A 57671-nucleotide genomic window follows, 5' to 3' on the forward strand; every position below is an offset into this window, starting at 1 on the left:
TCATTCCACTAGAAATACTTAAAAAAGTGGAAGTGACATCCTAGTTCCTATTTTGGTAATAAATTTTCTGCAAGAAAATTTAGTCTGATGTTCACAACGAATATCATTCCACTAGAAATACTTAAAAAAGTGGAAGTGACATCCTAGTTCCTATTTTGGTAATAAATTTTCTGCAAGAAAATTTAGTCTGATGTTCACAACGAATATCATTCCACTAGAAATACTTAGAAAAGTGGAAGTGACATCCTAGTTCCTATTTTGGTAATAATATTCTGCAAGAAAATTTGTGTTGTCGTTTAGTTGCATCAAATGACACAGCTTTCGCATTGGTTGCTACCGATTTCTTCTGCATCATCGGTAAATGTTCGCACATAATAAATAGACTTGATGCCTTTATTAAAGGCATAGTGACGCAAGATATTCAAATCCCGCGTGGTTTGTTTATTGGTTGTTTTCCATTCATACAAACCTTCAGGAATTTCTGAACGCATGAAAAGTGTCAGGCTCATTCCTTGGTCGATATGCTGTTGGGCAGTGGCATACACGTCAATTACTTTACGCATATCCATATCGTAAGCGGATTTGTAAAAAGGAATCGTGTCGTTGGACAAGTAAGCCGCTGGATAGTAAATTTTACCGATTTTCTTTTCTTGCCGTTCTTCAATCATTCGAGTAATTGGGTGCAGGCTAGCACTAGTATCGTTGATGTAAGAAATCGAGCCGTTTGGTGCGACTGCAAGCCGGTTTTGATGATACAAACCATCTTTTTTAACGGCTGCTTGTAATTTTTGCCAATCTTCTCCACTTGGTAAAAAGATATCTGCAAAGATTTCTTTGATTTTTTCTGATTTTGGTTGGAAGTTCCCCGTCGTGTATTTATCAAAATAGCTGCCGTCTGCATAAGCGGATTTTTCAAAATTATGGAAAACGGTTTGTCGTTCACGAGCGATGGCGTTGCTTTCAACTAAGGTCCAATAGTTCAACAGCATGAAATAAAGATCTGTGAATTCAAGGGATTCTGGTGAGCCGTATTCCATATGGTGCTTTGCAAAGAACGTATGCAAGCCCATCCCACCAAGACCAATCGTATGCGCTAAGTTATTGCCATGTTGGATCGATGGAACCACGTCAATATCTGAGGCAACTGTAACAAAAGTCAATGCTCGTGTCATGGTTCGGACAGATTTACCAAAATCAGGGCTTTCCATCAAGTTTACAATATTGGTGGAGCCAAGATTACAAGAAATATCCGTTCCCATCACTTCGTATTCTTGCTTGCCATTGATTAGTGAAGGTTGTTGTACTTGCAGGATCTCAGAACAAAGATTACTCATAATGATCTTACCGTCAATCGGGTTGGTTCGGTTGGCTGTATCGATATTTATCACATAAGGATAACCAGATTCTTGTTGTAATTTAGAAATTTCGTTTTCTAAATCACGGGCTTTGATTTTTGTTTTACGAATCTTGGGATTTGCTACCAATTTATCGTATTCTTTGGTGATGTCGACATAAGAAAAAGGCACGCCGTATTCTTTTTCAACGCTATAAGGGCTGAACAAATACATGTCTTCATTTTTTCGAGTCAGTTCATAAAATTTATCCGGTACGATGACTCCAAGAGACAAGGTTTTTACGCGGATTTTTTCATCGGCATTTTCTTTTTTTGCGGATAAAAAGCTGATGATATCTGGATGAAAAACATTCAGATAAACGACACCGGCACCTTGTCGTTGTCCCAATTGGTTGGAATAGCTGAAGCTGTCTTCGAATAATTTCATGACAGGCATCACACCGCTGGCAGCTCCTTCATACCCTTTGATGGGTGCGCCGGCTTCTCGTAAATTAGACAAGGTGATTCCAACGCCGCCGCCGATTCGTGACAGCTGCAAGGCAGAATTGATTCCACGCCCAATAGCATTCATATCATCGGTGATTTGGATTAGGAAACAAGAAACCAATTCTCCACGACGTTTCCGTCCAGCATTCAAGAAAGAAGGGGTCGCTGGTTGGTAACGCTGATGAATCATTTCATCAGCTAATGCTAAAGCCAAAGCTTCGTCGCCATTGGCAAAATACAACGCATTGAACGCGACACGATCTTCATAGGATTCAAGATAAGCAGTACCATCATTGGTTTTTAGCGCATATTGAGAATAAAATTTGTAGGCTGCCATAAAGGATTTGAATTGAAAATTTTGCTCATCAAGAAATTGATACAATTTTTCAATGAAGGCATCGGAATAATTTGCTAGAAATTCTTTTTCCAAATAATCATTGGCTACCAAGTAATCAATTTTTTCTTTAATAGAAGCAAATGTCTTAGTATTTGGTTCGACATTTTCAGCAAAAAAAGCAGCTAGTGCTTCTTTATCCTTGTTCAAAGGGATTTGTCCATCGACAGGTCGGTTGATTTCATTATTCAACTTGAAATAACTAACGTCGGAAATATTTTTTAAACTCATGGGAAGACCCTTCTTTCGTTCAAGTTTTTTAAGCGATAAAAAAGGATTTGCTGGCTTACAAGGCTGACAAATCCGAGGTTTACAAAGTTAGCGAAGAAAAAATCAAGACGCTAGTTGACGTAGTTGATCTGGTCGAAATCCGATGATTGGTTGTGCGTCGGAAGTTACGACGGGAACGCTCTGGAAGCCTTGTTCCTTTAATTGATCGATCATTTCTGGTTGTTCGTCGATATTCACTTCTTGAAAGGCAATATTGTTTTCCGTTAAAAAGCGTTTTGTCATTTTACATTGCATACAATTATTTTTTGAAAATACGGTAATAGTCATTACGCGCCCCTCCTTGTTCCTGTTTTGGGAAAAATTATTATAAACTAAGTATAAGTCAGGACAGAAAAAAGTCAACAAAGAAACACTACATCTTGTGTTTGTGAAATCAAAGGGTACTAAATTTTGTGTTTTTATACAAAAATGAATGTGCTGGAAATCTCACCGTTTCTTGATTAAGAAGAAAATAAACAGGAGGTTGTATAAATAAAACGAGTAAAAAAAAGCAAATAAATTTTTCTATGTGAAAGAGATAGCAATTTTCGAAATTGGATTGACTTTTTGAGGTAAAGAACGTACTCTTTAACTGAGAATAATTATCATTTGCGATTGTAAATAACTACACAAGAATGGAGCCGACGGGATGAGAAAATTAAGTGAAGCGAAAACCCATAAAGTCTATCAGGTAAAAGAGATTCAGACGACGGCAGAAATTCAGCTTCATTTGAATCATCTTGGTTTGATTCCCGGCAGTAAAGTTGTCTTGCTGCAAACGGTAGGAGAAAACGGTATTGTTCTGCTGCACAATAGCCGCTTGGCGTTGGATCAGCAAATTTTAGAAAAAATCATGATCGAGGAAGCCAAAGAAACCGGTGAGTGGGTGTCATTAGATCAATTGGCGATCGGAGATACAGCAACTGTTGTGGGTGTTCATGGTGAAGGAGCTGTCAAACGGCGGTTGATGGATATGGGCCTGACTAAAAATGTTCGAGTACAAGTTCGGAAACGGGCTCCTTTAGGTGATCCGATTGAAATTACCGTTCGCGGCTATGAATTGACTCTTCGAAAAAATGAAGCTGCCTATATCTTAGTAGAAAAGGAGCAGTAAAAATGCGAGAAACCTATCTAGCATTAGCAGGAAATCCGAACAGCGGAAAAACCAGTACCTTCAATCAATTGACAGGTGCAACCCAGTCTGTTGGGAATTGGCCCGGTGTAACAGTAGAACGCAAAGCCGGAAACTTACGAAAAAATAGAGAAGTTATCATTCAAGACCTTCCGGGAATCTATTCCCTTTCTCCATATACACCAGAAGAAATTGTGGCTCGGGATTATTTGTTGCAGGATCGTCCAGACGTCATCGTTAACATCATTGACGGCAGCAATTTAGAACGTAACCTTTATTTAACAACACAGCTTTTAGAAACAGGCATCCCGGTGGTTGTAGGAGTTAATATGATGGATGTCGTGAAAAAAAGCGGCAAAAAAATCAATCTGGAAAAACTTGCTTACGGACTGCAAACCCCCGTTGTCGGAATGAGTGCGTTGAAAAAACAAGGTCTGGATGAATTAATTCATAAAAGCTTGCAGGCGGCAGAAATTTTTCCGCCAGAAATCCATTACCCGGTGTATGATCCAAAATTGGAAGCCGCTTTGAGTGAAATCAATGATGTGTTAGGCAATACGGTACCGGAAAAACAGGCGCGTTGGTATGCTGTCAAATTATTCGAACAAGATCCGGTCGTTTGTCAACAAGTAAATTTGTCAAAAATCCAACAAAAAGAAATCAATGAAATCATAAAAATTACGGAGAAAATCTTTAACGATACCAGCGAAGCAATCCTAATCAATGAGCGCTATGAATTTATCGCCCGATTAGTGGCGTTGTGTGCAAACCAAGAAAGTAATTTTGTGGAGACCGTTAGTGATAAAATCGATCAAGTAGTAACGAACCGCTTTTTGGCTTTGCCTATTTTTGCTTTGATGATGTGGGGAATCTACTATCTGTCAATTCAAACCATCGGCACGATCGGTACAGACTGGATTAACGATGTGTTATTTGGTTCGGTGCTTCCTCAATGGGTGGAAAAAACATTGGTGAGTTGGCAAGTTGCTGATTGGATGCAACAGTTGATTTTAAATGGAATTTTAGCAGGTGTTGGCGCAGTTTTAGGGTTTCTACCGCAAATCATCGTCTTGTTTTTCTGTTTGTCATTGTTAGAGGACTGCGGCTACATGGCGCGCATTGCCTTCGTCATGGATCGCCTGTTTCGAAAATTTGGTTTATCGGGAAAGTCATTTATTCCTATGCTGATTGCGACTGGATGCGGTGTGCCAGGAGTAATGGCCAGCCGTACCATTGAAAATGAAAAAGATCGGCGGTTGACGGTTATGGTGACGACCTTCATGCCTTGCTCGGCAAAGCTACCAATCATTGCCCTGATCGCAGGAGCTTTCTTTCCTCACAGTAGTTGGGTAGCACCTTCTGCATATTTCTTAGGAATTACCGCCATCGTTTTGTCTGGGATTGCTTTGAAAAAAACACGGTTGTTTTCTAGTAATCCGGCACCCTTTATTATGGAACTGCCGGCGTATCATTTGCCGCAGATGCACAATGTTTTTCATCAAACGACTGATCGTGCATGGGCATTTGTTAAAAAAGCCGGTACGATTATCTTTGTTTCCAGTATTGTCATTTGGCTTGCTTCAAATTATAATTTTTTGTTGCAACCAGTGGCAGAAAATCAAAGTATTCTTGCACAATTGGGGCGTCTGATTGCGCCACTATTCGCACCATTGGGATGGGGGCAATGGCAAGGGACCGTTGCAACACTGACAGGATTGGTCGCAAAAGAAAATGTTATTGGCACCTTTGGCGTACTATACGGCCATTTATCGGAAGTCTCTGAAAACGGTACGGAAATTTGGGGACAAATGCAAATGAACTTTACACCTGCTGCTGCGTATTCATTTTTAGCATTTAATTTACTGTGTGCACCGTGTTTTGCGGCAATCGGTGCTATTCATCGGGAAATGGCAAGCTTGAAATGGACATGGTTGGCAATCGGTTATCAATGTGGGTTAGCTTATGGCGTCAGTTTTCTATTGTATCAATTTGGTCACGTATTTTTTGAAGGCGGTGCATGGACGATGGGGACGTTTTTGGCAGTTGTCGTCGCCGGAGGAATGCTGTTTGCCATTCTTCGTAAACCAAAAGAACAAAAACTGCCATTTGTGCAGATTGTAAAAGGAAGTGAAAGATGATGGCGACTTTTTTGTTGAGTGTTCTGATTTTTGGTAGTGCCGGCTGGATCGTTTATCGTCAGAAAAAAAGTGGCGGCAGCTGCAAAGACTGCACGTCAAGTTGTCCGGTTAAACAAGAACAAGTGAAATAAAAAAAGCGAAGTTTCCCAAAAGGAGACTTCGCTTTTTTTTCATAATAAATTCTTTAGTCCAGTAACTGGGCACCTACACCCAATAAGCCTGGACCAGTATGCACAACAAGCGCAGGAGAGATTTCACCAAAGTAAAATTCTTTTACCCAAGGAAAATCCTGTTGCAATTGTTTTTTGACAGCTAATGCTTCTTCATAAGCACCGCCATGAGCAACAGCAAGTCGGACATTTTTATGTTCACCGACAAACTTATGAATCAAGGCAATCGTTTTTTCTAAACTTTTTTTGCGTCCACGTGCTTTGGCAACGGTGTAGTAGACACCTTCGTCATTGCAAGAGATGATGGGATTTAATTTTAAAGCAGTTCCTAAAAGGGAAGCGACCAAACCGATTCGTCCACCTTTTTGTAGATATTCAAGTGTCGCCACATTAAAATAAACAGTATTTTTGCTGACCTCTGCTTCTAGTTTAGAGATTATTTCCTTGAAGGATAACCCGGCTTCCAGCAGTTCATTGGCATGAATCGCCTGAAGACCGGCAGCAATCCCAATATTTTTAGTATCTAAGACGTAGACTTCTAATCCATCATACTGTTCGCCTAAAAGCCGCACGATGTTATGGGTGCCGCTTAAACCTGCAGAGATTGTCACGCCCAAAACTTTTTCGTAGCCATCCGCTTTGATTTGATCAAAAATTTGATTGATAGCATCTCCGGATGGTAATGAGGTGCTGGGGATTTCTTGCGGAAGCCGTTGGTAAATTTCTTCTGCGCTGATTTCAACTTTATCGATGTATTCACGATCGCTATAAATGATTTTTAAAGGAATCATGTACATATGATTTTCCGCCATGATTTCTGCGGGAACATCAGTACCTGAATCCACTAAAAGAGCAATTTTTTCTTTATTCATGAGGTGCCTCCTTCAAATAGGTTGTTTCTAATGCAATTGTTTTTTCTGCGAGCATTTTCATGGCAAAGGCGGAAGTAGCCGCCCGAACGGCAATGAATTCAACGGCTGTTTCTGTAGATTCATTGTAACTTTGGCTTTGGGCATGGGCGCCGATACGATAGATCGCTTGTTCTTGTTCTTGGCAAAAAATATTGTAGGCTTCTTGAATGCCGCTAGTTTTTCCTTGGAAAATGATCCCATCTTTGATTTCAGGAATCGTCAGGATTTGTTTAAGCATGGTGATTGCTATTAAAAAAGCGACATGTTTTCGGGTATAGCGTTTTTTTTGTGGTGCTGGGATCAGACCGAGTTTGACATAATTGTTAACCATCGAAGGGGTCAACAAGGTGTGTTTTTCTGGTTGAATGACTTGGGAAAGGTATTGATCAATCAACTGAATCACTTGATCCATATACAAATTAAAATCAGGCAATGCTTCCCAACGAGGCAAGTGAAATTTTTCCAATTCTGATCCCCAACTAGCCAAATCGGTTTTAATCGTGTTCATTGTATCAGCTCCGTTTGTTAAAATTATCTAATGGAAGTTATTTATAGGTTTATCTAGTTTTTGAAACTAGATAAATGATAACATACGCAGGAAGGATTGAAAAGACTTGGACAACTTATTGGGGGAAATTTTAATTAATTCACGTAGGTTAAGGTTCGGTTAAGCAAAGCAGGGTATTCTTTATCCATACCCAATAACCCAAACTTTTCTTTTCATTTTCTCCCTAACCAGTCGTTTCCTGCGACTGGTTTTTTTTGTATAAAAATAGTGCAGCCGAATTCTGCCGCACTAGTTGGTTGAAAATTTTGGTTATGAAAATATTTTCTTAGGTGTGAATGCCACAATCTGTATTTTACTTACATCAATAAGTAAGTATTGTAGTGTCAAAAAAGCGCTCTTGAAATTCTACGAGTGCTTGGATTTGTTCCTTGCTGTATTTGTTTAACTCTTTACAAACGACCAACTTATCTTCGGTGTCATTGAGTCGTTCTATTATTGCTACAACATATCCCTCGTATACCTCCAATGGTTCGAATTCTCCGATAATATAGGCATCGATTTCTTCTCCGTCACCCGAAAGCGTATCAGGAATAAAACCGTAATTTAAAGGATAGATAAAATTATGCTCTGGATGTTTAGATCCTAGAGGTCGATCCATTTTTACTGTCACTTTCTTTCCCAAATACGACGACATACGACTACCTCCCTAGTAATATAATTTAGAAAAAAGGATACTCACTACAAGCGATAGCTATTCTTTTAAATGGTTTTACAGCTTTTCTTTTTCGGATAAAAATTTTTCTAGCTCTGATTCGATATCGACATCTAATCGGTTTGATAGTTCAATTAACCACCAGATAGTTTCAGCTAATTTATGTTCCAAATTATAGGGTGTTTCATCATAGTATCTGCCAAATTTTGTCATAACCAACCGGTTTAAGTTTCCGATATCGTTTGAAAGTGCTAGTAAATCTTCTTCGACAGTCCATGGACGATCATGGTTTTTTACTTCTAATTCGTGGTAACGTTCTCTTATTTTATTGCTTCGTTCAATTAGTTCTTTTACATCCATTTTAAATTCTCCTTTGTTCATTTAGCTGATTTTAGATTGCTCATGCTATTTAAACTAGTTTCTTTTATCCTATCAGTAAATTCTTTTTTTGTATGTAGAGAGCTTTAAATTAGATTTTTTACAAGATAATAATGAAAGAGTAGTGTTGAAATAAGCAGGAAAAAAGCGAGACATTTCCTATGTTTTTCCCACCTTAAATGGTATAATCTAGCTGATTAATCCTGATATGTAGTGAACGATGGAATTTCTTCTTGGGCATGATTATTTTAAGATAGTTAAAAAATATAACCATGGTAAAAAAGAAAGGCTGATTTCATATGAATAGTTCTGGGAAAAAGGGTAGTGTCGTTTATAGTCAGCAATTTAGGGATAATTCTTGGACATTGAGTCTTTTGACCAATGACTTGAAGTCTTTTTTTGAAAATGATCAGAGAGTTTCGGCATTGATCAATATTGATGGATGCTCCTATCCAATCAGTTCTTTTAAACATTTTGCAATGACTACCAACTGCACCATTATGATTAAAGACGGATATATTGACATTGTACAGAGCGGGAGAATTGTCGGTGTATTTTTAAAAAGAACGAATAAAGTTCTTTACAGATTAAATATGAAAAGAATCATGAGTCTGGATTTTCTTATTGGCAAATCGAGTGATTATATCGAAGAACCGGGAATTGGGTTTTATCTCAATATTTGTATGGCGGATGGTAAAATTTACAGATTCTTCATACTAGGATTAAATGCGGCGATATTACTTTATACCAGTAACTATCTAAAGAAAACGAAGATAAATGTGAATGATGCGTTAATTCCCTTCTTGTCTAAAGAACACATGGATTCAATTAATGCGGAGGTTTATCAAGTAATTGAAGATATTCCTGCAATGACAAAGATTAGCAAGGTTTAAAATAGAAGAAAAAAACCACTCTGATTTTTCAGAGTGGTTTTTAGGTCAACAGAAATAATCAATAAAAAAAGAGGATAGCACAAACGTCTTCAAAATGCTTTCGCACCGGCGTTTGTCTATCCATGGGTTTGGCACCCAATGGGCTGTGGGGGGCTCGAACCCACGACCCGCTGATTAAGAGTCAGCTGCTCTACCAACTGAGCTAACAGCCCATCTGTTTAACACTTAGATATTTTAGCATTGCCAATTCGTAAAAGCAAGGCATTTTAAATAAAAAATTTTTGTCTTTAAGCTTCAGTTAAGTCAACGAGGCTATATTCTATTCATACCCAATAACCCAAACTTTTCTTTTCATTTTCTTCCCTTGGCCAGTCACTCATCTGTGGCTGGTTTTTCTTTTTCCCCAACTTTTAAGTTATAATAGATAGAGAAGGAACTTTATAGTAAGAAAAAAGAAGAGAATCAGAATAGGTTCGTTTCTTAGGAAAATGGTAAATAACGGATGTATTAATGAAAACCCATTGAAAATAAGGTATAATGGGTAAGACAAAAAAGATCGAGAGGTGACTTTTTGTGAAAAAAATATTAGTTGTTGACGATGAAAAGCCAATTTCAGATATCGTCAAGTTCAATCTCACAAAAGAAGGATACGAGGTCTATACTGCCTATGACGGCGAAGAGGCTTTAGAACAAGTAAAAGAAGTAGAACCAGATTTAATTTTGCTGGATTTGATGTTGCCAAAAATTGATGGCTTGGAAGTTGCTCGTGAAGTTCGAAAAAATTATGACATGCCGATTATCATGGTAACGGCAAAAGATTCAGAAATCGATAAAGTTTTAGGACTTGAATTAGGGGCAGACGATTATGTAACCAAACCATTTTCAAATCGTGAATTGGTTGCCCGAGTAAAAGCAAATCTGCGCCGAGGTTCCTCTGCAGCAAAAGAAGCCGAGGAAGCACCAAATTCTGATTTGACTATCGGAGATTTAACGATTCATCCAGATGCTTATATGGTGACAAAAAATGGAGAAGCCATTGAATTGACACACCGAGAATTCGAATTGCTGCATTATCTTGCCAAACATATCGGTCAAGTGATGACACGAGAACATTTGCTGCAAACGGTTTGGGGCTATGATTATTTTGGGGATGTACGGACAGTAGACGTAACGGTTCGCCGATTACGGGAAAAAATCGAAGACAGACCCAGCTATCCTAATTACCTAGTTACTCGCCGCGGAGTTGGTTATTATTTAAGAAGCCCGGAACAGGAGTAGACAATTTATGAAGAAAAAAGTTCGCTTTTTTCAATCAGTGAACTTTAAAATCGCCCTCGCATTTATCTTGATTTTGTTAATTTCAATCGAGATTATCGGGGCGTATTTTATTCGCGGATTGGAAAACTCAACGATCGATAATTTTACGAAGAATATGAATCAGCAGGTTTCCAGCCTTGCCGGAACGGTTGGTTCGGAGTTGAGTAAAAAAGATGCTTCTGATACCACAGTGGCAGACGCTACAATCCAACGTATTTTGGACAATACAATGTCTTCTGACATGATCGAAATGCGGGTGGTGGATGAAAAAGGAATTGTCCGTGCGACGACTAATGCTGCCGACAAAAGTACGATTGGCAAAAAAAATGATTACCAAGATACCACCGATTTTACTGCCAAACGGGCGATTGATGAAGCCACAGGAAAAAGAGTGTACATTATTGTACAACCGATTCAGTCACCCACGGGGGATGCTGCAATCGGCGTTTTGTACGTGAAAAGTGATATAGAAAAAAAATATCAGGAAATTTATGATACAGCATTGATTTTTGTCACGGCTTCGTTGATTGCTGCGGCAATTTCAATGATTGTTGCGGTATTGGTCTCTCGCTCGATTACGCAGCCAATCGGTGAAATGCGAGAGCAAGCGTTGCGGATTGCCCGGGGAGATTATAGTCGAAAAGTTGCTGTTCATGGAAAAGATGAATTAGGACAATTGGCTGAAACCTTCAATCAGCTGGCTGAGCGGATTGAAGAAACACAGGATGCAATGGAGTCGGAACGTAACCGATTAGACAGTGTGTTGTCTCACATGACGGATGGTGTAATTGCCGCAGATCGTCGGGGAAAAATTATTACGATCAACGAGATGGCATTGATGCTTTTAAATGTTCAAAGCGAAGATGTGATTGGTCAATCAATGCTGGAATTATTGGATATTGAAGAAGAATATACTTTGCGAAAAATCCTTGAAAATCCTGACGAAATTTTGATTGAACGAGAAACCGCTGATCGGGGTACGATTATTTTGCGCACCGATTTTTCGATGATTCGTCGAGAATCAGGGTTTATTAGTGGTTTAGTTGCTGTAATGCATGATGTAACGGAGCAAGAAAAAACGGAGCAGGAACGTCGAGAATTTGTTTCTAATGTTTCCCACGAATTGCGGACACCGTTGACCAGCATGCGCAGTTACATTGAAGCTTTGAGTGAAGGCGCGTGGAAAGATGAAGAAATCGCTCCTAATTTTCTTAAAGTAACCTTGGATGAAACCGATCGGATGATCCGGATGATCAATGATTTGCTGAGTTTGTCTCGCATGGATAGTGGCAATGCCCAGCTACAATTGGAATATGTGAATTTCAATGAATTGCTGAGTTTTGTGTTGGATCGTTTTGACATGATGGTAACGAATCAAGAGAAAAAATACGTGATTCAACGGGAATTTACACAACGAGAATTATGGGTGGAAATTGATCCGGATAAAATGATCCAAGTGATCGACAATATCATGAATAATGCCATCAAATATTCTCCAGATGGTGGAATCATTAAAGTTCGTCTAGTAGAAACCCACAACAACATCATGTTAAGTATCAGTGACCAAGGATTGGGAATTCCGAAAAAAGATCTGTTTCGTGTCTTTGACCGTTTTTACCGTGTGGATAAAGCACGGGCCCGCCGACAAGGGGGGACTGGTCTGGGATTAGCTATTTCGCGTGAAGTGATGAAAGCGCATGGTGGCGCTATTTGGGCGGATAGTAAGGAAGGAAAAGGCTCGACATTTTACATTACGTTACCGTATGAACCGTATGAGGGGGACTGGTGGGAATGAAATTATCTGAAAAATTTATTCGTCTCGGTCTGATTTTGCTGATTGCGTTGAGTTTGTACTTTTCTTATGTGATTTGGCTGAGTCCTTCCAATCGAACGGTTCACGAACAAACCATGAATCAAGTTATCGCCACACAAAACTATCGCAAGGCTTCGGATGTATTTATGCCCTTGAGTGTTTCTTGGATCGATGGAGAAGACATTCAGCAAACGACATCAGAAACCTTGATTTCTGAACTACAACCGCTGATTACTTCTGCAAAGATTGAAAAATTAGCGACTACTACCTATGATAGTTTTGATGAATTTCAAGAACAGGCGGATATTCAACGGGGAATTGAGCTGGATTATGTCGGTCCGTTTTCTCTGCAGGAATATCTCACGATGTTTGATTTAAACAGCAGTGAAAAAAGTGCAGATGGGTATTTTACGAAAGTGCAGCTTGATTTTGAACAAAAGGAAATTCGCTTCATCAATGTGAAACGGTATCAAATCACGAAAGCGGCGATGGCGTTTGATCAAACCGATTTTCAAGAGGTACTTGAACAAGCGAAAACAACTTGGACAGCGATGACAAAGGAAAATCGTCTGCAAAATCTGCAGTTTAATTTAAAAGAACCGGTGAAAATGAAGATGTACAGCTATATCTCTTCTTCACAGGCCTATACTGTTTTTCGCGATGCCTTTTTTAAGGACGCTGCAGATGTAAAAAGTAATGAGGACAGTCAAGATGTCGTATTGTATGATGGTTCGGAAAATATGACAATTCAGCAAGAACAACAATTAGTGGATTTTCGTGGAGAATTGTTGCCGGATGAAGACAGCACGGATATTTATTCCCAAAGCTTTCATTTTATCAGCCGATTAGGAACTAATTTAGGTAATGTCCGCTTTTTTGACCGCAGTAAGGATACGGCAAATTATCGAATTTTTGTGGAAGGCTTTCCGGTGTTTAGTGAAGATATTCGCGGAGAGATCAATTTGACGATCTCTGAAGATAAGAGCGGCGATGGATTGCCAGTGCATATTCAGACTAGTTTGAATACGATTCAAGTGCCGATTCCTTCAGAAGAAGAAATCGAATTGGCAAATAATGAAACGATCATTGATCAGATTCTTGCTGCTGGGGGCAATCGGGAACAAATCCGCTCTATGATTATTGGTTATCAATGGCAGGATATCAAGGATACAAATGGCGTGGTAGATCTGGTACCAACCTGGTACATCAAATACGATGAAACTTGGTATCCTTATAAAAAATTAGTGACCCAATTAAGTGAAACGGAGGCGGAGTAATTGGATTTTAAGAAAATCGAATGGATCTTTTTTCTCGCGTTTCTGGGTTTAAATATTTTCCTTTTCAGTCTCTATCATGATGCTCAAAGTGATGAAAACAATGTCTCTATGTCTAACCAAAAAATCGATATTGAACAGCGATTAGCTTCGGATAAAATAAAATATAGCGGCGAATTATCAAATGAAAAGCTTGAAGGCTATTATTTGAGTGGTGAGCAAACGGATTTGGCACAAATATTGGAAGAGGATGCGGAGAATCAGTCGTTGCAAAATGGAACGACGGTCGAGGACGATGAGTTGACACATGTTACTAGTGAGAACTATTATATCAGCGATGACAAGAAAACCGAATCCGCACTGAAAAACTTTTTAAGTAAAGAAAGTCAGATTCTATTTGGAACCGAGTACGAGTATCTGCCAAATTATTCCCTGACAGATGAGGAATACCCAGAAGTCGTGGCAGCACAAACTTTTGAAACGATTCCCTTCAACGATCCTACAAGTCGTGTAACGATTTCGCTGGAGAAAGTTGATGATTTGTTAAAAATTGCCCGGTACACCCAGACACACCTTTCACAAATTGAAAAGTTACGGGAAAAGATGACCTTGTATACAGAAAAAGATGCAATAAATACGCTGTATATCAATAATAAAATTCCCAGCAAATCACGAATTGTTTGGCGGCAACTGGCCTATACGCGAATTTTGAAGGTACGGGAAAAAAATGTGTACGTGCCAGCTTGGTTTGTTGCGATAAAAACTGGTGATGATTTGGTTCAAGTAGAAATGGTGAATGCCTTTAGTAACCGCATCATCACAAATAATACATTGCAGAAGGTAGAAAATTCTTAAAAAGCTATGTATAATGGAGCAAGTTGTTAAAGAGAGGGAGTCAGCCGCATGTCAGAAAGTAGTGCTTTTCAAATCAGTATTTTAGCCAGCGGCAGTTCTGGTAATTCACTGTATATTGAAAGCAATCAAAAAAAAATATTAGTCGATGCTGGTCTGAGCGGGAAAAAAATCACTTCGTTACTCGCTGAAGTGGGAAAAAAACCGGAAGATTTAGACGCGTTGCTAGTGACTCATGAGCACCGTGACCATATTCACGGAGTTGGAGTCATGGCTCGAAAATATAAGTTAGATGTTTATGCCAATGAACAAACTTGGCAAGCAATGGACGGGATGATTGGGAATATTGCAACAGAACAAAAGCATATCTTTGAAATGGGCAAAGTGTTGACCTTTGGGGATATGGATATTGAAAGTTTTGGGGTTTCTCACGATGCCGCAGCACCCCAATTTTACCGTTTTTATAAAGATGGTCGGTCCTTTGTGATGCTAACGGATACCGGCTATTGCAGCGATCATGTTCGTGGAATCATCCGTGATGCAGATGCTTATCTGGTTGAAAGCAACCATGATTTAGAAATGCTACGGATGGGGCCTTATCCTTGGAGTTTGAAGCAGCGAATACTTGGTGATCGTGGACATTTGTCCAATGAAGATGGGGCGTTGGTGATGACCGATATTATTGGTGATCACACAAAGCGAATCTATCTAGGTCATTTAAGTAAAGAAAACAATATCAAAGAATTGGCACATATGACGATGGAAACCACACTCAAGGAACATGATTTAGGTGTCGGAGAAATCTTTGAAGTCTACGATACAGATCCAGATAAAGCAACGGATTTATTTGCCGTATAAAAAAAGCACTGAAATTTTTAAATTTCAGTGCTTTTTTTGAGCTTATCGGCTAACAACGCTGATGTGCTCTTTCACGTGTTGTTGATTTTCTATTTCATCTAACAAAGCGATAGCGTAATCCGCCATGCTAATTTCACTTTTTCCGGCTGTATTTTTAATCAGGCGATCATCATTCAATTGGTAGGTGCCGGTACGTTGACCATCTGGGTTAAAAAAGGCGGCTGGGCTGAGATATGTCCAGTTAACTTCTGTATCCTTCTTCAATTCCAATAATGCAAGGTACATGTTGTGGGCAGTTGGATAAAAAGGCGCATCCGTTGGTACACCATCAATCATGCGTTGTGTTTTTTCTTCATCGATAAACAAAGAAGAAGCCCCACCAACGACTAGTAGACGCGTGGTAGTAGGTGCCAAAATACTTAACAGGTGATCGATACTGGTTTGATGCAGTTCTTCTTTGCCTTGAGGTGCATTGAAGGCATCCACAACGACATCAAATTTTTGTAAATCTTCCGTGGTTAAATCAAATAAATCTTTTTGTAGATAAGGAATTCCAGTAGCGAGTTTTTCTGGATGACGTACGATTGCTGTAACTTCTATTCCACGGTTTACTGCTTCTTGTAAAATAAATGAACCGGCATGACCGGTTGCGCCGATAATTGCGATTTTCATGGTTATTCCTCCTTGGATAATAAGATTAGGTTTAGTGTAGAAGGAAGCTATTTTTTTGTCAAAAGCTTTGTTTGTTTATTAAGACTGAGACTGGGCAAATAATTGAACAAGTACCACCAAAGCATTCATTCCAACATGAGTAATGATCGAAGTCCAAATTTTTCCGGTATGTGCGTACAGCCAAGCAAAAAAACTACCTAGCAGGAAATAAACCAGCAAATGGCCATCGTTATGAGCAAAGGCAAACGCTAAGGAACTGACCACCACACCGATCCAAAAAGAAAAGTGCTTAGAGACAAAGCCTAAGATTGCCCGGCGAAAAACGAATTCTTCCATGATTGGTCCGCCGATCGTCACGGCAATAGCAAAAATAGGTCGTTGGATGATGATACTAATAATGTTTTGCGTATTTTCTGAAGGAGTGGTTTGTCCAAACATCCCTTCAATGGATGTAGCGACAGCTTGCAATAACAGAGCAATAAAAATTCCGCCGAGTCCCCAAAGTAAAATGGCAAGTTTTGAAGAAACTTTTTTTTCATGAAGAAGGGGTTCTGTTTGTTTTTGGTAAAGAAAAATCATCAGCAAAGCGCCGGTAAGATAGGTCACCGTAGTCGCTAGAATCGCCTGATCCGGTGTAGGAAAAAAAGCGGGAATAAAGAAAGCCAGACCATAACAGAAAATCGTAAAAAAAGTGTATTTATTTAATGACATAGAATTCTCCCTCTTAGTAAAGTAATAAGTTGTGTCAGATAATTATTCATTATTATAACGTAAGGAGATAGAGGAAACAATGAAACTCCCTTTAAAGGAGAAAGCGCTAAAAAGTAGACAAAAAAACTTGCAATGTTCAAACAAAATGAGTAATATAAATCTTGTAGGTTAGCACTCGATAATCGAGAGTGCTAATCAAAGATTAAGTATAGATTTAATGGAGGGATTTATCGTGTTAAAACCATTAGGCGATCGTGTTATCATTGAAGTCGCAAAAGAGGAAGAAAAAACAGTTGGCGGGATCGTATTAGCATCCGCTGCTAAAGAAAAACCACAAACCGGTGCTGTTGTTGCGGTTGGTGAAGGACGTACGTTAGATAACGGCGAAAAAGATCCTGTGTCCGTAAAAGTCGGCGACCAAGTCATGTTTGAAAAATATGCTGGTACTGAAGTAAAATTTGAAGGCAAAGAATATTTGATTGTGGCAGGAAAAGATATTATCGCAATCGTAGAATAAAAAAACTTGAGGTGAAATAAAAATGGCAAAAGATATCAAATTCTCAGAAGACGCTCGTGCAGCAATGCTTCGCGGGGTAGATAAATTAGCAAATACAGTAAAAGTGACCTTAGGACCAAAAGGACGGAATGTTGTTTTAGAAAAATCTTACGGTTCACCATTGATTACAAATGATGGCGTGACGATCGCCAAAGAAATCGAATTGGAAGATCATTTCGAAAATATGGGTGCAAAATTAGTTTCTGAAGTTGCTTCAAAAACCAACGACATCGCTGGTGACGGAACAACTACTGCTACTGTGTTGACGCAAGCAATCGTTCGTGAAGGATTGAAAAACGTTACTGCCGGTGCTAATCCTTTAGGCATTCGACGTGGGATTGAATTGGCAACAAAAGCAGCAGTTGAAGAATTGCACAGTATTTCTGCCATCGTTGATTCAAAAGAAGCCATCGCACAAGTAGGTGCTGTTTCTTCTGGCAGTGAATTAGTTGGTAACTACATTGCAGATGCGATGGAAAAAGTTGGCAACGACGGTGTCATTACTATTGAAGAATCAAAAGGAATCGAAACAGAATTAGATGTTGTTGAAGGAATGCAGTTTGATCGCGGCTACCTTTCTCAATACATGGTAACGGACAACGATAAAATGGAAGCTGTTTTGGATAATCCTTACATTTTGATTACAGATAAAAAAATCTCAAACATTCAAGATGTATTACCATTGTTAGAACAAATCCTACAACAATCAAAACCATTGTTGATTATTGCCGATGATGTAGACGGTGAAGCTTTACCAACCTTGGTCTTGAACAAAATTCGTGGAACCTTTAATGTAGTTGCTGTAAAAGCACCAGGTTTTGGGGACCGCCGTAAAGCAATGTTAGAAGATATCGCTGTTTTAACTGGTGGAACAGTAATTACGGAAGATCTTGGTCTTGAATTGAAAGATGCAACAATCGAAAATCTTGGTCAAGCAAGCAAAGTTGTTGTAGACAAAGACAATACAACAATCGTTGAAGGTGCCGGTGGAAAAGATGCCGTAGCTTCTCGAGTACAATTAATCAAAAATCAAATTGCTGACACGACATCAGATTTTGATCGTGAAAAATTACAAGAACGCTTGGCTAAATTAGCTGGCGGTGTAGCAGTTATTAAAGTTGGTGCGCCAACTGAAACAGAATTAAAAGAAATGAAATTGCGAATTGAAGATGCATTAAATGCAACTCGTGCTGCAGTAGAAGAAGGCATGGTTTCCGGTGGGGGAACAGCTTTAGTAAATGTCATCAATAAAGTTTCACAAATTGAAGCTTCAGGTGACGTTGAAACTGGCGTGAAAATCGTGGTTCGTGCTTTAGAAGAACCCGTTCGTCAAATCGCTGAAAATGCTGGTTACGAAGGTTCCGTAATCATCGACAAATTAAAACATGCAGAATTGGGCATGGGCTTCAATGCTGCAACCGGTGAATGGGTAAACATGGTCGAAGCAGGAATCGTTGACCCAACGAAAGTTGCCCGTTCAGCGCTACAAAATGCTGCATCTGTTGCTGCTTTATTATTAACTACTGAAGCAGTCGTTGCCGACAAACCAGAACCAGCAGCACCTGCTGCTCCAGCTATGGACCCAACTGGCATGGGCGGTATGATGTAATTTTCTAAGAAATCAGGAAAGTCGCAAATGAAAAATTTGCGGCTTTTTTTGTGGATTCTGAAAGATGTAACATGATATAGTGGCAATATCAAAAATTTATTTATCTTGGGAGTTTTAGTATGCCAAATATTGAACTGACACGTTTTAAAGTGAAAACTGGAAAATCAAAAATAGTAGACGAATGGTTACTATTTTTAAATGAGAACATGGAAGAGACGCTGATTACTCTTGAAAAAGAAAAAATGTTTATAGAAACGATATTTAGAGAGGTAGTAGATGGAGAAGAATATCTGTACTGGTATTCTGTACAGGGAAAAGGCGGTCAAGAAGTTGAAGAATCTGAGGATTGGATAGATAAAAAACATTTAGCGTACTGGAAAGAGTGTATTGATACCACATTTATACCAGTAGACTTAACTACTGAAGTTGTAATGATACCTAAAAATATAAAGAAACATATGGTTTAATTGTTTATTTAGCAGATATAGCATAAATCTAGGAACACAACATATTCCAGCGAGTTGCTTTTTTTGTGGATTCTAAAAGAAACTGCTTGTTCTGATACGCGTTTCATACTCTATACTCAAGAAAAAGGAGGATGAGAGGAATGAACACGTATATTGAAGTCAACGATCAGCTAGGTGTGGATTACTATTTTGTTTATCTGACAATCAAGGATGAGGTTTTACAATTAACGAGTCCGCAAGGGTTGATTAAGCCAATTCACAAACGAATCAAGTTGTCTGAAATCAAAGAATTGCGGATGGAACAATTTTTTGGCTCTCAGCGGTTGTGTTTTACGTATGAAAACGAAGAGTATCGCTTTTTTGAATGTGGCAAAGGTGTGATAGACTATTTACAAACAAGTATTTATGGATAGGTGAAAAGCTATGGCAAATATTCGCGACATCGCAAAACTAACCGGCTATTCTGTTTCAACGATTTCTCGAGTAATCAATGATTATCCCTACGTCAATGAAGAGAAACGACAAAAAGTTTTGGCGATCATGAAGGAGCTTCAGTATATTCCTAACCGAACGGCTCGAAATTTGAGCTATGGCAAAACGAAAAATATCGGGGTCATCGTGCCATTTACTGACCATCCGTACTTTGATCAATTGGTTAGCGGGATTATTCAAGCGGCTTTTAAAGAAGGGTACAAGGTGACTTTGCTGCCCACAAATTATGATCCTGATGTTGAGTTGGGGTATCTGGATGAGTTCGCGGCGAAAGGCTTTGACGGGCTGATTATTACCTCTCGTGCTAATTTGCTCGAAAAAGTGTTGCATTATCAACAGTATGGAAAAATTATTTTTTGTGAAGAATTGCCCGGATCGAACGTTTCCAGTGCGTTTATTGATCGCAAACCTTCTATTAAAGAAGCGTTGCTTTTTATGAAAGCACAAGGAGTTCAACGTTTAGGTGTCACGCTGGGACGCAGTGGCAAAATGAGTTTCAACTCCCAAATAACCATAGAATTGTGTAAGGAGATTTTTGCTTTCGATGATTCGTTGGTTTTTTGGGATTGTGTGATTGCCGAAGATGGGTTGCAAGCAGCAGAATTTTTCCATGGAAAAGTGGACGGAATTTTTACTAATGGGGATGAAATTGCGGCGGTCATAAAAAAGAGTTACGAGAAGGAAGCCTCGCCCCTGGTAGTCGGGAGAGAGAATCTTCTAATCAGTCAGGTTATGAATTTTTCTACGATTGATCATCATTTACCAGCTTGTGGTGCTGCTGCTTTTCGATTGTTTTATGAAAATCGACAGGAGCAGATTCGCATTCCTTATACTTTTATTCCACGAACATGATGATATCGCAAAAAAAAATACCCCGAGGCGGTGCAGGCTTCGGAGTATTTTTTGCTAGTTTAAAGTTTAATGTAAAGTAGTGGCATCTAATTCCTATTTTGCGGTGTAGTGATAAATAATGTCGCGAATCAAATCAACTGATTTTTGACTGGTTTGGTCGTTATAGTATTTGGCGAAGCGTTCATCGGCAACATACATGTCTGCTAAATTTCGATGGTATTCTGCATTATAATATGGAGCAGCAATCGTCAGCCATTTTTTGTGGGCTTCAAAAACAGTTTTTGCTTCTTGGCTATCTAAATCAACTGCATCTTGTGACAGCAATTCATTTAAAGCAGCGATCATCGTTTGTTCTGCTTCTTGCAATGCAGCATATTGGTCTTCGGTCATAGCTGCCCATTTTTTGTTGGATTGGGCAACGACTTCTTCACCGTATTTTTCACGAATTTCCTCACCATAGGTCGTTTCGTTTTTTTGTAGTTTTTCTTGTTTAAAAGCGTCAAATTTTTCTTTGTCTGTCATGGTGTGTTCTCCTTTGTAATAATCAATGGTTTTTTCTAAGGTGTTCAGAAGGTTTTCCAATTCATTTTTTTGTGCAAGCAGGCGTTGGTACTGGTCGTCTAATAAAACGGTGACATCGTAATCTGGCTGCTGCAGCAGGTCTTTGATGACCTCCAGACGGATACCGAATTTTCTTAGAAATAAAATCTGTTGCAGACGATCGACTTCTTCTTTTCCGTAGATTCGATAATTTGATGAGTTGATTCGTTTCGGTTTCAGCAAATCGATCTCATCATAATATCGCAGGGTACGACTGCTGACCCCGGAAAGTTTTGCTAAATGATTGATGGTGTATTCCATGTGAATTCCTCCTGACATATATAGCATAAACCTTGACGTAACGAGAAGGTCAAGAAAAAAATTTTCTTTTTTTTATGTTATACTAAGGAGAGAACAAACGGAAGTGAAAACTGTTGTCAGTTGTACAAGAATCAAAGAAAGGAAATGATTTATGAAATTAATTGAAACACCAATCAACAAAAACCTGAATCTTGAGAATTTATATCCGAATATCACGAAATTTATTTTCAACGATTTAGCTTTCAAGTATTATAAACTATATACATTAGATCGTATCCATGTTATTTACGCAGATACTTTTGATAAGATTCGTATCGTTTTGATCGATAGCAAGAAAAAGATCAAACGAGAAGAGGTCGATACTGTGATTCATCGGCTGCTAAAAGCAGATCGCAAGGATGTAAAAATCAAGGTCAACGTGAAACAGGAAATGGAAGCAGCAGGCTTTTCCTTTTCCAAACCTCGTAAGGACATTATTTTGATTGAAATGGATCAGAAGGAACCTAACAACGAGTAAAAAAACTTACATAGAAATCGGCCCCGATTTGGGTGGTCGATTTTTTATTTGCGCATTTTTTCAGAAAAATTTCAGCGCTTCTCAAGGAATTTCCACCATTTAGACATAAAAAGAAGGAAAATAAATTTTTTTTGTTATAATAGGACACAAGAATATAAACAAGGGAGTAGAACAATGCAAAAACTTTATCAAGACGATAGTTTAACACTGCACACAGATCTATACCAAATCAACATGATGCAAACTTATTGGGAGTTGGGAAGAGCAGAGCGTCATGCTGTTTTTGAATGCTATTTCCGTGACATGCCTTTTAATCACGGCTATGCGATTTTTGCCGGTTTGGAACGACTGGTCCATTATTTGGAAAATTTGCGTTTTTCTTCATCAGATATTGATTATTTACGGGAAGTCGGTGGTTATCCGGAAGGCTTTCTGACTTATTTAAAGGAATTTAAATTTACTTGTACGGTTCGTTCTGCTTTAGAAGGAGATTTGGTTTTCAGCAACGAACCTATTCTGCAAGTAGAAGGACCTTTGGCACAAGCGCAATTGGTGGAAACCGCGATTTTGAACATGGTGAATTTCCAGACGTTGATTGCGACGAAAGCTGCACGAATCAAATCTGTGATTGGTGAGCAGCCTTTATTGGAATTTGGTTCACGACGGGCGCAAGAGGTTGATGCGGCAATTTGGGGAACCCGGGCAGCGTATATTGGCGGAGCCGATGCAACCAGCAATGTGCGGGCAGGAAAAATTTTCGGTATCCCAGCCAGTGGAACCCATGCCCATTCGCTAGTTCAATCCTATGGCAATGATTACGATGCCTTCATGGCTTATGCCAAAACCCACAAAGATTGTGTTTTTCTTGTGGATACCTACGACACCTTGAAGATGGGCGTACCGATGGCCATCAAGGTTGCAAAGGAAATGGGAGATAAAATCAATTTTCTAGGTGTTCGAATCGATAGTGGCGACATGGCGTATATTTCAAAAAAAGTGCGGGAGCAGTTGGATGACGCAGGTTTCACGGAAGCTAAAATTTATGCATCAAATGATCTGGATGAAACGACGATTTTAAGCTTAAAAATGCAAAAAGCTAAAATTGATGTCTGGGGAGTAGGAACCAAACTGATTACTGCATACGACCAGCCAGCTTTGGGTGCCGTGTATAAACTGGTTTCGATTGAAGATGAGCATGGACAAATGATTGATACCATCAAGCTATCCAGCAACACGGAAAAAGTAACGACTCCGGGTAAGAAACAAATCTGGCGAATCACCCGCAAAAAAGACGGCAAGTCAGAAGGGGATTACATCACTCTTTGGGATGAAGATCCACGGGAAGAAAGCGAGATTTTTATGTTCCATCCTGTGCATACTTATATCAATAAAACGGTGCGGGATTTTGTGGCACGACCTGTTTTACAGGACATTTTTGTTGATGGGAAATTAATCTATTCGTTGCCTGATTTGGAACATATCAAAAATTATGCGCAAGATTGCTTGGATTCCTTGTGGGAAGAATATAAGCGTGATTTGAATCCGCAAAAATATCCAGTGGATCTTTCAACAGATTGTTGGAATCATAAAATGGCAACGATGGATAAAGTCCGCAAGCAAGTGGCAAAAATTTCTCAGGAGAAAGGGGTATTTGAATGACTTTGCAACAAGAAATCATCCAGCAATTAGGCGTTCAACCACAAATCAATCCAGAAGAAGAAATTCGCAAGAGTGTGGAATTTTTGAAAGAATATTTACGGGCGTATCCGTTCTTGAAAACCTTTGTCTTAGGAATCAGCGGTGGACAGGATTCAACTTTAGCCGGTCGTTTAGCGCAGCTTGCAATGGAGGAGATGCGAGTAGAGACCGGGGATGACAGCTATCAATTTATCGCAGTCCGTCTGCCTTATGGTGAACAGGTGGATGAAGCGGATGCTATGGCAGCGTTGGCTTTTATTCATGCGGATAATGAATTGCGAGTAAATATCAAAGAAGCCGTGGATGCACAAGTTGCTGCTTTAGAAGCGGAAAATATTTCAATCTCAGATTTTAACAAAGGCAATATCAAAGCTCGGCAACGTATGATTACTCAGTATGGAATTGCCGGTGCCAGAAATGGCGCCGTGATTGGTACCGACCATGCGGCAGAAAATATCACTGGCTTTTTCACAAAATTTGGTGATGGCGGTGCAGATATTTTGCCTCTGTTTCGGTTGAATAAACGTCAAGGAAGGAAGCTTTTGCAAACATTGGGAGCACCAGAAGCGTTGTATTTAAAAATCCCTACTGCTGATTTGGAAGAGGACAAGCCATTGTTGGCAGATGAAGCGGCATTGGGTGTGACCTATGAAGAGATTGACGATTATCTTGAAGGAAAAACAATAGCACCGGATGCGCAGCGCATCATCGAAAATTGGTGGAAAAAAACGCAACATAAACGTCATTTACCTATCAGTTTGCTGGACGATTTTTGGAAGAAATAAGGAAATAAGGTCTCTGAGTAAAAACTTTGCTTAATAACAACTCCTATTTTATAATAAAGATAGGAGTTTTGGGGAAGACTCCGTCAACAGCGACAAAAGGACGAGATAAAATCGGTGGATTTTATCTCGTCCTTTTTTAAAATTTATTGGGGGTTCAGCTCTCTGCCTTTACTTTCAAAATAGGAACGACTAAAATACATAAAGTAATGAAAAAAAAGTTAGGACTTGAGGCATGAAAAAATATCATTTAACAAAAAAAATTCTACTGGCAGTAGCAATTCTGGCATTGGTAATCCTCAGCAATCTTTATTTGCAATGGAGTCAAAACAATCATTCTCTTACGCTGGCGCTGAAATTTGCTTTTTCTTGGCATACAGAAAAATTTTTCTTAGGCAGTTTGGTGTTGCTGATTTTTTATGGCTTTTTGGCAAGTGTGGCGGGGTCGTTAGGCTTTGCAGCTTTATTTTATACGGTATTGATTGGTGTGCTGGGCTATGCGGATCATTTAAAAATGATTTATCGCCAAGAACCGATTTATCCCGATGATTTAAAAATGGTGACTCAATTGGGCTTATTACGAGAAATGGTCGGAACTGGCGCTTTTGTATTTGTGTTGCTTCTAGCAGCCTTGGCGATTGCCGCGTTGATTTGGAGCATTTACCGCAGCCGACATTTGTCAAAAAAAGCACAGTTTTGGCGAGGATCAGTGCTGTTAGTGTCAGTGCTGTCTTTGTTTTATATCAGTCATTTCAACAGTTCCAGTAATCTACTGCGTAAGGCATACAATCGAACCGCACTATGGATTCCCTATTCACAGAAAATGAATTATTACAATACTGGTTTTATTGGTGGCTTTCTTTATAATTTGCGGGTGGTACCTATGGATCAGCCGGAAAATTATTCAAAAGCAACGATTAAAGAAATCACGAAGACGTACCAAGCACAAGCAGAAACCAAAAATGCAAATCGTACAGAGGAAAAGCCGAATATCGTTTACGTGATGAGTGAAAGTTTTTCTGATCCTAGTCATTTAAAGGGATTAACGATTACCGGTGATCCGTTGAAGGATTATTACGAAGTTGCTGACAAAACCTATAGTGGAAAAATGTTGTCCCAAAATTATGGTGGGGGAACAGCTAACATTGAATTTGAAGCATTGACCAGTTTTTCGATGGAATTGTTCAATCCGCAAATGACGACGCCCTATACATTATTGGTTCCCAAGCTGGAAAAATTGCCTTCACTGGTTTCCTTTTTAAAACAAAAGGATTATCAGGCAACGGCGATCCATCCCTACGATACCTCAATGTATAAACGAAAAGATGTGTACAATGTATTAGGATTTGATTCTTTCTTGGATCAAGACACGATGACTTATACAGATAAAATTCAAAAAAATCCTTACATTTCGGATGAATCCGCCTATAAAGAAGTGCTTTCGCTATTAGACAGTGATGATCCGCAGTTTGTCCATTTAGTCACGATGCAAACCCATATGCCTTATAACGGCAAATATGAGAATATCCCATACACTGCAACCGGCAATGACAACACGGCATCATTGGAAAACTATTTGCAAGATGTTGCTTACAGTAGTGAGGCATTAAAGGAATTCTTGCAACAATTGGATAGTCTTTCTCGACGAACGGTGGTAGTTTTTTGGGGAGATCATCTGCCGGGCATCTACTCGGAGGCGATTCAAGAGAAAAATGCTGGTGCAACCCTTCATGAAACCCAATTTTTGATGTATGATTCAAAAGATGAATTAACAAAAGACCAAGATAGTATCACCAGTCCTTTTTATTTTGCTCCTACATTGATGGAACAGACCCAACAGCCAACAACTGGTTTTTATGAATTGCTGTTAGCATTGGAAAAAGAATTGCCCGCTTTTGAAAAGGGAATGTATCAGCAAAAAGGTACGTGGAAAAAAGAAATGCAGCTAAACAAGCAGCAGGAAGAAATTTATCAGGCTTATCAAATGATTCAATACGATATTTTAGCAGGAAAACAATACAGCCTGCAGCAAACATTTTTTGAATAGAAAAAGGCACCAGACCTCGATCATAAATGGATCGTTGGTCTGGTGCTTTTTATTCGATAATCTGCCATGTTCGATGGTCATCAAAATAATGGGCTTCCTCCATAGCTTGGCTGACAAGAGATGTTGGATAATGGAGAACTTTCAATAAATTGATGGCATTGCGGCTGGTGGCTGGACCATATTTGAGAAGATAATCAAAAGCGATGCCACTTTCTTCTGTAACCTGTTCTTCAAAATGTAGATTTTCACATTTGTTTTTCAAAATTTCCGTTAATTCGATATCGTGTGTGGCCACAAATGCAAGACTTGGGTATTTATCCAGCCAACTGACAACGCTAGAAGAGGCGGCGATTCGTTCAACAGTGTTGGTTCCTTTTAGAATTTCGTCTACGAAGCAGTAGCAACGGGTGCCTTTTTCGACCTGAGACAAGAGGCGCTTGATAGATTTGATTTCCGCCACAAAATAGCTGTCACCTTCGAATAAATCGTCTTCCACTGCCATTGAGGTCAAAACATGTCCCCGTTGCAACGTAAAGCTCTCGGCAATCGCTGTATTGATGGTTTGTGCAAGAATACAGTTAAGGGCGATACTTTTCACGTAGGTAGATTTTCCAGAAGCGTTGGAACCGGTGACCAGCGTATTTTTTTGCCAATTGACAGGATTAGCGACCGCACCATTGATTAACGGATGGTAACTATTCTCGGCTGACACGCCGCCTTCTTTAAACTGAGGTTGACAGGTTAATGGCATAAAGGTTCGGAAATTTAAAATTGCAGCGGCAACTTCTAATTTTCCAAGGAGATTCCATAGCTTGATTGCTTTATCGGAATGACTGCTGATGCGGCTGATTACCACATTGTAAGCAATGAACGGAATCATAAATATCATATTAAGATAATCAAACAATAAATCGGCTTCGCTGGCTTCTTTTGAACGAAATGAAAATCCCCAATGAGCAATGGCTTTCAAGGGGCGCACCAATGTTTGTAGTTCGCTTTGCCAAGGTCCTTTTAGCTTGCTGAGTTTTTCAGCCGTTGCAATTGTTTGAACCAGATACCGCATACTATTCAGTTCGGTATCCAATTGATTTTTTTTCACCAAATAAAAACAAGTATTAAAAAGTACAGAACCAATCAGTAGCATAATGCCTAAAAAAGGCTGAAAAAGAGCAAGAAGTAGGCTGGCGATAGGCAGGAATCCAAGCGACAAATAAAGCCAAGGCTGCCCCATTTTTTTGTGATTGCCATCTGCTAAATACTGTTTGGTAAAATTATTGTCCTGCTTTCCCAATTGGGCAAACAGATATTGGATTTCTTCTCTGACTTTTGGCTGTTCTTTGTAAAAAGTAATGATACTCTCCAAATCGTCCTGTTGAAAATCAAAATTTCGCAGGCGTTGATAAAGGGCCTCGGAGCCAACACTGGAATAAGTGGCATTGATTAAATCAAAAATCATGTATAAATCAAGATCATACCAAGTAATATCATCGATTTCACTTTCCCATTGATGGAAATTTTTTTCAATCTGCCAGGCTTTTTTCAAACTTTCTTCTTTATCTAAGCGGGTCTGGTGAGGCTGCTTGCCCCAATTTCGTTGTACCTGCTGTCTTAATTTCAAACGGTTGTGAATGGTTAGTCCGATGATTACTGCAATCACCAGTAAAAGAGCACTAAGGATAAAAGTTAGTTGTGACATGTCATTCCAAGCTTTCTTTATTCATTTTTGCAACAATTTCTTCAATTGCTTCTGCAACTTCAATCAGTATTTTGCGGAAAATCACTTTATGGGTTAATAGGAAAAAATCACGTATATTGTTTTCTTTCAAAGGCTCCCAAGTAATCCCAGAATCAACAGATAATTTTGAAATGATTGCTTTCCCGATTCCTTCCCGTAAAAGAGCTAGGATGGCTTCGGAATTGTTTACATAGATCATGTTTGGCGTCAAATTGTGCTGTTTCAGATAGACCTCATTGTAAAAGCGCAGGGCAGAATCATTTTCTCGCAACAGCCAATACTTGGAGTCGGCTTTACCGGCCAAGACCAATTCATCTTTATAAATCGGAGCTTGGACTAAAACCTCACTGCGTTCTGCTTTTTCAATAAAACCAATATCTACTTTATTCTGTTCCATTTGATGGACGACATCATCTGAATTCATCATCAGCAGACTAAAATCAATCAATGGAAAGCGTTCGACTAATTTCGGCAAAAATTTTGGCAGAAAATAGATGGCACAGGTATGAGAACAGGCGATTACACAGCGTTCACGGAAATTTTCATGATCAATCAAACGTTTTTCCGTATCCTGCCATTCTTCCAAAATCTGTAAGACGCGGGGATACAAAAAGGCGGCTTCTACTGTCGGCACAATTTCCTGTTTGCCATTGCGTAAAAAAAGGATCACACCAAGTTGATCTTCCAATTTTTTTATCTGTGCTGAAACCGTCGGCTGTGAAAGAAAAAGACGTTCTGCACTTTGAGTAAAATTTTTTGTTTCATACACAGACACAAAGGTTTGCAATAGCTGAAACATACCAACGACCTCCTACAAATCAGTTAACGATATGTATTTATACCATTAAATTTAAGAATTTTCTAGCGTATTTTTGTTTGCTGCAGCTTCTGTCAAAACCTTATAGATGGTTTTAAGGTCTTCGTTTGTTCCTCGAAGTTCATAATCTGCTAAAAAAGGAATCTGAAACTGCTGGGCATATTGTTTAGCAGTCAGACAATATTGTCGATTGAAATTTTTATTGCCGCTGCCGACGACGCCGAGACAGTAGCGGTAATTTTCTTGAAATGCAAGGTAGTCCCGCATACTTTCTGTCAAAATTTCGTGGTCGCCGTTGTCTACGCCATTGCCACCTTCTAAATAAGTAGGAACGAAAACAAAAAAAGGAGCCGTTTCAGCGGCCAAAACAGAATTTTCGTGAATTTCTTTTAATTGGATTACAGGCGCTTCGTCTGCTGTGTGTTCTTGGGCATATTTTTGCAATCGTTGTGCAAATGAACGGGTATTTCCTGAAATAGAGATATATAAAATCGTAAGTGTCATAAAAACATCCTCCCTCTGAGCCATTATAGCATGTCGGAATCGAAAAAAACTTTGGATAAACTATTTCGTGGATTTTTTTAAATTAATTTCATTTTTATAACACAAAAAAATCTGGGTTTGTTATAATAAATGTAAGCGTTGCAAAAAAAGAGTGACGAGAGGATGTTTTTTATATGAAAGAAATACGCAACAAGAAAGTGACGGGAATCAGCTTGATTCCTTTAATCGGATTAGTGATCGGTTCAGCAATCGGCGGTGGAATTTTTGGAATCATGACTGATTTGTCGGGGGCTGCTGGTGGACCGGCACTGATGGGCTGGCTGTTGGTAGGTGGGTCGATGTTATTGCTTTCCTTAGCTATTAATAATTTGAATAAAAAGCGTCCGGATTTAAATGGCGGAATTTACAGTTATGCTGAAGCAGGTTTCGGTCGTTTTGCCGGCTTGATCAGTGGCTGGGGATATTGGTTGACCTGTTGGCTGGGCAATGTGGCGTTTGCTACATTGCTGATGAGTGCGTTAGGTTATTTCTTTCCGATATTTCAAGGAGGACAAAACAAATCGTCAGTTATTTTAAGTACGGTGTTGTTATGGCTGTATGCGTGGTTGGTCAATCGTGGTGTGGAAAATGCCAGTATCGTCAACGCCATCGTAACACTATGTAAGTTGATTCCTTTAGCAATCTTTGCCTTTATTGCCCTATTTCGTTTTGATCTCACCCTTTTTTTGGAAAATTTTTCAAGCCGCAATATTCTTGGACCTGCGGGATTATCGCTTCCTTTTGAGCATCAGGTGATGGGCTGTGTGATGGTGATGCTATGGGTCTTTGTTGGAATTGAAGGAGCATCGGCTGTTGGTTCACGAGCACGAAAAAAAACAGACGTCGGAAAAGCGACGGTCTTAGGTCTGATCGGTTTACTGGTTGTTTATATGCTGATTTCTCTTTTGCCCTATGGAATTTTAACTACGGAAGAATTAGCGTCGATTCAAACCCAACCAGCGATGGGGTATTTATTTGAATTAATGGTTGGTAGATGGGGAGCGATTTTGATCAATGGTGGCTTAATTGTTTCTTTGATTGGTGTTTGGCTCTCTTGGACGATTTTGCCGGTGGAAACAATGCGCAACATGTCAAGAGATGGATTGTTGCCAAAAAGCTGGCAGAAGGTCAATCAAAAAGGGGCGCCGACATTTGCCATCGTAGTGACGACAATCTGCACGAATCTGTTTCTCTTATCTCTTTTAGTGACAGATGAAGCGTATAATTTTGCTTATACCCTCGGTACGGCGTCCATATTTTTCACCTGGCTGTTTCTTGGATTGTATCAAATGAAACTGTCCTATCAGCGAAAAGAAAAACGCCAATTCATGATTGGGGCAGCAGTCAGCCTTTTCTTGCTGTGGGCGATCTTTTTCGTTGCATTCAAAGAAGTGCTGATTGTCTCTGTTTTGTATATTCCCGGTGTTTTATTTTTCCTCTACGCTGGAAAGCAGCAAGAATTAAAGTTAGCTGAACAAAAGCTGGAGCATCTGGCGATCATTTTTGTTTCTGCGATCGGGTTTATTTCTTTCGTCTTGTTTGCGACAGGGATCTTGGCAATCGGGTAAATGAAAAACCCACGCCCTCGGGTACTTTGAAAAAAGCGTTATAATATGTTACTATTTTATTATTAAACAACTAATAATTTGTTAGGAGCTTGTTATTTATGATTCGTTTTGCTAGAAAAGAAGATGGTGCAGCGATTGCACCGCTGATTCTCGTGATTTTAAAGGATATGGAATTGCCTTTTGTGAAGGAATACGGAGAAGAACTGACGACAAAGGCATTGGCAGAGGCGGTAACGTTGCCGGATTATCGTTACGGTTTTACCCATGGATTAGTCAATGAAATTGATGGGAAAATTGCCGGTGTGGCGTTCGGCTATCCCGACAAGGAAGAGCCGTTGATTGATGAACCCTTGCGACCATTATTGAAAAAGTATGGCATCAAAGAAGAAACAAAATTATTCGTTGATCCGGAAACCTTTCCTGATGAATGGTACTTGGATTCAATCAGTGTAGCAGAAGAATTTCGCGGCAAGGGGATCGGCTCACAATTACTCGATGCGTTACCCAAATTGGCACTTCGCGACCAGAAGAAAACGATTGGGCTGAGTGTTGATCGCGGCAATCCAAATGCCAAACGCTTATATGAACGTAAAGGATTCCAAGTCGTTGGTCAAAAAATGATCAGTGGTCATCTATACGATCACATGCAAAAGAAAATTTCAGAAATCTAAAAAAATGGCTTGCTTCCCGTGAGGAGCAGCCATTTTTTAATTGGTTGGTGAGTAATTCAAAAAAGAAGAGCGCTTTTTGTTTTTTTTACGATTGTAAAGCCAATAATCCATGACCGCAGCGATACAAATGCAAACCGGTGCATCGGCATCTTCTGTGACATTCAAGACATAATAATCTCCCGTTAGAAAGCTGGCTTTATCCATGGTCATAATTTGATGATTAAAATGGTGGATCGCATATTGATGATTGTAAATATCTCCTTGGACCGTCCAATGTAACTGTTGGATGTAATAAAAATCTCCCGGCCAATTAAATATTTTTTGCAGCGTCCCAACTTTTTGAAAATCACTATACAATTCAAAGCGGGTGCCAAAGGTAAAGCTGATCTGTTTGATGCTGGCAACTAATTCTCCATTCATGGCATACAAAGACAAGGCATCGCCTTTTGTTCCCCAGCGGCCGACCATCAAGAAAAGAGATTTCCCTTTTTCGTCCTTGACGATCGTTCGGGTCACTTGGCTTAGTTGTTTGTCTTGAATAAAAAATTCAGACATAGCTGTTCCTCCTTCAAAAAGGGTCTACAGGTTTTCATCAATCGCTCGGCGAATCGCGCTGCCGACACCAGATTCTAGATTTGTGTCCGTCAGGTAGCGGGCGTATTCCTTCAATTCAAGAGCGGCATTTCCCATCGCAAAGCTGACACCAGCCATTTGAATCATGCTGACATCGTTTAAATTGTCACCAATAGTCATAACTTCTGACAAATCAATGCCCCGTTCTTTTGCGACATGAGCAACAGCGATTCCTTTTTGCGCATCCCGATGGTTGATTTCAATATTATTTTGGCCGGAAGAAGTGACCACCACTTCACCGAAGCCATCGATTAAAGCAGCCACTGGACCTAACACGGCGGGGCCTTCAGAATGGATGCAGATAATTTTCAGTACATCAAGATCTTCCTGCTCCAATAAGGAAGTAATACTTTCAACGTAAGTGATTGGTAAAAATTCCAAGCGGGCAGAAGTCATGGCAATCGCCATTTTATGGGTCAAATGAGGCATTAATTCTGCAATATGGGAAGCAAAATTTTCGATTCGTTGTGCCTGATTTTCCGAAAATAAGCCTTTAGTTGTGGCTACTTCAAAGTAAATATGGTGTTCCTTCAGTAATTCCAAAATCGTTTGGACTTTATTTTTTGCAATCGGAACTGTGAAAAGGGAAGTTCCTTCGTTATCAAAAACCTGTGCGCCGTTCAAATTGATCATGGCACACTTGATGCCGGCAGCTTCCAGTGCAGGCAATGCCTCCGGTCGGTTTCGTCCCGTAGCTACCATAAATTCAATTCCTTTTGAGGCGGCATATTGAATAGCCGCCGCATTTTCTTTTGAAATTTGCATTTGCGAATCCAATAATGTGCCATCCATATCAGAAGCGATTAATTTGATCATTCTTGTTGCACCGTCCTCTTTTGTTGTCAATTCTAGTTTACCACAAAATATTTTAAAATGAGTGGCGAATCAGGACTTGTTTCTCGAAAAAAGTTGCGCTAGAGTTAAGAAAACAAATAAGGAGGAGCGCTCCATGAAAACGATTCTTCACAATAGTTGGCAAGATATTTTACAAAGTGAATTTGACCGGCCTTATTATCGGGCACTGCATCAATTTTTAAAACAGGAATACCAAACACAAAAGATTCATCCAGATATGTTTCACATTTTTGAAGCACTGGAATTGACTCCCTATGAAAAAGTGAAGGTGGTCATTTTAGGGCAGGACCCTTATCACGGTGTTAATCAAGCCCACGGACTTTCTTTTTCCGTTCAGCCGGGGGTCAAAGTTCCTCCTTCGTTACAAAATATTTACAAAGAATTGCAAACGGATGTCGGTGTTAAACCTGTTAATCACGGTTACCTGACCAGTTGGGCGAAACAAGGGGTCTTATTGTTGAACACTGTTTTGACGGTTCGAGAGGGACAAGCTTATTCTCATCGTGGACAGGGGTGGGAACGATTGACAGATGCCATCATTCAAAAACTAAACGAGCGGGAACAACCCATCGTTTTTATTTTGTGGGGAAGACCGGCACAGGAAAAAGAAAAAATGATTGATACATCAAAACATTTGATCATTAAATCACCACATCCAAGTCCGTTATCTGCTCATCGCGGCTTCTTTGGTTCCCGCCCTTTTTCTCAAACCAATGAAGGACTGAAAAAATTTGGCGAAACACCAATCGATTGGCAATTGCCTGATACAGTGTAATAGGATAGCGTTTTCTGTTATATAATAAAACCATCGGAACGTGAAAAAAGTAACGAATTTCAAGGTTTTTTAGTAGTACAGCTAAAATAACTGTCCTTTCTTTTCAAGATGGTGTATGATGGATTGGAAGAAAAAAAATCAGGAGGGTATATACTCGTGGAATTATTTGACAGTTTAAAATTTAAGATCGTTCGTCGTACTATTAAAATCGTTTTCCCAGAAGCAACAGATCCCCGTATCCTAGGTGCAGCTGCACGTCTAAAAGCAGAAGAACTTGTGGAACCAGTATTGATCGGTTCAAAAGAAGAAATTGCGAAAGCAGCTTCTGCTCGTGGAATTACTACTGATAATTTTGAAATTATCGATCCAGCAAACTTTGATCGTTGGGATGAAATGGTGGAATCTTTTGTTGAACGTCGTAAAGGCAAAGCAACCAAAGAACAAGCCGAAAAAATCCTGCAAGACGTAAACTATTTCGGTACGATGTTGACTTATATGGGCATTACAGATGGTATGGTTTCCGGTGCCGTTCACTCAACTGGTGACACAGTTCGCCCAGCATTGCAAATCATCAAAACAAAACCTGGCGTAAGTCGTACAAGTGGCGCTTTCTTGATGGTTCGTGGTCGTGACCAAGAAAAATATCTTTTCTCAGATTGTGCGATCAACGTGAATCCAACTGCACAAGAATTAGCTGAAATCGCTGTTGACTCTGCAAAAACAGCTGAATTATTCGGCATTGAACCAAAAGTTGCCTTATTAAGTTTCTCAACAAAAGGTTCAGCCAAAGCACCTGAAGTGGATAAAGTAGCTGAAGCGACTCAGATCGCTCGTAAATTAGCTCCTGATTATCAAATCGATGGCGAATTGCAATTTGATGCAGCTTACATTTCGGCAGTTGCACAATTAAAAGCACCTGAATCAGAAGTTGCTGGTGAAGCAACAGTCTTTGTCTTCCCAGAATTGCAATCAGGAAACATTGGCTATAAAATTGCTCAACGTTTCGGTAATTTTGAAGCGATTGGACCAATCTTACAAGGCTTGAACAAACCTGTTTCTGACTTGTCTCGTGGTGCCAATGAAGAAGATGTTTACAAACTTTCGATCATTACAGCTGCACAAACCTTGATGGAAAACTAAAACAAATCATTGAAGCGCCAGAATCGCTCGTCGCGGTTTTGGCGTTTTTTTTGCTTTCTTTTTCCTAGCAAGCTATACTCTAAAACAGAAATGCAGAAAGGAATCTTGCTCATGATGACATTAAAAAATCCGATAGAAACGGAAACATTGGCAGAAGTAATCGGTAGAGTCGCTCAAGCCGGAGATAATTTGGTTTTGACTGGTGATTTGGGCGCTGGAAAAACGACACTGACAAAAGGGATTGCCAAAGGTCTTGGAATCACCCAAATGATTAAAAGTCCTACCTATACGATTATCAGAGAATATCCAGATGGGCGACTGCCACTGTACCATATGGATGTTTATCGGGTAGAATATGGCGCGGATGATTTAGGATTGGATGAATATTTTGAAGGAGATGGACTTTCCGTCATTGAATGGGGCAATATGCTGAAGGAGGCATTGCCGCAAGATTATCTGGAGTTAATTTTACTTAAGGATCAGCAGGATCTCGAAAAGCGTACCTTCCAGTTAAAAACTTTCGGCCCACAGGCGGAAGCTTTTAAAACTCGGATTTTAGCAGAATGGACCAAAGAAGATGCGTGAAGAAGTTGACGTGGTTATTCGCGAAAGCCAGCCGGAAGATGCGGCAGAATTATTAGCAGTTACTAGACGCATCGGTGGAGAAACAGATTTTTTGATTATGGATGAAACAGGTATGCAGCTAACGACAGAACAACTGGCACTGCAATTGACCGCTTTTCAAGAAAGTCCCAATAATGTGTCACTGGTTGCTTTGGTGGACGGAAAGATTGTTGGCTTGGCTTCGGTTCTTGCAGAAAGCAATGAGCGAGTGGGACATATCGGTGAATTAGGAATCTCCATTTTAAAAGAATTCTGGGGAATGGGTTTGGGAAGTGTCATGATGGAAGAACTTTTGGCGTGGGCACAGGAGACTCAGATTATTCGTCGGCTGGAATTAACCGTGCAGGTGCGTAATCAGCGAGCAGTGCGCCTTTATCAACGGTTTGAGTTTACTATTGAAGGCACGCTGCCAAGAGGTGCCCGCAGCCGTGAGGGAGAATTCCTCGATGTTTATTTAATGAGTCGATTAATCGACTAACAGAAAAGTAAAAAAGCACAAAAGTTACCAATTTTGGTAATTTTTGTGCTTTTTGGCTTATTTTACTAATACCAATTTTTTTAGCGGAGCTGTTCCAAATTGTTCTTCCTGATGCAAAAGAATTTTTGCACACGCACGGCTGTCTTCCAACGCATCATGATGATGTTCCAATGGAATGTGTAATTGTTGGCACATTGTATTCAAGCGGTGATTTGGAAATTCCGGATACAATTTTCGGCTTGTCCGGACAGTGCATAAGGAAAGATAACTCGGTTGTTCCAAATGATAATAATCAAGACAGCCCGCCAACACACCAGTATCAAACCCGGCGTTATGGGCAACGATTAAGCTGTTTAAATTATAGTATTGTTGGATTTGCTGCCAAACTTCTGGAAATTTTGGGGCAGTCGCCACGTCTTCGGGATGAATCCCATGAATTTGAATATTGCGCCAGAAAAAAGGGGTTTCCGGCTGGATCAGGGAATAGTATTCTCCGACGATTTGACTGTTGCGGACCATGACCAGCGCCAACGAACAGGCACTGTAAGGCTGATGATTGGCTGTCTCAAAGTCCATTGCGATAAAATTCATCACGGTCACCTCCGACTGTAATCTAGCACAATTTCCTTGTCGGCAAAAGATTTTTTTATAAAACTTAAGGAATTATTGAAAGCGAACATCCAACTCCACTGGACAATGATCACTGCCAAAGATCTCTGTGTGGATTTTTGCGTCGGTCAGCTTTTCTTTTAGGTCAGCAGAGGTAACAAAATAATCAATTCGCCATCCGGCATTGTTTTTGCGAGCGTTGAAACGGTAGCTCCACCAAGAATAGACGCCTTCCAATTCTGGATAAAAATAACGAAAGCTGTCAATATAGCCGTTGTCCAGTAAAGTAGAGAATTTTTCTCGTTCTTCTGGTGTAAACCCAGCATTTTTTTGATTGGTCTTCCAATTTTTCAAGTCGATTGGTTCGTGGGCAACATTCAAATCACCGCAGAGAATCACTGATTTTTTTTCTTTTAGCTGGTTCAAATAGTCGCGAAATGCATCTTCCCAAGTCATGCGATAAGGCAAGCGCCGCAATTCATTTTGAGAATTTGGCGTGTAGCAGGTGACTAAATAAAATTCAGGATACTCCAAGGTAATGACCCGACCTTCTGTATCATGCTCAGGAATTCCAATGCCGTAAGTTGCGCTCAAGGCAGGCTCCTTTGCAAAAATTGCAGTGCCGGAATAACCTTTTTTCTCGGCGTAATTCCAATATTGATGATAACCGGGTAAATCCAACTCAATTTGTCCTGCTTGTAATTTCGTTTCCTGCAGGCAAAAAAAATCCGCCTCTAACTCGTCAAATGCCTCCATAAAATTCTTTTTGACGATTGCTCGTAAACCATTGACGTTCCAAGAAATAAATTTCACCATAAACCCTCCAGTCATTCTGTCCCCTATTTTAACCAAAAATGGGGTAAGATGAAAGTATCAGAATCGAAGGAAGTGAGTTTTATGAAAATTGGTGTCATTGGGCTAGGGAATATTGCACAGAAAGCCTATTTGCCCACCTATGTTAAAGTACAAAATCAAGGGGAGTTTTATTTTGCTACCCGTAACCCTCAGGTACAAAAGGAAATCAAAGAAAAATATCATTTAGCAAATATGGTAGGAACATTGGAAGAGCTGTTGGCAGTCGGAATCGAAGCGATTTTTATTCACACTGCCACAAGCAGCCATTATGCTATTGCAAAAAAATGTTTGGAACAAGGCATCCATGTTTTTATGGATAAACCTGCTAGTGAACGGGTAACCGAGGTCGCTGAATTGCAACAAATCGCAGCAGATAAAAAGTGTTTCTTGATGATTGGTTTTAATCGGCGATTTGCGCCGATGGTTCAAAAATTAAAAGAAATTCCTGATAAGCGCTTGATTTTATTACAGAAAAATCGGGTTTCAGCAAAGGAATCAACTGCTTTTGTTATTTATGATTTATTCCTACACGTCATCGATACTGCGGTGTATTTGTTGGATGGTCCTATCCATCAAGTAAGCAGCCGCATTCGGGAAACGGATGGTTTTTTAGAAACAGCAACGCTGCAACTGGAAACGGCAGATTCGACGGCTTTGTTGACAATGGATTTACGAAGCGGCGCCAATACAGAATTGTATCAAGTGACCAGTCCACAAGCCACCCATCTATTGACGGATCTGACTAATCTGCAAACATTTAGCACCCAACAAACCCTCACAACTTTTGGCGATTGGGAGACGACGCTGTATAAGCGAGGCTTTGAACAATTAGTGGAAAGCTTTATCGAAGGAATAAAAACCACTAATTTTGCAATCATGCGACAAGAAAATGTTTTTCTCAGTCATGAATTGTGTCAACAAATGCTGCAGGAGCATGAGCGCCATCTGCTGTAGGGGTGGTCAGTTTTTCCTTCTCATGCTAAAATGAGTGAGATATCTGTAAAGAAGGGAAAATTTTAGTGAAAGAAAAAATCGTTCGTGTGTTTCCAGAAAGCACACTTTTAATTGATGAACCATTGATGAATTATACGTTTACTAAAACCGGTGGACCGGCAGATATTTTGGCTTTTCCTGAATCTGCGGAAGAAGTAGAGCAGTTGGTCAATTATTGTCGGGAAGAAGCAATCCCTTGGATGGTTTTGGGAAATGCCAGCAATTTGATCGTGCGTGATGGTGGCATTCGCGGACTAGTAATCATGCTGTCAGGAATGAACAAAATTACCGTGAAAGAAGCCTTGGTGGAAGTGGAAGCCGGCGCAAAACTGATTGATACCACTTATGCCGCTTTGCAGGAATCATTAACAGGCTTTGAATTTGCCTGTGGTATTCCTGGGAGTGTGGGCGGTGCAGTTTTCATGAATGCCGGAGCATACGGGGGAGAAATCAAAGATGTTTTTGAATCCTGTGATGTGTTACTGGAGGATGGTCAAGTCAAAACCTTTACCAACGAAGAAATGGATTTTTCTTATCGTCACAGCCAAGTACAGGAATTACATGCTATTATCTTGCGGGCTCGTTTTCGATTAGCAGTGGGCGACCCGAAAAAAATCAGCGAGCGAATGGCTGAATTAACGGAAATGCGCCAATCAAAACAACCGTTGGAATATCCTTCTTGCGGCAGTGTCTTCAAACGTCCTGAGGGTCATTTCACGGGTCAATTGATTCAAGAAGCCGGTTTGCAAGGCTTGAAATGGGGCGGTGCGCAAATCTCTGAAAAGCATGCAGGCTTTATCGTGAATATCGATCACGCCACTGCTACGGATTATTTAGAATTGATTGCCCATATCCAACAAGTAATCAAAGAAAAATTTAATGTCACCCTAGAAACGGAAGTCCGGATTATTGGTGAGGAAGTGTAATTAAAAAACTTCTTCTGTGTAAGAGACCTGCTTTTTGCAGTTTCTCTTTACATAGAAGAAGTTTTTTTAATAGCTGTCGATTCGATTTTTTTTCATTAAGCGAAGTAATACGGCAGAAACTGCCGCAGTTGCAATTCCGGCAACAATTGCTTCAGGAATGCCACTGGTAAAAATCACACCTAAAATTGCCCCGTAGATAGCAGAACCAGCTTGTTTGATAACTTGTGCATAATCTGATTGAAATAAGAAATAAATCAGATTCATGACTAAAATCGTATTTGTTAACGAACCGGCGACACCGGCGATAAATAACGAAATCGGTGTTTTATTTCTGGTTAATTTTTGGAATCCTTTAAAAACAAAGTAAGGCACCACACCAATCAAGATGCGGGGAATCAACGCTACAATTAGGGCTTTCCAACTCCCCTGATTCGTTCCGATAATTGGAATAAAAGGGGAGAATACAAAGGATAACGGAGTAGGATTGAAGGTCGAGTTAATGATGCTGATGACCCCAAAGGAACCTCCTAAAAAACCACCTAGTCTAGGTCCCAAAAGAATCGATGCAATGATTACCGGAATATGCATGGTGGTTGCTTTGATTGGACCAATGGGAATAAATCCCAAAAAAGGAACTAATGCCATTAAGATCATAATCCCCAAAAAAATGGCAGTAAGAACTAAATCAAAGGTACTGGTTTTCTTTTTCATTTGCTTACTCCTTTGATGCCAATGCAGCTTCTGCCTGTTTAATGATTTCATCTAAGGTTGCGAGTGCGCCGCGACCAAAATCACCGCAGGCCAACAAAGCTTCCCGAGGTTCGATTTCTTGGTAGCCAAATTCTTTTAGCGTGGCAAGATTGCGTTGAAGAATCGGTTGTTGGTACATATTGGTATTCATTGCTGGAGCAATCAACTTCGGTACTTCTGGTTTCAATGCCATGGCAACTGTAGAAAGCATATCATCGGCGATGCCATTTGCCAGTTTACCGATAATATTAGCTGTTGCCGGAGCGACTAAAAAGAGGTCGGCACCTTTGGCTAAATCGATATGATTGATGGAATCAGGAATTCGTTCCTGCATGACATCTGTATGCACCATCCGTTTGGATAACGATTGCAATGTCAATGGGGTAATAAATTTTGTACTGCTTTCGGTCATCAAAACATCCACTGCATATCCGCGTTTTGTTAATTCATTCGTAATATCCGCCGCTTTATAGGCAGATATACTGCCGGAAATGCCAAGCAAAATATGTTTTTGTCTCATTTTTTCTCCTCCAATCGCTTTGTCAAAGCCGTGACGATCATATCGGCAATAGCTGATTTGGTCTGTGCTTGGGCAAGAATGCCCGCTGAATCTACTAGGTAGCCCAGGTGCTGTTCCCCGCTAATGCTTTCCAAATCATTTGCCAAAATAAAATCCGCCTGATTTTTTTTCAGATTTTCTTGAGCCACGTGAATCAATTCTTCTTTGGAAACACCTACGAGTAGTTTGAAGCCTACAAGGAGAGTGTCTGGTTGCAGTTGTTTGATTTGTTGAATAACTTTAGGCGTTTGTTTCAATACTAAGAATAAATGACTGGTTTGGGAGGAGATTTTTTTCTCCGTTGGTTGTTGCAACTTCTCCACCAGCTTTTGCAGCCGCTGTTCGTCCAGTGGTTGATGAGGATTTTTAGCAACCTCCGCATTAATCGCTGCAAGAAATTCTTCTTGGGAAAGGCTAAGTTCTGGAGTGAAATCACTGACTGCCATGCTGTGAATCACAGCATCATAAACATTCTTTTGCAGCAACTTGCCAAGCGTTTGGGATAAGTCGTTTGTCGAAGAAATAATATGTCGAGTCAGATTATCTGTTTCCAGTGGTTGCAAGGCGGTTGCAGTCGTCACATAATCAACGATAGCACCGTCAGCAAGCAACCGCTTAGCAAGTCCAATGCCTAAGCGGCCGCTGGAATGATTTGTAATGGCCCGCACTTGATCAATCGGCTCAGACGTTCCGCCCGCCGTAAGTAAGATTCTCATTTTTTCACCTACATTTTAATTATTGTTCGTCCTTGGTGGGTTCCGGCAAGTAAGGATTGAATGGTTGCCGGTGCTTCTACCAAAGTGATTTCATTGGTTTTTATCTGATCCGCCACGTTTAAATCCGTTGCTAAACGCTGCCAAAGTTTTTTTCTGGCAGGCATCGGAACGTTGACGGAATCAATACCGATGATGCGAATTCCTCGTAAGATAAAGGGTAGGACGGTGGTTTCTAAGCCGATGCCGGCAGCATTTCCGCATAATGCTGCCGTGCCACCATAACTCAGCTGAGGCAAAAGTGCCGTTAATAATTCGCCACCGACCGTATCAATCAGCCCGCTTAATTGCTGTTTGGCTAAGGGACGGATTTTTTCTGGTATCAAAGATTCTGGTGGAACAATGTCAGAAGCTCCAAGTTCTTTTAACCAGTCTTGAGCTTCTTCTTTGCGGGAAACGGCAATGATTTGCTGGTAACCTAATTTTTTTAACATAGCAATGGCACAACTACCAACGCCACCACTTGCTCCCGTCACAAAAATCGGTTCTTCTTTTTTGACACCGCCTGCTTCAAGCGCGGCTACTGCCAAGCCAGCTGTAAAACCGGCCGTGCCAAATTGCATCGCCTGTTTTTCGGAAAGTTCTTTAGGTAAAGAAACGAGCCAATCCCCAGGAACTTGTTGATAGTCGCTAAAACCGCCGGGATGAGATACTCCTAGACCATAACCGGTCACGACGACTTTATCTCCGGAAGCAAAATTTTGGTGTTTGCTTTCAACGACTTCGCCAGCAAGATCGATACCGGGAATCATAGGATAGCTTCGAATCACACCGCCTTTTTGTTGGGTCGCCAATGCATCTTTAAAATTGATATCAGAATAGGCAATCTTGACTAAAACCTGATTTTCTAAAAGCTCAGAAAAAGTCTGAGACTGGATACTAGTTTGAAAGTTTGGCTGATCAGTAACGACCAGTGCCGTATATTTTTTCAAGAGTAAAAACTCCTTTCAAAATTTTCTTTAATCATACCACAACTCCGTGATTTCTTGGGAGATTCTTACTTTTTTATCCGCCTGTTTTTTGAAGAAGAGCTTTGGTTTTATCAATCATAAAATGCAAAGAATATTTCTTTTGAAGAAAAAAGTTTTCAAAAAATACTTGTCTTTTTTGCCAAAGTTCGTATACTTGAAAAGGGTAATAGTAAACATCGAGTTTACTATTAGCAAACTTTTGGAGCTTATCGGAGGTGACGCTGTGGAAATCGGCGAGAAACTGCGCAATTTGCGGGTACAGAAAAATTTGACGCAGGAAGAATTAGGGGAACGAACAGATTTATCAAAAGGGTATCTTTCACAATTGGAACGAGACTTAAGTTCACCGTCAATGGAAACCTTTTTTTCGATTTTAGAAGCATTGGGGGTTACGCCGGAAGAATTTTTCCGTCAGGACCTTGTGGATCAACAAATCGTGTACACCAAGGAAGACAGCACGATTTATTATGATGAGGAAAACGGTTATGAGTTGAAATGGCTGATTCCTGGTTCTAATGAAAAAGAAATGGAACCGGTGCTGTTGACCTTTGATAAGGCCGGTGAGTACAAAACCTTCGAGCCTTCTCTGTCAGAAACGTTTATTTATGTGCTGGAGGGACGGGTCACGTTGACCTTGGGAGAAACGATGTATCCCGCCAAAAAAGGGCAGTCGATTTATTACCAAGCCACTGAACCCCACCAATTAAAAAATCAAGCCAACGGAAAAAGTCGCCTGCTGATTATTGCGACGGATTCGTATTTATAGTTTAGGAGTGTGAAAAGTGAAACCAATCATTTCATTTAATGAAGTTGTGAAACAGTACGATGAAGATACTGTTTTGAAAAAAGTCAGTTTCGAGATCGAAGAAGGAAAGTTTTATACATTGTTAGGTCCTTCCGGCTGCGGCAAAACGACAATTTTAAGAATTATTGCCGGCTTCACCGAAGCGACAGACGGGGATGTTTTTTTTGATGGGGAACGGATCAATGATGTTCCGGCAAACAAGCGTCAAGTAAATACAGTTTTTCAAGATTACGCACTGTTTCCGCATATGAATGTGTTTGAAAATGTAGCGTTTGGTTTACGAATTAAAAAAATGCCGAAAAAACAAATTGAAGAAAAAGTGCTACAAGCTTTGCGAATGGTGCAATTAAAAGGCTATGAAAAACGGGAAATCAGTGAAATGTCAGGCGGGCAACGACAACGGGTAGCGATTGCTCGAGCAATCGTCAATGAACCAAAAGTTTTACTGTTGGACGAACCTTTGTCTGCGTTGGATTTGAAATTGCGCACAGATATGCAATATGAGTTACGGGAATTGCAGCAGCGTTTAGGAATTACGTTTATTTTTGTGACCCATGACCAAGAGGAAGCCTTGGCGATGAGTGATGAGATTTTTGTCATGAATAAAGGAAAAATCATTCAAAGTGGGACGCCGGTTGATATTTACGATGAGCCAATCAATCATTTTGTTGCCGATTTTGTGGGAGAAAGCAACATCGTCAACGGTACGATGATCGAAGATAATTTGGTGGAATTTGTCGGTAAACGCTTTGAGTGTGTGGATGGGGGGATGCGACCCAATGAACCCGTGGAAGTCGTCTTGCGTCCGGAAGATTTGTCTTTGACCACTGCTGAAAAAGGAAAACTGGTCGTGCGAGTAGACACGCAACTGTTTCGGGGCGTGCATTATGAAATCATTTGTTACGATGAACAGGGAAACGAATGGATGGTCCATTCGACTCGTAAAGCAGTGGAGGGCAGTCAAATCGGTTTGGCATTCGAACCGGAAGATATCCACGTCATGCGTTTCAATGAATCAGAAGAAGATTTTGATGCGCGGCTGGAAAGCTACGAAGAATAGGGGGAAGCGAAAATGACAAAAATGCGACGCTTTTATTCAATCCCTTATTTTATCTGGTTGTTGTTGTTTGTGATTGCACCGGTCTTGCTGATCGTGTATCAATCCTTTTTTGATACTAGTGGTGCCTTTACGCTGGCAAATTATCAAAATTATCTTGGTTCAGGAAAGTATCTGACCATGACCTTGAATTCAATTTGGTATGCTTTTTTGATTACAGCATTGACACTGTTGATCAGTTATCCAACAGCGTATTTTTTAACAAAATTAAAGCATAAAGATCTTTGGTTGCTGTTGATTATTTTGCCCACGTGGGTCAATTTATTGCTAAAAGCCTATGCTTTTATCGGAATCTTTGGGATTCATGGCGGTATCAATCAGTTTATCGGATTGTTCGGTCTGGCACCCCATCAGATTTTATTTACAGATGTCAGTTTTTTGATTGTTGCTATGTATATTGAACTGCCCTTTATGATTATGCCGATTTTCAATGCATTGGAAGAATTGAATCCTTCCTTAATCAGCGCTAGTCGGGATCTGGGAGCAAATAGTTTTGAAACTTTTCGGCGGGTGATTTTTCCTTTGTCCTTGAATGGGGTCAAAAGTGGTGTGCAAGCAGTATTTATTCCCTCTCTTTCATTGTTCATGTTGACTCGATTAATCGGGGGCAATCGGGTGATTACCTTAGGAACGGCGATTGAACAGCATTTCTTAGTGACACAAAACTGGGGAATGGGTTCAACGATTGGTGTGGTCCTGATTTTGGCGATGTTCTTAGTTATGATTTTAACGGGTGAAAAACGTAAAGGTAAAGGAGGACATAAAAAATGAAAAAATTTAAATGGTCCCACCTTTATTTAGCGGTTGTATTTTTGCTTTTGTACATTCCCATTTTTTATCTAATTGCCTATTCCTTCAATAAGGGCGGAACGATGAATGCCTTCACCGGTTTTACTTGGGAACATTATCAGGCGGTTTTTGAAGACACTCGTTTGATCATCATTGTTTTGAATACTTTTATGCTGGCATTTTTATCGGCTTTGTTCGCCACACTCATCGGAACGTTTGGTGCGATGGGAATTTATTACACAAAAAAACGCTATTTGCGAACAGCGTTGTTAAGTGCGAATAATATTTTATTGGTTTCGCCAGATGTTATTATCGGTGCGAGTTTTCTGATTTTCTTTACTATGATTGGCAATGTTTTTAGAGGCATTAATTTAGGATTTGGCAGTGTTTTATTGAGTCATATCGCCTTTAGTATTCCTATTGTTGTACTAATGGTTTTGCCTAAGTTGCAGGAAATGAATGATTCTACCATTGATGCGGCACGAGATTTGGGTGCCAATAATCTGCAAGTTATCAAAAGCATTATTCTGCCTTTTCTTTCTCCAGGAATCATCGCCGGGTATTTCATGGCGTTTACCTATTCACTGGACGATTTTGCAGTGACCTTTTTCGTGACCGGTAATGGCTTTAGTACCTTATCCGTAGAAATTTATTCTCGTGCAAGACAAGGCATCAGTTTAGAAATCAATGCATTAAGTACGTTGGTTTTTCTTTTCTCTCTGATTTTAGTTGTAGGTTATTATTTTATCAGTAAAGAAAACCAACCACGAAAAGGGCGGAGAAACCGCAAGTTGGAGGTGCCGGATATTCGATGAAAAAACTTCAATCACTAATTATCGGTATTCTTGCGATTATTCTAGTGTTGCTTTTTTCTGTTCATCAATTAGAAAAATCGACAGGAATGGCCGGCGCAAAAGTGCTGAACATTTACAACTGGGGGGATTATATTGATCCCGCTTTGATTAAAAAATTTGAAAAAGAATCCGGCTACAAGGTCAATTATGACACCTTCGATTCCAATGAGGCTATGTTCACAAAAATCCAACAGGGTGGGACGGCTTACGATATTGCAGTACCCAGTGAATACATGATTGAAAAAATGATGGTAGAAAAATTGCTGCTTCCAATCGATCATCAAAAAATAACCGGTCTATCTGCAATCGATCCCCGCTTCTTAGATTTGAGTTTTGATCCCGGCAATCAGTATTCAATTCCGTATTTCTGGGGTACTTTGGGGATTGTTTATAACGACAAGTTCGTCAACGCCGATCAAATCACTTCTTGGGATGATTTATGGCGTCCTGAATTAAAGGATAAGTTGATGGTCATTGATGGCGCTCGGGAAGTTATCGGTTTGGGTCTGAATTCGTTGGGTTATTCATTGAACAGCAAGAAAGACGATGAATTGCAGGAAGCTTTTGAAAAATTAAAAAAAATGACACCAAATATCAAAGCAATCGTGGCGGATGAAATTAAAATGTATATGGCAAATGAAGAAAGTGCAGTTGCTGTGACCTTTTCTGGAGAAGCGGCGGATATGATGTGGGAAAATGAACATCTTCATTACGTGATTCCGTCAGAAGGATCGAATCTTTGGTTTGATAATATCGTTATTCCTAAAACAGCTCAAAATGTTCAAGGAGCATACGATTTTATCAATTTCATGTTAGTTCCTGAAAATGCAGCACAGAATGCGGAATACATCGGTTATTCTACCCCGAATAAAGAAGCGAAGGCGTTATTGCCAAAAGAAATCAGCGAAGATCCGCAATTCTATCCTTCCGACGAATTATTGTCCCATCTGGAAGTATATGAAAATCTAGGATCAGATTATTTGGAGTACTACAATGATATTTTCTTGGAATGGAAGATGTATCGGAAATAATGGTAGATTAGTTCTATCCTTTTTATTTGAAAAATAAGACCAATTTTATATCAATGCGCGTTCAATAAGCGAAAAAACCCTTTAATGATGCCAAGACGCATCGTTAAAAGGTTTTTTTTCAAAGTAAAAAATAGGATTGGTTTTCCGATAGTCAACTGCTAAGATAAAAGGTAGAACCGATTATGAATCGTTACTAATTTTGAAAAGAGGGCTGCTTGTGATTCAATTAGACAAACTATTTTCTGGCGCTGGAATTCCTTTTGAACTGTACCATCATCGGGCGATTTATACCAACGAGGATGCGTTAGTCATCAAAAAGGAGCAGGGCTTTAGCGGAACGGAGACCAAAAGCCTGTATCTAAAGGATAAAAAAGGAATTAATTATATTTTTTTGACCTTCACCACCAAACGAAGTGATTTTAAAGCCTTGAGCAAACTTGTGGGCAAACGTCTTTCGGTGGTTTCACCAGAAGCAATGGAAACACAAACAGGACAAAAACCGGGCGCTGTTGCCCCTTTTGGGTATGAAGAACCGGTGCCGGTCATTATTGACGAAGAACTGCTTTCATCTGAAAAATGGGTTTTCGCTCCTGGTCGTCCAGATCAAACGATGGTTGTTCAAGTAAAAGATTTGCAAAAAATCATTGCACTGTTAAAAATCGATACGTATTTGTTGCCGAAGTAAACAGCAGCGTTAACGGATAGTGTAGAACCAAAAAATTGGCGAGTCATCAATAGGGGATGATTCGCCAATTTTTTATTTACCAGAGGATAGTGGAGTAAAAGGTAGGCTGAGATCTTCGGCAACTGCTTGTAGCGTCAATTTTCCTTGATGGGTGTTGACTGCGTTAGCAAGCACCGAGTTGGTTTTGATTATCTCGGAGAATGGGTGATTTGCCAATAATCGGATATAGCTGATCGTTGCGTTACTCAGTGCGTAAGTGGCGGTTTGCGGTACGGCACCGGGCATATTTGCGACAGCGTAGTGGATTACTTCTTCTTTTCGATACGTAGGATTATCATGGGTCGTTACACGATCCTCGGTTTCAAAAATCCCGCCTTGATCAATGGCAATATCTACGATCACTGAATCTTTCGGCATGCTTTTGACCATTTCCTTTGTAACCAAAGTAGGTGCTTTGTGGCCGGGCAGTAAAACCGCACCAATCACTAAATCAGCTGTTTTTAAAACTTCTTCCAGATTCATTGTGTTTGAAAAAAGCGTTTGAACTTGCCCTTGAAATTGGGCATCTAATTTTTTTAAGCGGGCAAGGTCAATGTCTAGAATTGTGACACGTGCTCCCAGTCCTAGTGCAATCGTTGCGGCATTCGTTCCGGCAACACCGCCGCCGATAATAACGACATTTCCTTGTTTAACACCCGGCACACTGCCTAATAAAATCCCTTTGCCACCATTCGGACGTTCCAAAAATTGTCCGCCAATTTGTGCCGCCATCCGTCCGGCAATTTCACTCATTGGTGCTAAAAGGGGCAAACTGCCATCCGCCAATTGAACATTCTCATAGGCAAGTGCAGAGACATTTTTTTCCATGAGAACTTGTGCCAACTCTTTATTGGCAGCCAAATGTAAATAAGTGAAGAGTAGTTGTCCAGAACGAAAGAAAGAATATTCTTCCGGCAGCGGTTCTTTTACTTTGAGAATCAAATCCGCCTGCCAAACTGTTTGCTGGTCCGCAAGCACACCACCGACTGCCTGATACCCCTCATCTGGAATGCCTGAACCCAAACCTGCTCCGTATTCTACGAAGACCTGATGCCCTTCACGAATCAATTCATCTACTCCTGTTGGGGGTAACGCCACTCGATTTTCATTGTTTTTACGTTCTTTAGGGATACCAATCTTCATTTTCTTCACTCCAATAAGCTTTTCTTTTATTATACCGAAGAAAAGAAGAAAGGGATAATTTTCTCCGAAAATAAAAAACGTCTACTTCAAAAGGACCAGTAGTTGGTTTCTTTTGAAAAAACGTTTTTTATCAAGCCGTAAAGGTCCAGTAGTGGATCGTTTGACTTTTAATTTCATCTGCCTTGAAATTGCGTTGATAATGTAATTTTTGCGAATCATCATTGGGATCTAAAACCCGAACGGATTGGTCGTCATTGGTGCCAGCTAATACGAGAATATGTCCGCCATCAGTAAAATCACCGGCAGTGATTGAAATAATAACCGGAATATTTTGCTGTAAATAGGCTTCTGCCTGTGTAAAGTCGTTGCCCAGATCATGAAAGTTCAATTGATAATGCTGAGCAAAATCTGGAAAAATACTCCAAGCAGTGCCGGCATCCGCCACGAAATAAGTATTCTGTGCCCAGTCAAAGACTTCATTAGGATCGACGGTTGTTTCTCGCCAATGAGACAAAACCATGCTTAAAGAAAGCAAGGCACAACCGTTATTGGCAATATCATTGTTCTCTCCGGTACCATAGATTCGCTGTGCCCAACGTTCATCCGTCTGCAAAAGTAAAGGTGTGCCCAGTGACTCAGCGGTTAATTGCTGATTGGCATTTTTGCTGAATTTTTCTTGAGAAGGTTGGGAGGAAAAAGTGGGTTCCGTTCGAGAAACAAAATAGACACCGCTGAGAACCAGCAAGAGTCCAATAAATAGAAGAAGAGGATGCCGCTGCTTGCGACGGTTTTTTTTCGCCATTTTTTTCACCTCATGTGCTTTTGTCCTACTGTAACGAAAAACCAGAGGAAGAACATCCGTCTAAAGGTTGAATTAGAAAAATTTTATAAAATAGTATGAAGGACAATAAGAAATAAAAAAACCTCCTTCTCAGTAAATTAACTGAAAAAGAGGTGTTCGCTATTCTTCCATTTCTTCTAACTCCAAACTTAATTCTTCCCATTGAGCCAATAGTTCTTCTTGAGCTGCGTGGTTTTCTTCAAGTTGGGTGTTCAACTCATTGAGTTGCAGGTGGTCCTCCAAAACTTCCGGTGCAGTCATGGCAGTTTCTAGTTCTGCGATGGTTTCATCGAGAGTGGCCAGTTTTTCTTCCACTTCAGTGACCTTTCGTTGAAGGGTTCGAAGAAGTTTTTGGCTTTCTTTCGTTTGCTGGAATGATTTTTTTCCAGTTGATATAGTTTTTTCTGGAGCTTCCTCTGCCAATAATGCAGCAATTTCGGCTTCTTCTTTTTTCTTTTCTAGATAATAATCATAATCTCCTAAAAATAATCGGCTGCCCTCATGAGATAATTCAACGACTTTGGTGGCGATTCGATTAATGAAATAGCGGTCATGGGAAACAAAAAGCAGGGTGCCTTCATAATCAATCAGCGCATTTTCCAACACTTCTTTGTTGTCGATGTCCAAATGGTTCGTCGGTTCATCTAAAATCAAAAAGTTTTCCCGATTCATGGCAAGCTTCGCCAATGCCACGCGGGCTTTTTCGCCACCGCTAAGCAGACCAATCGGCTTTTCAACGTCTTCACCGGAAAATAAAAAGCCGCCGAGCACACTACGAATTTCCACTTCAGGTGTGGTGGGGTGTTCATCCCAAAGTTCTTTCAAAATCGTTTTGTTGGTATTCAATTCGGCTTGCCCTTGATCGTAATACCCAATCGTTACGTTTGCGCCAAGATGGGTTTCTCCTTTTAGAAAAGGCAGGGTACCAATCAAAGATTTTAGCAAAGTTGATTTGCCGATACCGTTAGGACCTACCAGTGCAATGGCATCTTTGCGGCGAATATCCAAGTCAATCGGTTGCGACAATACTTCGCCGTCTTGGTAGCCGATTGCGGCATCTTCCACCTGCAAAACGACATTTCCCGAGGACTTGTCAATGGCAAATAAAAAATGAGCTGACTTTTCTTTGCCTTGAGGTCGATCCAACCGTTCCATTTTTTCTAACTGTTTACGGCGGCTTTGTGCGCGTTTGGTGGTAGAAGCCCGCACCAGATTTTTTGCCACAAAATCTTCCAACTTATTGATTTCCTGTTGTTGCTTTTCGTAGGCTTTCCAATCGCTGGCTAGTTGACCAGCTTTTAAATCCAAATAGCGACTGTAATTTCCTTTGTAATGGCGCATTTTTTGTCTTGAAAGTTCGTAGACCTCATTTGCTACTTTATCTAAAAAGTAGCGGTCATGGGAAACAATCAATAAAGCGCCGGAATAACCCTGCAAATAGGTTTCGAGCCATGAAAGGGTATCAATATCCAAATGATTCGTCGGTTCATCCAGAATGAGGATATCAGGCTTTTGCAGCAGCATTCGCGCTAATGCCAATCGAGTTTTTTGTCCGCCAGAAAGGGTTGCAATCGACTGCTCATAAAAACTTTCATCAAATTGAAACCCGTGGAGCACTGAACGAATTTCATTTTCATAACCATAACCATTTTGATCAGAAAAATCATGCTGTAAGGTGTCATATTCTTTTAAAATTGCTTGATAATTGGCAGAATCAGGGGCAGCTTCACTGATAGCAAGCTCCAAATCCCGCATTCGGTTTTCCATTTGTCTTAATGTCGTGAAGGCCTTCAGCATTTCATTCCAAACAGTTTCTTCTGAGACTAAACCGGTATCCTGTGCAAGATAGCCCAAGGTTGCCGTTTTATTTTTGGCAATCGTTCCTTGATCGGGCGCTTCGATTCCTGCCAGAATTTTTAACAGCGTTGATTTGCCAGCACCATTTCTACCTACTAGTGCAATTCGAGCGTGAGAACTGATTTCCAGATGAATATTTTCAAATAAAACCTCTGCACCAAACAGACGGGCAATTTGATTTGCTTGCAATAAAATCATCATTTCCTCTTTCCTGACGTTTCTTTATTGTTAAAAAGTTCGTTGCTGAAAATTCTCCAGCAAAACCTTGTGAAAGTTTTTTTCGTCATCTATTTTTTCATCATGTGTTAGTCTATCACATTTTAAAGAGCGGTGCGAGGGATTCCTATCCCATTCGTCAGATAAAAGTTCACAAATTGTAAGCATGTAGATTGCATTTATAGTGGTATTCCTGTTATGATGATATTCGTTAAAAGTGAAAACTTCACAAATGGAGGTTATATCGTGAAAGAACATGTTATTCCTAAAGCTACAGCCAAACGTTTACCCTTATATTATCGCTACTTACGAATCTTACATAATGCTGGCAAGAAAAAAGTCTCATCCACAGAGTTGAGTGAGGCCGTTCAAGTAGATAGCGCAACGATTCGCAGAGATTTTTCCTATTTTGGTGAATTAGGCAAGCGTGGCTATGGCTATGATGTCCAAGACTTAATGAATTTTTTTGCCCGTACATTAAATGATGATCACATGACAAATGTGGCGCTGGTCGGGGTGGGGAATCTCGGTAGTGCATTATTGAAATACAAATTTCATCAAAGCAATAGCATTCGTGTCAGTGCAGCTTTTGATGTCAATAAAGATATTGTTGGGCGAATCGTTGATGGCATTCCTGTTTATCCAATGGAGGATATGAAGGAACAAATTAAGATCCAACAAATCGAAGTGGCGATTCTAACCGTGCCTTCTCAACACTCTCAAGATATCGTGAATAAATTGGTGGAATTTGGAATCAAGGGAATCTTGAACTTCACGCCAGTTCGTTTGAACGCACCCAAAGAAGTCTTGATTCAAAATGTTGACTTGACAAATGAGTTGCAAACCTTGATTTATTTCCTGCATTCTGGAAATGTTATTGGCAACGAAGAATAATTTTTTGAATAGAAAAAAATACCGCGTCTGGTGAAGTCGCGGTATTTTTAATGGAATAATTGCTCATAATCAACAGATTCCGGTGCGGCTAAATAATTTTCAATCAACGTTTCCAGTTTATGAAAATCAATGAAGCGAGCCTGACGGGCAACTTCCTTTTGATGGGCAAAAAGCAATACGGCAGGAGCAGTCAGCACTTGAAATTCACCGGCTATTTCTGGAATTTCAGCGGCATCGCCATGTATAATGGGTACTTTTCCTTCAAAATGTTGAAGAAGCTGTGGTTTGACGGACACACAAACGCTACAATTTGGCATGGAGAGATAGACCAATGCTAATGGAGTCGCAGCAAGTTGTTCGTTGATTTCTTTGATCGTGGTGGCATGAAACATGCGTTCACCTCCTACTAAAAGTAACGATAAGAGCTGTTTAAACAAATGTCAATTTTTCTGTTTTTAATTAAATGGCGTTCTGCTTTTTGTTAAGGAGATTCTAAAATTTTTTGTGGCCCCTTGTTTCCAGTTCCATTCGGCAGTATAGTAAAGCGCGAAAATAAGTGAACTTTTCAAAGGAGAAGTTATTTTAAAATAGGAAGGATGCAATTCCACTTTAACTAAGAAGCCTAGTGGAATGGTATACGTAATGAAAATCCGTAGAAATTTTGAAAAAATTTCATCAAATATGTGAATAGGAGAAACCAATGTTCAATCAGCTTCCTAATTCTGTGCTGCAGATGAGTATGATTTTTCTTTCAATCGTCATCGAAGCCTTTCCCTTCGTCTTGTTGGGATGTATTATCTCCGGAGCGTTGTATGTATTTTTGACCCCGGAACGAGTCAATGCTTTTTTACCAAAAAATAAATTTGCGTCAATTTTGGTGGGTTGCCTATTGGGTGTATTCTTCCCCTCCTGTGAGTGTGGAATTGTGCCTATCGTGAATCAGTTTGTCAAAAAGGATGTTCCAGAACACACAGCTTTTGCATTTATGCTGACAGCACCGATCGTAAATCCAATTGTAATTTTTTCCACCTTTATTGCTTTTGGAAATTCAGCGCGGTATGCGATTTTGCGGGTGCTGGGTAGTTTATTTGTAGCAATCGTAATTGGCACGTGGTTAGCTTATGTCAATAAAAAACCGATTTTAAAACAGGTTGTCGTAAGAGAAGCCAAACATTCTTCGGACACACAGGAAAAACCAACTTTCTGGCAACAAATTCAGCGGGTATTGCACCATAGCATCGATGAATTTTTTGATACAGGACGTTACTTGATGATCGGCGGACTGTTAGCAGCGGCAATGCAAACCTACTTACCAACAGGCGTTATGCTGACGTTAGGTTCAAATAAATTATTAGCCGTTTTAGTGATGCTGTTTTTGGCAGTAGTGATGTCGTTATGCTCCGAAGCAGACGCATTTATCGGTTCTTCGTTGCTCAGTTTATTTGGAACCGGTCCGGTAGTTGGCTTTTTAGTATTTGGTCCAATGGTGGATATCAAAAATTTGTTAATGATGAACCGGTATTTCAATAAGAAATTCATTGCTTCGATGGTGGGGCTCATTTTACTTTGTGTGACCGGCTATGCTTTGATTGTTTAGGCAAACAATTTCTTTAGAAATAATAAAGAGAGAAAATTTCTATTTCAAACATTGAGGAGAAAAAAATGGTTCGATTTTTAATTTTAGCAGGCTATTTTGAATTAATGATGTATCTGCAGGTTTCTGGAAAACTCGATCAATTTATCAATATTCATTACCGGTATTTAGCTATTTTATCTATGATTTTATCTTTCTTATTGGCAATGGTTCAATTGATTCAATGGGTGAAAAGTGATCCGAAAACCGATAGAACGCAGGAACACGCATTTCACGACCATGACCATGGATTGCAAAAAAGATACCAACGGGTAATTGCGTACCTATTGCTGGCATTACCAATTCTTGTAGGAACTTTTTTCCCAACAGTAAGTTTGGATACAACGATCGTTGAAGCAAAAGGATTTCAATTTCCTGTCAGTAAAGAATCCGTAGGTGATCCGGAGATGCAGACACAATATTTGCAGCCGAACACCAGCATTTATTTCAATAAATCCGACTACCAAAAACAAATGAACAAATTGATGAAAAAATATGGCGAAAACGGGGTATTAAAAATCACTGATGCCAATTATTTGGAAGTCATGGAACTGATTTATAACTATCCCAGCGAGTTTATCGGTCGGAAAATTATTTTTGAAGGTTTTATTTATCACGCAAAACAAGACGCTTCGCAGGATGATTTTGTTTTTCGTTTTGGAATTATCCATTGTGTCGCCGATTCAGGCGTTTTTGGCTTGCGGGTACGGATGCCGGAGGAAACCGCGTATAAAAATGATGAGTGGGTCCATATTGAAGGAACACTAACAACGGAATTTTATCAGCCATTAAAACGGGAACTTCCGTTGGTTCAGGCAGAAAACACGGTGACGATTGCTGCTCCGGAAAATCAATATGTTTATCGTTCTTTTTAGTAGAAAAACGGTGAGGGCTGAAACTCAAAAAGAAGTATGCTATACTGAAAAAAGTTGTGAAAATAAATGAAATGTTTAGTTAAGTGAGGGAGAACTATGTGCGGAATCGTAGGGTTTATCAATCATGCAGAGAAGAAACAAAAAACAGAAACAATCAAAAAAATGATGGATACAATCGTTCATCGAGGTCCAAATAGCTCGGGACAACATGTGGACGAAGGCGCTGCTCTTGGTTTTCGTCGATTAAGTATTATTGATTTAGAAGGCGGCACACAGCCGATTTATAACGAAGATGGCAGTTTAGTCATCACCTTTAATGGAGAAATTTACAATTACCAAAGCATTCGTGAGGATTTGATCGCAAAAGGACATATCTTTACGACCCATGCCGACACGGAAGTTTTGCTTCACGGGTACGAAGAATATGGTATCGATCTGCTGCAAAAAATTCGCGGCATGTTTGCTTTTGTAATCTGGGATAGCAACAAGCAAGAATTGTTTGGCGCACGGGACCATTTTGGGATCAAACCACTATATTACACACAAATGAACGGAACGTTTATGTACGGCTCTGAAATCAAAAGCTTTTTGAAACATCCTGATTTTGTCAAAGAATTGAATAAGGAAGCATTGAAACCTTACATGACCTTCCAATATTCTGCGTTAGACGAAACATTCTTCAAAAATGTGTACCGCATCAAAGAAGGCCATTATTTCCTTTATAAAGAAGGAGAACTAACCGTTAATCAGTATTGGGATGTGCAGGAAAAGGAAACAAATTTGTCTCTGACGGAAACGGTTGATTTGATCGACAAGACCGTTGTTGATTCCATCGCAGCCCATCGCATTGCAGATGTTGAAGTTGGCTCATTTCTTTCTTCTGGAGTGGATTCCAGCTATGTTACTGCGGTTTTACGTCCAGAACATTCGTACTCCATCGGGTTTGGCGATAAATCCTACAATGAATCCGTGGAAGCAAAAAAACTGACAGATTTGATTGATTTGAACAATACATCCCGGGTGGTTACCGGAGAAGAAGCTTTTGAATATTTTCCAATCATCCAATACCATCTGGATGAACCAGATTCAAATCCTTCTTGTGTGCCGCTATATTTCTTGGCAGAATTAGCCAGTCGAGATGTGCGGGTGGTGCTGAGTGGCGAAGGTGCGGATGAACTATTTGCCGGTTATCAAGCCTACGGAATGAACACCCGTTCTAAAGCAGTCAAGGTAGTAGCAGAAGGATTGAAGAAATTACCAAAAGGTCTGCGCTATAAACTGGCAAAAGGCTTTAAAGGAAAATCTTTCCATGGTGCACTGCATTTGTACACGTCTTTAGCACCAGCCGAAGAATTCTTTATCGGACAGGCAAAAGTTTTTGAAGAAAGTGAAGCGGATCACTTTTTACAACCGACTTATCAAAAGAGCCATTCCATCAGAGAAATCGTTGATGTTCATTACGATAAAGTCCAAGATATGTCTGAAATCAAAAAGATGCAATATTTAGATATGCACCAATGGATGCCAAAAGATATTTTGTTGAAAGCTGATAAATTGTCGATGGCAAGCTCCTTGGAATTGCGGGTACCTTTATTGGATAAAGAATTGATGAAGGTTTCAGAACAAGTCCCAACAAAATATTTGATCAATTCGAAAAATACCAAATATGCTTTTCGTCAAGCGGCGGCTCGTCATTTACCGGAAGAATGGTACAACCGGGAAAAACTTGGTTTCCCAGTACCGATCAAGGATTGGTTGCGGGAAGAAAAATATTACCGATTGGTACGGGAACTTTTCCAACAAGAATTTGTCGCTGAATTTTTCCAACAAGAGGCCATTATCCAAATGTTGGACGACAATTACGCAGGAAAAAATGATGCCCGTCGGAAAATT

Annotated in this window: 60 protein-coding genes and 1 tRNA gene (1 of these 61 running past the window's edge); 36 read left to right on the top strand and 25 right to left on the bottom strand. The window is 40.0% G+C overall.

Annotated features, from left to right (window positions below):
* Positions 1-305 precede the first annotated feature (305 nt).
* Together nrdE and nrdH are read right to left on the bottom strand one after the other, a co-directional pair.
* Positions 306-2465, bottom strand: a complete 2160-nt coding sequence (gene nrdE / locus FFM66_RS08680) for a class 1b ribonucleoside-diphosphate reductase subunit alpha (RefSeq protein WP_137605653.1) — start codon at positions 2463-2465, stop codon at positions 306-308.
* 102 nt (positions 2466-2567) lie between these two features.
* The gene (nrdH, locus tag FFM66_RS08685; RefSeq protein ID WP_048603993.1) at positions 2568-2792 is read right to left on the bottom strand and encodes a glutaredoxin-like protein NrdH; all 225 of its coding nucleotides are present in this window, start codon (positions 2790-2792) and stop codon (positions 2568-2570) included.
* Between the two features lie 361 nt (positions 2793-3153).
* On the opposite strand from nrdH, the gene FFM66_RS08690 reads away from it, so the two are divergent.
* The 3 genes from FFM66_RS08690 to FFM66_RS08700 are packed head-to-tail and all read left to right on the top strand — an operon-like array spanning position 3154 to position 5905.
* Positions 3154-3618: a FeoA family protein gene (locus FFM66_RS08690; RefSeq protein ID WP_048603994.1), complete on the top strand. Its 465-nt coding sequence runs from the start codon at positions 3154-3156 to the stop codon at positions 3616-3618.
* Between the two features lie 2 nt (positions 3619-3620).
* Entirely contained in the window at positions 3621-5774 is a 2154-nt protein-coding gene (gene feoB, locus FFM66_RS08695; protein ID WP_137605654.1) for a ferrous iron transport protein B, read from the top strand.
* Positions 5774-5905: a FeoB-associated Cys-rich membrane protein gene (locus FFM66_RS08700; protein WP_137605692.1), complete on the top strand. Its 132-nt coding sequence runs from the start codon at positions 5774-5776 to the stop codon at positions 5903-5905. The genes feoB and FFM66_RS08700 overlap by 1 nt, the downstream gene beginning before the upstream one ends.
* A 53-nt stretch (positions 5906-5958) precedes the next feature.
* On the opposite strand, the gene FFM66_RS08705 is transcribed toward FFM66_RS08700, so the two are convergent.
* The 4 genes from FFM66_RS08705 to FFM66_RS08720 form a co-directional block, all read right to left on the bottom strand.
* The gene (locus FFM66_RS08705) at positions 5959-6816 is read right to left on the bottom strand and encodes a DegV family protein (RefSeq protein WP_137605655.1); all 858 of its coding nucleotides are present in this window, start codon (positions 6814-6816) and stop codon (positions 5959-5961) included.
* On the bottom strand, positions 6809-7363 hold the full coding sequence (locus FFM66_RS08710; RefSeq protein WP_137605656.1) for a DUF1836 domain-containing protein: 555 nt from the start codon (positions 7361-7363) through the stop codon (positions 6809-6811). The genes FFM66_RS08705 and FFM66_RS08710 overlap by 8 nt, the downstream gene beginning before the upstream one ends.
* A 361-nt stretch (positions 7364-7724) precedes the next feature.
* Positions 7725-8057, bottom strand: coding sequence for an inorganic diphosphatase (locus tag FFM66_RS08715; protein WP_048603998.1), 333 nt, complete (start codon positions 8055-8057; stop codon positions 7725-7727).
* 75 nt (positions 8058-8132) lie between these two features.
* Positions 8133-8435, bottom strand: coding sequence for a MazG-like protein (locus FFM66_RS08720; protein ID WP_048603999.1), 303 nt, complete (start codon positions 8433-8435; stop codon positions 8133-8135).
* A gap of 317 nt (positions 8436-8752) precedes the next feature.
* Between FFM66_RS08720 and FFM66_RS08725 the strand changes: the two genes are divergently transcribed.
* Positions 8753-9346, top strand: coding sequence for a hypothetical protein (locus FFM66_RS08725; RefSeq protein ID WP_137605657.1), 594 nt, complete (start codon positions 8753-8755; stop codon positions 9344-9346).
* 139 nt (positions 9347-9485) lie between these two features.
* Here FFM66_RS08725 and FFM66_RS08730 read toward each other — a convergent pair.
* Positions 9486-9558, bottom strand: a tRNA-Lys gene (locus FFM66_RS08730).
* 361 nt (positions 9559-9919) lie between these two features.
* On the opposite strand from FFM66_RS08730, the gene yycF reads away from it, so the two are divergent.
* The 5 genes from yycF to walJ are packed head-to-tail and all read left to right on the top strand — an operon-like array spanning position 9920 to position 15460.
* On the top strand, positions 9920-10624 hold the full coding sequence (gene yycF / locus FFM66_RS08735) for a response regulator YycF (RefSeq protein WP_048604001.1): 705 nt from the start codon (positions 9920-9922) through the stop codon (positions 10622-10624).
* Positions 10625-10631: 7 nt separating this feature from the next.
* Positions 10632-12458 carry a cell wall metabolism sensor histidine kinase WalK gene (walK, locus tag FFM66_RS08740; RefSeq protein ID WP_048604002.1) on the top strand — a complete coding sequence of 609 codons (1827 nt, stop codon included), beginning with the start codon at positions 10632-10634 and terminating at the stop codon, positions 12456-12458.
* Positions 12455-13753, top strand: a complete 1299-nt coding sequence (locus FFM66_RS08745) for a YycH family regulatory protein (RefSeq protein ID WP_048604003.1) — start codon at positions 12455-12457, stop codon at positions 13751-13753. Before walK ends, FFM66_RS08745 begins: the two co-directional genes overlap by 4 nt.
* Complete coding sequence (locus FFM66_RS08750) at positions 13754-14605, top strand: two-component system regulatory protein YycI (protein ID WP_137605658.1); 852 nt, start codon at positions 13754-13756, stop codon at positions 14603-14605. It abuts the gene before it with no gap.
* A 48-nt stretch (positions 14606-14653) separates the two neighbouring features.
* On the top strand, positions 14654-15460 hold the full coding sequence (walJ, locus tag FFM66_RS08755) for an exodeoxyribonuclease WalJ (protein ID WP_048604005.1): 807 nt from the start codon (positions 14654-14656) through the stop codon (positions 15458-15460).
* Positions 15461-15502: 42 nt separating this feature from the next.
* Here walJ and FFM66_RS08760 read toward each other — a convergent pair whose 3' ends face one another.
* Complete coding sequence (locus FFM66_RS08760) at positions 15503-16132, bottom strand: NAD(P)-dependent oxidoreductase (RefSeq protein ID WP_137605659.1); 630 nt, start codon at positions 16130-16132, stop codon at positions 15503-15505.
* Between the two features lie 78 nt (positions 16133-16210).
* Complete coding sequence (locus tag FFM66_RS08765) at positions 16211-16843, bottom strand: CPBP family intramembrane glutamic endopeptidase (RefSeq protein WP_137605660.1); 633 nt, start codon at positions 16841-16843, stop codon at positions 16211-16213.
* 232 nt (positions 16844-17075) lie between these two features.
* On the opposite strand from FFM66_RS08765, the gene groES reads away from it, so the two are divergent.
* The 5 genes from groES to FFM66_RS08790 all read left to right on the top strand — a co-directional run bounded on the left by groES (position 17076) and on the right by FFM66_RS08790 (position 20819).
* Positions 17076-17360 carry a co-chaperone GroES gene (groES, locus tag FFM66_RS08770; protein ID WP_048604011.1) on the top strand — a complete coding sequence of 95 codons (285 nt, stop codon included), beginning with the start codon at positions 17076-17078 and terminating at the stop codon, positions 17358-17360.
* A 22-nt stretch (positions 17361-17382) separates the two neighbouring features.
* The gene (groL, locus tag FFM66_RS08775; protein WP_048604012.1) at positions 17383-19008 is read left to right on the top strand and encodes a chaperonin GroEL; all 1626 of its coding nucleotides are present in this window, start codon (positions 17383-17385) and stop codon (positions 19006-19008) included.
* A 119-nt stretch (positions 19009-19127) separates the two neighbouring features.
* Complete coding sequence (locus FFM66_RS08780; RefSeq protein WP_048604013.1) at positions 19128-19475, top strand: DUF6176 family protein; 348 nt, start codon at positions 19128-19130, stop codon at positions 19473-19475.
* Positions 19476-19615: 140 nt separating this feature from the next.
* Positions 19616-19888, top strand: coding sequence for a hypothetical protein (locus FFM66_RS08785; protein ID WP_137605661.1), 273 nt, complete (start codon positions 19616-19618; stop codon positions 19886-19888).
* Between the two features lie 10 nt (positions 19889-19898).
* Positions 19899-20819 (top strand): LacI family DNA-binding transcriptional regulator, encoded by a 921-nt coding sequence (locus FFM66_RS08790; protein WP_137605662.1) that lies wholly within the window; start codon positions 19899-19901, stop codon positions 20817-20819.
* Positions 20820-20912: 93 nt separating this feature from the next.
* On the opposite strand, the gene FFM66_RS08795 is transcribed toward FFM66_RS08790, so the two are convergent.
* Positions 20913-21680: a MerR family transcriptional regulator gene (locus FFM66_RS08795; protein WP_137605663.1), complete on the bottom strand. Its 768-nt coding sequence runs from the start codon at positions 21678-21680 to the stop codon at positions 20913-20915.
* Positions 21681-21831: 151 nt separating this feature from the next.
* Between FFM66_RS08795 and FFM66_RS08800 the strand changes: the two genes are divergently transcribed.
* The 4 genes from FFM66_RS08800 (at position 21832) to FFM66_RS08815 (ending at position 26724) form a co-directional block, all read left to right on the top strand.
* Positions 21832-22197 carry a DUF1827 family protein gene (locus tag FFM66_RS08800; RefSeq protein WP_048604017.1) on the top strand — a complete coding sequence of 122 codons (366 nt, stop codon included), beginning with the start codon at positions 21832-21834 and terminating at the stop codon, positions 22195-22197.
* 174 nt (positions 22198-22371) lie between these two features.
* On the top strand, positions 22372-23856 hold the full coding sequence (locus FFM66_RS08805; RefSeq protein ID WP_048604018.1) for a nicotinate phosphoribosyltransferase: 1485 nt from the start codon (positions 22372-22374) through the stop codon (positions 23854-23856).
* The gene (gene nadE / locus FFM66_RS08810; protein ID WP_137605664.1) at positions 23853-24680 is read left to right on the top strand and encodes an NAD(+) synthase; all 828 of its coding nucleotides are present in this window, start codon (positions 23853-23855) and stop codon (positions 24678-24680) included. The genes FFM66_RS08805 and nadE overlap by 4 nt, the downstream gene beginning before the upstream one ends.
* Before the next feature lie 232 nt (positions 24681-24912).
* Positions 24913-26724 carry an LTA synthase family protein gene (locus FFM66_RS08815; protein WP_137605665.1) on the top strand — a complete coding sequence of 604 codons (1812 nt, stop codon included), beginning with the start codon at positions 24913-24915 and terminating at the stop codon, positions 26722-26724.
* A gap of 49 nt (positions 26725-26773) precedes the next feature.
* On the opposite strand, the gene FFM66_RS08820 is transcribed toward FFM66_RS08815, so the two are convergent.
* The 3 genes from FFM66_RS08820 to nrdI are packed head-to-tail and all read right to left on the bottom strand — an operon-like array spanning position 26774 to position 29780.
* On the bottom strand, positions 26774-28420 hold the full coding sequence (locus FFM66_RS08820) for a MutS-related protein (protein WP_137605666.1): 1647 nt from the start codon (positions 28418-28420) through the stop codon (positions 26774-26776).
* A 1-nt stretch (position 28421) separates the two neighbouring features.
* Positions 28422-29258 carry a LysR substrate-binding domain-containing protein gene (locus FFM66_RS08825; protein WP_137605667.1) on the bottom strand — a complete coding sequence of 279 codons (837 nt, stop codon included), beginning with the start codon at positions 29256-29258 and terminating at the stop codon, positions 28422-28424.
* Between the two features lie 51 nt (positions 29259-29309).
* Positions 29310-29780, bottom strand: coding sequence for a class Ib ribonucleoside-diphosphate reductase assembly flavoprotein NrdI (gene nrdI, locus FFM66_RS08830; protein WP_048604023.1), 471 nt, complete (start codon positions 29778-29780; stop codon positions 29310-29312).
* Between the two features lie 173 nt (positions 29781-29953).
* Here nrdI and FFM66_RS08835 point away from each other — a divergent pair, with 173 nt between their 5' ends.
* Positions 29954-31387 carry a basic amino acid/polyamine antiporter gene (locus tag FFM66_RS08835; RefSeq protein ID WP_137605668.1) on the top strand — a complete coding sequence of 478 codons (1434 nt, stop codon included), beginning with the start codon at positions 29954-29956 and terminating at the stop codon, positions 31385-31387.
* A 98-nt stretch (positions 31388-31485) separates the two neighbouring features.
* Positions 31486-32058, top strand: a complete 573-nt coding sequence (locus FFM66_RS08840) for a GNAT family N-acetyltransferase (RefSeq protein ID WP_137605669.1) — start codon at positions 31486-31488, stop codon at positions 32056-32058.
* A 36-nt stretch (positions 32059-32094) separates the two neighbouring features.
* Here the strand turns inward: FFM66_RS08840 and FFM66_RS08845 are convergent, their stop codons facing one another.
* A complete protein-coding gene (locus FFM66_RS08845; protein WP_048604026.1) occupies positions 32095-32613 on the bottom strand; it encodes an LURP-one-related/scramblase family protein in 519 nt (172 codons plus the stop codon).
* Between the two features lie 24 nt (positions 32614-32637).
* Entirely contained in the window at positions 32638-33507 is an 870-nt protein-coding gene (locus FFM66_RS08850; protein WP_137605670.1) for a Cof-type HAD-IIB family hydrolase, read from the bottom strand.
* A 133-nt stretch (positions 33508-33640) separates the two neighbouring features.
* Here FFM66_RS08850 and FFM66_RS08855 point away from each other — a divergent pair, with 133 nt between their 5' ends.
* The 4 genes from FFM66_RS08855 to FFM66_RS08870 all read left to right on the top strand — a co-directional run bounded on the left by FFM66_RS08855 (position 33641) and on the right by FFM66_RS08870 (position 36563).
* A complete protein-coding gene (locus FFM66_RS08855; RefSeq protein ID WP_137605671.1) occupies positions 33641-34321 on the top strand; it encodes a uracil-DNA glycosylase in 681 nt (226 codons plus the stop codon).
* 156 nt (positions 34322-34477) lie between these two features.
* Positions 34478-35461, top strand: coding sequence for a phosphate acetyltransferase (gene pta, locus FFM66_RS08860; protein WP_048604029.1), 984 nt, complete (start codon positions 34478-34480; stop codon positions 35459-35461).
* Between the two features lie 111 nt (positions 35462-35572).
* On the top strand, positions 35573-36046 hold the full coding sequence (gene tsaE, locus FFM66_RS08865; RefSeq protein ID WP_137605693.1) for a tRNA (adenosine(37)-N6)-threonylcarbamoyltransferase complex ATPase subunit type 1 TsaE: 474 nt from the start codon (positions 35573-35575) through the stop codon (positions 36044-36046).
* Positions 36039-36563, top strand: a complete 525-nt coding sequence (locus FFM66_RS08870) for a GNAT family N-acetyltransferase (protein ID WP_137605672.1) — start codon at positions 36039-36041, stop codon at positions 36561-36563. Before tsaE ends, FFM66_RS08870 begins: the two co-directional genes overlap by 8 nt.
* Positions 36564-36620: 57 nt before the next feature.
* On the opposite strand, the gene FFM66_RS08875 is transcribed toward FFM66_RS08870, so the two are convergent.
* Complete coding sequence (locus tag FFM66_RS08875; protein WP_048604032.1) at positions 36621-37154, bottom strand: 3'-5' exonuclease; 534 nt, start codon at positions 37152-37154, stop codon at positions 36621-36623.
* 72 nt (positions 37155-37226) lie between these two features.
* Positions 37227-37985 (bottom strand): exodeoxyribonuclease III, encoded by a 759-nt coding sequence (locus FFM66_RS08880; protein ID WP_137605694.1) that lies wholly within the window; start codon positions 37983-37985, stop codon positions 37227-37229.
* 84 nt (positions 37986-38069) lie between these two features.
* On the opposite strand from FFM66_RS08880, the gene FFM66_RS08885 reads away from it, so the two are divergent.
* Both FFM66_RS08885 and murB read left to right on the top strand, forming a co-directional pair.
* On the top strand, positions 38070-38981 hold the full coding sequence (locus FFM66_RS08885) for a Gfo/Idh/MocA family protein (protein WP_137605673.1): 912 nt from the start codon (positions 38070-38072) through the stop codon (positions 38979-38981).
* A 65-nt stretch (positions 38982-39046) separates the two neighbouring features.
* A complete protein-coding gene (gene murB, locus FFM66_RS08890; protein ID WP_272927847.1) occupies positions 39047-39946 on the top strand; it encodes a UDP-N-acetylmuramate dehydrogenase in 900 nt (299 codons plus the stop codon).
* A 66-nt stretch (positions 39947-40012) separates the two neighbouring features.
* On the opposite strand, the gene FFM66_RS08895 is transcribed toward murB, so the two are convergent.
* The 4 genes from FFM66_RS08895 to FFM66_RS08910 are packed head-to-tail and all read right to left on the bottom strand — an operon-like array spanning position 40013 to position 42960.
* Positions 40013-40657: an ECF transporter S component gene (locus tag FFM66_RS08895; protein WP_137605674.1), complete on the bottom strand. Its 645-nt coding sequence runs from the start codon at positions 40655-40657 to the stop codon at positions 40013-40015.
* 4 nt (positions 40658-40661) lie between these two features.
* On the bottom strand, positions 40662-41216 hold the full coding sequence (gene coaC / locus FFM66_RS08900) for a phosphopantothenoylcysteine decarboxylase (protein WP_137605675.1): 555 nt from the start codon (positions 41214-41216) through the stop codon (positions 40662-40664).
* Positions 41213-41971, bottom strand: a complete 759-nt coding sequence (gene coaB, locus FFM66_RS08905; protein ID WP_137605676.1) for a phosphopantothenate--cysteine ligase — start codon at positions 41969-41971, stop codon at positions 41213-41215. Before coaB ends, coaC begins: the two co-directional genes overlap by 4 nt.
* An 8-nt stretch (positions 41972-41979) precedes the next feature.
* Positions 41980-42960, bottom strand: a complete 981-nt coding sequence (locus tag FFM66_RS08910; RefSeq protein ID WP_137605677.1) for an acrylyl-CoA reductase family protein — start codon at positions 42958-42960, stop codon at positions 41980-41982.
* Between the two features lie 262 nt (positions 42961-43222).
* Here FFM66_RS08910 and FFM66_RS08915 point away from each other — a divergent pair, with 262 nt between their 5' ends.
* The 6 genes from FFM66_RS08915 (at position 43223) to FFM66_RS08940 (ending at position 48280) form a co-directional block, all read left to right on the top strand.
* Complete coding sequence (locus FFM66_RS08915; protein WP_048604039.1) at positions 43223-43765, top strand: helix-turn-helix domain-containing protein; 543 nt, start codon at positions 43223-43225, stop codon at positions 43763-43765.
* Between the two features lie 16 nt (positions 43766-43781).
* On the top strand, positions 43782-44864 hold the full coding sequence (locus FFM66_RS08920) for an ABC transporter ATP-binding protein (protein WP_137605678.1): 1083 nt from the start codon (positions 43782-43784) through the stop codon (positions 44862-44864).
* Positions 44865-44876: 12 nt separating this feature from the next.
* Positions 44877-45692 (top strand): ABC transporter permease, encoded by an 816-nt coding sequence (locus tag FFM66_RS08925; RefSeq protein ID WP_137605679.1) that lies wholly within the window; start codon positions 44877-44879, stop codon positions 45690-45692.
* A complete protein-coding gene (locus FFM66_RS08930) occupies positions 45689-46525 on the top strand; it encodes an ABC transporter permease (protein ID WP_048604042.1) in 837 nt (278 codons plus the stop codon). Before FFM66_RS08925 ends, FFM66_RS08930 begins: the two co-directional genes overlap by 4 nt.
* Positions 46522-47595: an ABC transporter substrate-binding protein gene (locus FFM66_RS08935; protein ID WP_048604043.1), complete on the top strand. Its 1074-nt coding sequence runs from the start codon at positions 46522-46524 to the stop codon at positions 47593-47595. The genes FFM66_RS08930 and FFM66_RS08935 overlap by 4 nt, the downstream gene beginning before the upstream one ends.
* 217 nt (positions 47596-47812) lie before the next feature.
* Positions 47813-48280 carry a YbaK/EbsC family protein gene (locus FFM66_RS08940; protein WP_137605680.1) on the top strand — a complete coding sequence of 156 codons (468 nt, stop codon included), beginning with the start codon at positions 47813-47815 and terminating at the stop codon, positions 48278-48280.
* Positions 48281-48352: 72 nt separating this feature from the next.
* Here the strand turns inward: FFM66_RS08940 and ald are convergent, their stop codons facing one another.
* The 3 genes from ald to FFM66_RS08955 form a co-directional block, all read right to left on the bottom strand.
* On the bottom strand, positions 48353-49462 hold the full coding sequence (gene ald / locus FFM66_RS08945) for an alanine dehydrogenase (protein WP_137605681.1): 1110 nt from the start codon (positions 49460-49462) through the stop codon (positions 48353-48355).
* A gap of 130 nt (positions 49463-49592) precedes the next feature.
* Complete coding sequence (locus FFM66_RS08950; protein WP_137605682.1) at positions 49593-50264, bottom strand: C39 family peptidase; 672 nt, start codon at positions 50262-50264, stop codon at positions 49593-49595.
* 159 nt (positions 50265-50423) lie between these two features.
* Positions 50424-52358 (bottom strand): ABC-F family ATP-binding cassette domain-containing protein, encoded by a 1935-nt coding sequence (locus FFM66_RS08955; RefSeq protein ID WP_137605696.1) that lies wholly within the window; start codon positions 52356-52358, stop codon positions 50424-50426.
* A gap of 264 nt (positions 52359-52622) precedes the next feature.
* Between FFM66_RS08955 and FFM66_RS08960 the strand changes: the two genes are divergently transcribed.
* Entirely contained in the window at positions 52623-53270 is a 648-nt protein-coding gene (locus FFM66_RS08960) for a redox-sensing transcriptional repressor Rex (RefSeq protein WP_048604049.1), read from the top strand.
* Between the two features lie 47 nt (positions 53271-53317).
* Here FFM66_RS08960 and FFM66_RS08965 read toward each other — a convergent pair whose 3' ends face one another.
* Positions 53318-53662, bottom strand: coding sequence for a thioredoxin family protein (locus FFM66_RS08965; protein WP_137605683.1), 345 nt, complete (start codon positions 53660-53662; stop codon positions 53318-53320).
* Positions 53663-53970: 308 nt separating this feature from the next.
* On the opposite strand from FFM66_RS08965, the gene FFM66_RS08970 reads away from it, so the two are divergent.
* From FFM66_RS08970 to asnB, 3 genes are all read left to right on the top strand, one after another.
* Positions 53971-54867 carry a permease gene (locus FFM66_RS08970; RefSeq protein WP_137605684.1) on the top strand — a complete coding sequence of 299 codons (897 nt, stop codon included), beginning with the start codon at positions 53971-53973 and terminating at the stop codon, positions 54865-54867.
* A 65-nt stretch (positions 54868-54932) separates the two neighbouring features.
* A complete protein-coding gene (locus tag FFM66_RS08975; protein WP_137605685.1) occupies positions 54933-55778 on the top strand; it encodes a TIGR03943 family putative permease subunit in 846 nt (281 codons plus the stop codon).
* Between the two features lie 96 nt (positions 55779-55874).
* A protein-coding gene (asnB, locus tag FFM66_RS08980; RefSeq protein ID WP_048604054.1) for an asparagine synthase (glutamine-hydrolyzing) crosses the window boundary here: on the top strand, positions 55875-57671 show its 5' portion. Its footprint extends 87 nt past the window's final position; the window shows 1797 of its 1884 coding nt (coding positions 1-1797); the start codon lies at positions 55875-55877; its stop codon lies off the right edge, out of view.

The sequence above is a fragment of the Enterococcus songbeiensis genome (assembly GCF_005405265.1).
Classification (GTDB): Bacteria; Bacillota; Bacilli; order Lactobacillales; family Enterococcaceae; genus Enterococcus_C; species Enterococcus_C songbeiensis.

Coding starts and splice junctions, on each gene's coding strand:
- FFM66_RS08815 (WP_137605665.1), top strand. CDS start 24,913: ATGAAAAAATATCATTTAACAAAAAAAATTCTACTGGCAGTAGCAATT.
- FFM66_RS08720 (WP_048603999.1), bottom strand. CDS start 8,435: ATGGATGTAAAAGAACTAATTGAACGAAGCAATAAAATAAGAGAACGT.
- nrdE (WP_137605653.1), bottom strand. CDS start 2,465: ATGAGTTTAAAAAATATTTCCGACGTTAGTTATTTCAAGTTGAATAAT.
- FFM66_RS08875 (WP_048604032.1), bottom strand. CDS start 37,154: ATGAATTTTATCGCAATGGACTTTGAGACAGCCAATCATCAGCCTTAC.
- FFM66_RS08885 (WP_137605673.1), top strand. CDS start 38,070: ATGAAAATTGGTGTCATTGGGCTAGGGAATATTGCACAGAAAGCCTAT.
- FFM66_RS08850 (WP_137605670.1), bottom strand. CDS start 33,507: ATGATCAAATTAATCGCTTCTGATATGGATGGCACATTATTGGATTCG.
- FFM66_RS08975 (WP_137605685.1), top strand. CDS start 54,933: ATGGTTCGATTTTTAATTTTAGCAGGCTATTTTGAATTAATGATGTAT.
- nrdH (WP_048603993.1), bottom strand. CDS start 2,792: ATGACTATTACCGTATTTTCAAAAAATAATTGTATGCAATGTAAAATG.
- FFM66_RS08705 (WP_137605655.1), bottom strand. CDS start 6,816: ATGAATAAAGAAAAAATTGCTCTTTTAGTGGATTCAGGTACTGATGTT.
- FFM66_RS08790 (WP_137605662.1), top strand. CDS start 19,899: ATGGCAAATATTCGCGACATCGCAAAACTAACCGGCTATTCTGTTTCA.
- tsaE (WP_137605693.1), top strand. CDS start 35,573: ATGATGACATTAAAAAATCCGATAGAAACGGAAACATTGGCAGAAGTA.
- FFM66_RS08800 (WP_048604017.1), top strand. CDS start 21,832: ATGAAATTAATTGAAACACCAATCAACAAAAACCTGAATCTTGAGAAT.
- FFM66_RS08825 (WP_137605667.1), bottom strand. CDS start 29,258: ATGTTTCAGCTATTGCAAACCTTTGTGTCTGTGTATGAAACAAAAAAT.
- FFM66_RS08690 (WP_048603994.1), top strand. CDS start 3,154: ATGAGAAAATTAAGTGAAGCGAAAACCCATAAAGTCTATCAGGTAAAA.
- ald (WP_137605681.1), bottom strand. CDS start 49,462: ATGAAGATTGGTATCCCTAAAGAACGTAAAAACAATGAAAATCGAGTG.
- FFM66_RS08950 (WP_137605682.1), bottom strand. CDS start 50,264: ATGGCGAAAAAAAACCGTCGCAAGCAGCGGCATCCTCTTCTTCTATTT.
- FFM66_RS08700 (WP_137605692.1), top strand. CDS start 5,774: ATGGCGACTTTTTTGTTGAGTGTTCTGATTTTTGGTAGTGCCGGCTGG.
- FFM66_RS08930 (WP_048604042.1), top strand. CDS start 45,689: ATGAAAAAATTTAAATGGTCCCACCTTTATTTAGCGGTTGTATTTTTG.
- FFM66_RS08835 (WP_137605668.1), top strand. CDS start 29,954: ATGAAAGAAATACGCAACAAGAAAGTGACGGGAATCAGCTTGATTCCT.
- walK (WP_048604002.1), top strand. CDS start 10,632: ATGAAGAAAAAAGTTCGCTTTTTTCAATCAGTGAACTTTAAAATCGCC.
- FFM66_RS08970 (WP_137605684.1), top strand. CDS start 53,971: ATGTTCAATCAGCTTCCTAATTCTGTGCTGCAGATGAGTATGATTTTT.
- FFM66_RS08725 (WP_137605657.1), top strand. CDS start 8,753: ATGAATAGTTCTGGGAAAAAGGGTAGTGTCGTTTATAGTCAGCAATTT.
- walJ (WP_048604005.1), top strand. CDS start 14,654: ATGTCAGAAAGTAGTGCTTTTCAAATCAGTATTTTAGCCAGCGGCAGT.
- groL (WP_048604012.1), top strand. CDS start 17,383: ATGGCAAAAGATATCAAATTCTCAGAAGACGCTCGTGCAGCAATGCTT.
- nrdI (WP_048604023.1), bottom strand. CDS start 29,780: ATGACACTTACGATTTTATATATCTCTATTTCAGGAAATACCCGTTCA.
- FFM66_RS08760 (WP_137605659.1), bottom strand. CDS start 16,132: ATGAAAATCGCAATTATCGGCGCAACCGGTCATGCCGGTTCATTTATT.
- FFM66_RS08840 (WP_137605669.1), top strand. CDS start 31,486: ATGATTCGTTTTGCTAGAAAAGAAGATGGTGCAGCGATTGCACCGCTG.
- FFM66_RS08965 (WP_137605683.1), bottom strand. CDS start 53,662: ATGTTTCATGCCACCACGATCAAAGAAATCAACGAACAACTTGCTGCG.
- FFM66_RS08805 (WP_048604018.1), top strand. CDS start 22,372: ATGCAAAAACTTTATCAAGACGATAGTTTAACACTGCACACAGATCTA.
- FFM66_RS08935 (WP_048604043.1), top strand. CDS start 46,522: ATGAAAAAACTTCAATCACTAATTATCGGTATTCTTGCGATTATTCTA.
- FFM66_RS08745 (WP_048604003.1), top strand. CDS start 12,455: ATGAAATTATCTGAAAAATTTATTCGTCTCGGTCTGATTTTGCTGATT.
- FFM66_RS08710 (WP_137605656.1), bottom strand. CDS start 7,363: ATGAACACGATTAAAACCGATTTGGCTAGTTGGGGATCAGAATTGGAA.
- FFM66_RS08820 (WP_137605666.1), bottom strand. CDS start 28,420: ATGTCACAACTAACTTTTATCCTTAGTGCTCTTTTACTGGTGATTGCA.
- FFM66_RS08715 (WP_048603998.1), bottom strand. CDS start 8,057: ATGTCGTCGTATTTGGGAAAGAAAGTGACAGTAAAAATGGATCGACCT.
- FFM66_RS08955 (WP_137605696.1), bottom strand. CDS start 52,358: ATGATTTTATTGCAAGCAAATCAAATTGCCCGTCTGTTTGGTGCAGAG.
- coaB (WP_137605676.1), bottom strand. CDS start 41,971: ATGAGAATCTTACTTACGGCGGGCGGAACGTCTGAGCCGATTGATCAA.
- FFM66_RS08895 (WP_137605674.1), bottom strand. CDS start 40,657: ATGAAAAAGAAAACCAGTACCTTTGATTTAGTTCTTACTGCCATTTTT.
- FFM66_RS08780 (WP_048604013.1), top strand. CDS start 19,128: ATGCCAAATATTGAACTGACACGTTTTAAAGTGAAAACTGGAAAATCA.
- coaC (WP_137605675.1), bottom strand. CDS start 41,216: ATGAGACAAAAACATATTTTGCTTGGCATTTCCGGCAGTATATCTGCC.
- nadE (WP_137605664.1), top strand. CDS start 23,853: ATGACTTTGCAACAAGAAATCATCCAGCAATTAGGCGTTCAACCACAA.
- FFM66_RS08795 (WP_137605663.1), bottom strand. CDS start 21,680: ATGGAATACACCATCAATCATTTAGCAAAACTTTCCGGGGTCAGCAGT.
- FFM66_RS08845 (WP_048604026.1), bottom strand. CDS start 32,613: ATGTCTGAATTTTTTATTCAAGACAAACAACTAAGCCAAGTGACCCGA.
- FFM66_RS08855 (WP_137605671.1), top strand. CDS start 33,641: ATGAAAACGATTCTTCACAATAGTTGGCAAGATATTTTACAAAGTGAA.
- feoB (WP_137605654.1), top strand. CDS start 3,621: ATGCGAGAAACCTATCTAGCATTAGCAGGAAATCCGAACAGCGGAAAA.
- FFM66_RS08765 (WP_137605660.1), bottom strand. CDS start 16,843: ATGTCATTAAATAAATACACTTTTTTTACGATTTTCTGTTATGGTCTG.
- FFM66_RS08785 (WP_137605661.1), top strand. CDS start 19,616: ATGAACACGTATATTGAAGTCAACGATCAGCTAGGTGTGGATTACTAT.
- FFM66_RS08925 (WP_137605679.1), top strand. CDS start 44,877: ATGACAAAAATGCGACGCTTTTATTCAATCCCTTATTTTATCTGGTTG.
- FFM66_RS08870 (WP_137605672.1), top strand. CDS start 36,039: ATGCGTGAAGAAGTTGACGTGGTTATTCGCGAAAGCCAGCCGGAAGAT.